Annotated in this window: 51 protein-coding genes and 1 pseudogene (2 of these 52 running past the window's edge); 25 read left to right on the forward strand and 27 right to left on the reverse strand. The window is 74.2% G+C overall.

Features of this window, described 5'->3' with window-relative positions:
* Positions 1-915: the 3' portion of an NUDIX domain-containing protein gene (locus ACF07V_RS29120; RefSeq protein WP_392158587.1), read on the forward strand. Its footprint begins 120 nt before the window's first position; the window shows 915 of its 1,035 coding nt (coding positions 121-1,035); its start codon lies beyond the left edge, outside the window; the stop codon is at positions 913-915.
* 225 nt (positions 916-1,140) lie between these two features.
* Here ACF07V_RS29120 and ACF07V_RS29125 read toward each other — a convergent pair whose 3' ends face one another.
* Together ACF07V_RS29125 and ACF07V_RS29130 are read right to left on the reverse strand one after the other, a co-directional pair.
* Entirely contained in the window at positions 1,141-1,842 is a 702-nt protein-coding gene (locus ACF07V_RS29125) for an MBL fold metallo-hydrolase (RefSeq protein ID WP_392158588.1), read from the reverse strand.
* A gap of 84 nt (positions 1,843-1,926) precedes the next feature.
* Complete coding sequence (locus ACF07V_RS29130; protein WP_392158590.1) at positions 1,927-3,291, reverse strand: dipeptidase; 1,365 nt, start codon at positions 3,289-3,291, stop codon at positions 1,927-1,929.
* 345 nt (positions 3,292-3,636) lie between these two features.
* Here ACF07V_RS29130 and ACF07V_RS29135 point away from each other — a divergent pair, with 345 nt between their 5' ends.
* On the forward strand, positions 3,637-4,893 hold the full coding sequence (locus ACF07V_RS29135; protein ID WP_392158722.1) for a geranylgeranyl reductase family protein: 1,257 nt from the start codon (positions 3,637-3,639) through the stop codon (positions 4,891-4,893).
* Between the two features lie 41 nt (positions 4,894-4,934).
* Here the strand turns inward: ACF07V_RS29135 and ACF07V_RS29140 are convergent, their stop codons facing one another.
* Entirely contained in the window at positions 4,935-5,438 is a 504-nt protein-coding gene (locus tag ACF07V_RS29140) for a nitroreductase family deazaflavin-dependent oxidoreductase (RefSeq protein ID WP_392158592.1), read from the reverse strand.
* Positions 5,439-5,568: 130 nt separating this feature from the next.
* Here ACF07V_RS29140 and ACF07V_RS29145 point away from each other — a divergent pair, with 130 nt between their 5' ends.
* From ACF07V_RS29145 to ACF07V_RS29160, 4 genes are all read left to right on the forward strand, one after another.
* On the forward strand, positions 5,569-6,279 hold the full coding sequence (locus ACF07V_RS29145; protein ID WP_392158594.1) for a TetR/AcrR family transcriptional regulator: 711 nt from the start codon (positions 5,569-5,571) through the stop codon (positions 6,277-6,279).
* Positions 6,280-6,619: 340 nt separating this feature from the next.
* Positions 6,620-7,921, forward strand: coding sequence for a sensor histidine kinase (locus ACF07V_RS29150; RefSeq protein WP_392158596.1), 1,302 nt, complete (start codon positions 6,620-6,622; stop codon positions 7,919-7,921).
* A complete protein-coding gene (locus ACF07V_RS29155; RefSeq protein WP_369142795.1) occupies positions 7,918-8,583 on the forward strand; it encodes a response regulator transcription factor in 666 nt (221 codons plus the stop codon). The genes ACF07V_RS29150 and ACF07V_RS29155 overlap by 4 nt, the downstream gene beginning before the upstream one ends.
* 191 nt (positions 8,584-8,774) lie before the next feature.
* A complete protein-coding gene (locus tag ACF07V_RS29160; protein ID WP_392158598.1) occupies positions 8,775-9,170 on the forward strand; it encodes a DUF3224 domain-containing protein in 396 nt (131 codons plus the stop codon).
* Positions 9,171-9,217: 47 nt separating this feature from the next.
* Here ACF07V_RS29160 and ACF07V_RS29165 read toward each other — a convergent pair whose 3' ends face one another.
* Both ACF07V_RS29165 and ACF07V_RS29170 read right to left on the reverse strand, forming a co-directional pair.
* On the reverse strand, positions 9,218-9,964 hold the full coding sequence (locus ACF07V_RS29165; RefSeq protein ID WP_392158724.1) for a maleylpyruvate isomerase family mycothiol-dependent enzyme: 747 nt from the start codon (positions 9,962-9,964) through the stop codon (positions 9,218-9,220).
* 34 nt (positions 9,965-9,998) lie between these two features.
* Complete coding sequence (locus ACF07V_RS29170) at positions 9,999-11,216, reverse strand: MFS transporter (RefSeq protein WP_392158599.1); 1,218 nt, start codon at positions 11,214-11,216, stop codon at positions 9,999-10,001.
* Positions 11,217-11,352: 136 nt separating this feature from the next.
* Between ACF07V_RS29170 and ACF07V_RS29175 the strand changes: the two genes are divergently transcribed.
* Together ACF07V_RS29175 and ACF07V_RS29180 are read left to right on the forward strand one after the other, a co-directional pair.
* Positions 11,353-12,579, forward strand: a complete 1,227-nt coding sequence (locus ACF07V_RS29175; RefSeq protein WP_392158601.1) for an ROK family protein — start codon at positions 11,353-11,355, stop codon at positions 12,577-12,579.
* Between the two features lie 110 nt (positions 12,580-12,689).
* Positions 12,690-13,604 (forward strand): LLM class flavin-dependent oxidoreductase, encoded by a 915-nt coding sequence (locus ACF07V_RS29180; RefSeq protein ID WP_392158603.1) that lies wholly within the window; start codon positions 12,690-12,692, stop codon positions 13,602-13,604.
* A gap of 146 nt (positions 13,605-13,750) precedes the next feature.
* Here the strand turns inward: ACF07V_RS29180 and ACF07V_RS29185 are convergent, their stop codons facing one another.
* Positions 13,751-14,233: an SRPBCC family protein gene (locus tag ACF07V_RS29185; protein ID WP_392158605.1), complete on the reverse strand. Its 483-nt coding sequence runs from the start codon at positions 14,231-14,233 to the stop codon at positions 13,751-13,753.
* Positions 14,234-14,318: 85 nt separating this feature from the next.
* Between ACF07V_RS29185 and ACF07V_RS29190 the strand changes: the two genes are divergently transcribed.
* Positions 14,319-15,095 carry an SAM-dependent methyltransferase gene (locus ACF07V_RS29190; RefSeq protein WP_392158607.1) on the forward strand — a complete coding sequence of 259 codons (777 nt, stop codon included), beginning with the start codon at positions 14,319-14,321 and terminating at the stop codon, positions 15,093-15,095.
* A 4-nt stretch (positions 15,096-15,099) separates the two neighbouring features.
* On the opposite strand, the gene ACF07V_RS29195 is transcribed toward ACF07V_RS29190, so the two are convergent.
* On the reverse strand, positions 15,100-15,684 hold the full coding sequence (locus ACF07V_RS29195; protein ID WP_392158609.1) for a DUF4865 family protein: 585 nt from the start codon (positions 15,682-15,684) through the stop codon (positions 15,100-15,102).
* 17 nt (positions 15,685-15,701) lie between these two features.
* Positions 15,702-16,286, reverse strand: coding sequence for a TetR/AcrR family transcriptional regulator (locus ACF07V_RS29200; protein WP_392158610.1), 585 nt, complete (start codon positions 16,284-16,286; stop codon positions 15,702-15,704).
* 147 nt (positions 16,287-16,433) lie between these two features.
* Here ACF07V_RS29200 and ACF07V_RS29205 point away from each other — a divergent pair, with 147 nt between their 5' ends.
* Genes ACF07V_RS29205 through ACF07V_RS29215 form a run of 3 tightly spaced genes read left to right on the forward strand, consistent with a single transcriptional unit; the run spans position 16,434 to position 20,064 of the window.
* Complete coding sequence (locus ACF07V_RS29205; protein ID WP_392158611.1) at positions 16,434-16,733, forward strand: SHOCT domain-containing protein; 300 nt, start codon at positions 16,434-16,436, stop codon at positions 16,731-16,733.
* The gene (locus tag ACF07V_RS29210; protein ID WP_392158613.1) at positions 16,730-17,518 is read left to right on the forward strand and encodes an ABC transporter ATP-binding protein; all 789 of its coding nucleotides are present in this window, start codon (positions 16,730-16,732) and stop codon (positions 17,516-17,518) included. The genes ACF07V_RS29205 and ACF07V_RS29210 overlap by 4 nt, the downstream gene beginning before the upstream one ends.
* On the forward strand, positions 17,515-20,064 hold the full coding sequence (locus ACF07V_RS29215; protein ID WP_392158615.1) for an ABC transporter permease: 2,550 nt from the start codon (positions 17,515-17,517) through the stop codon (positions 20,062-20,064). Before ACF07V_RS29210 ends, ACF07V_RS29215 begins: the two co-directional genes overlap by 4 nt.
* 18 nt (positions 20,065-20,082) lie before the next feature.
* Here the strand turns inward: ACF07V_RS29215 and ACF07V_RS29220 are convergent, their stop codons facing one another.
* Together ACF07V_RS29220 and ACF07V_RS29225 are read right to left on the reverse strand one after the other, a co-directional pair.
* On the reverse strand, positions 20,083-20,676 hold the full coding sequence (locus ACF07V_RS29220) for an ATP-binding protein (RefSeq protein WP_392158617.1): 594 nt from the start codon (positions 20,674-20,676) through the stop codon (positions 20,083-20,085).
* 173 nt (positions 20,677-20,849) lie between these two features.
* The gene (locus tag ACF07V_RS29225) at positions 20,850-21,173 is read right to left on the reverse strand and encodes a hypothetical protein (protein WP_392158618.1); all 324 of its coding nucleotides are present in this window, start codon (positions 21,171-21,173) and stop codon (positions 20,850-20,852) included.
* A gap of 185 nt (positions 21,174-21,358) precedes the next feature.
* Here ACF07V_RS29225 and ACF07V_RS29230 point away from each other — a divergent pair, with 185 nt between their 5' ends.
* Positions 21,359-22,486, forward strand: coding sequence for a PLP-dependent cysteine synthase family protein (locus tag ACF07V_RS29230; protein ID WP_392158619.1), 1,128 nt, complete (start codon positions 21,359-21,361; stop codon positions 22,484-22,486).
* Here the strand turns inward: ACF07V_RS29230 and ACF07V_RS29235 are convergent.
* The 3 genes from ACF07V_RS29235 to ACF07V_RS29245 all read right to left on the reverse strand — a co-directional run bounded on the left by ACF07V_RS29235 (position 22,446) and on the right by ACF07V_RS29245 (position 24,384).
* The gene (locus ACF07V_RS29235) at positions 22,446-22,946 is read right to left on the reverse strand and encodes an SRPBCC family protein (RefSeq protein WP_392158620.1); all 501 of its coding nucleotides are present in this window, start codon (positions 22,944-22,946) and stop codon (positions 22,446-22,448) included. The two genes, ACF07V_RS29230 and ACF07V_RS29235, sit on opposite strands and share 41 nt — an antisense overlap.
* 167 nt (positions 22,947-23,113) lie before the next feature.
* A complete protein-coding gene (locus ACF07V_RS29240) occupies positions 23,114-23,560 on the reverse strand; it encodes an SRPBCC family protein (RefSeq protein WP_392158622.1) in 447 nt (148 codons plus the stop codon).
* Positions 23,557-24,384, reverse strand: a complete 828-nt coding sequence (locus ACF07V_RS29245) for a DeoR/GlpR family DNA-binding transcription regulator (RefSeq protein ID WP_392158623.1) — start codon at positions 24,382-24,384, stop codon at positions 23,557-23,559. Before ACF07V_RS29245 ends, ACF07V_RS29240 begins: the two co-directional genes overlap by 4 nt.
* Before the next feature lie 134 nt (positions 24,385-24,518).
* Between ACF07V_RS29245 and ACF07V_RS29250 the strand changes: the two genes are divergently transcribed.
* Positions 24,519-26,912, forward strand: a complete 2,394-nt coding sequence (locus ACF07V_RS29250; RefSeq protein ID WP_392158625.1) for a hypothetical protein — start codon at positions 24,519-24,521, stop codon at positions 26,910-26,912.
* On the opposite strand, the gene ACF07V_RS29255 is transcribed toward ACF07V_RS29250, so the two are convergent.
* The 5 genes from ACF07V_RS29255 to ACF07V_RS29275 all read right to left on the reverse strand — a co-directional run bounded on the left by ACF07V_RS29255 (position 26,882) and on the right by ACF07V_RS29275 (position 33,415).
* Positions 26,882-29,287, reverse strand: a complete 2,406-nt coding sequence (locus ACF07V_RS29255; protein ID WP_392158627.1) for a right-handed parallel beta-helix repeat-containing protein — start codon at positions 29,285-29,287, stop codon at positions 26,882-26,884. The two genes, ACF07V_RS29250 and ACF07V_RS29255, sit on opposite strands and share 31 nt — an antisense overlap.
* A gap of 306 nt (positions 29,288-29,593) precedes the next feature.
* Positions 29,594-30,202: a hypothetical protein gene (locus ACF07V_RS29260; protein WP_392158629.1), complete on the reverse strand. Its 609-nt coding sequence runs from the start codon at positions 30,200-30,202 to the stop codon at positions 29,594-29,596.
* Positions 30,203-30,308: 106 nt separating this feature from the next.
* On the reverse strand, positions 30,309-31,142 hold the full coding sequence (locus ACF07V_RS29265) for an MOSC domain-containing protein (protein ID WP_392158631.1): 834 nt from the start codon (positions 31,140-31,142) through the stop codon (positions 30,309-30,311).
* Between the two features lie 53 nt (positions 31,143-31,195).
* Positions 31,196-31,690 carry a DUF6643 family protein gene (locus ACF07V_RS29270; RefSeq protein WP_392158632.1) on the reverse strand — a complete coding sequence of 165 codons (495 nt, stop codon included), beginning with the start codon at positions 31,688-31,690 and terminating at the stop codon, positions 31,196-31,198.
* Positions 31,691-31,963: 273 nt separating this feature from the next.
* Positions 31,964-33,415 (reverse strand): MFS transporter, encoded by a 1,452-nt coding sequence (locus ACF07V_RS29275; protein ID WP_392158634.1) that lies wholly within the window; start codon positions 33,413-33,415, stop codon positions 31,964-31,966.
* Positions 33,416-33,480: 65 nt separating this feature from the next.
* Between ACF07V_RS29275 and ACF07V_RS29280 the strand changes: the two genes are divergently transcribed.
* The 4 genes from ACF07V_RS29280 (at position 33,481) to ACF07V_RS29295 (ending at position 37,273) form a co-directional block, all read left to right on the forward strand.
* Entirely contained in the window at positions 33,481-34,263 is a 783-nt protein-coding gene (locus tag ACF07V_RS29280; protein WP_392158636.1) for an ArsR/SmtB family transcription factor, read from the forward strand.
* Between the two features lie 144 nt (positions 34,264-34,407).
* Complete coding sequence (locus ACF07V_RS29285) at positions 34,408-35,301, forward strand: hypothetical protein (RefSeq protein WP_392158637.1); 894 nt, start codon at positions 34,408-34,410, stop codon at positions 35,299-35,301.
* Positions 35,298-36,596 carry a hypothetical protein gene (locus tag ACF07V_RS29290; protein ID WP_392158638.1) on the forward strand — a complete coding sequence of 433 codons (1,299 nt, stop codon included), beginning with the start codon at positions 35,298-35,300 and terminating at the stop codon, positions 36,594-36,596. Before ACF07V_RS29285 ends, ACF07V_RS29290 begins: the two co-directional genes overlap by 4 nt.
* A gap of 41 nt (positions 36,597-36,637) precedes the next feature.
* Entirely contained in the window at positions 36,638-37,273 is a 636-nt protein-coding gene (locus ACF07V_RS29295) for an FkbM family methyltransferase (RefSeq protein WP_392158639.1), read from the forward strand.
* A gap of 27 nt (positions 37,274-37,300) precedes the next feature.
* Here the strand turns inward: ACF07V_RS29295 and ACF07V_RS29300 are convergent, their stop codons facing one another.
* The gene (locus tag ACF07V_RS29300; protein ID WP_392158641.1) at positions 37,301-38,479 is read right to left on the reverse strand and encodes a glycosyltransferase; all 1,179 of its coding nucleotides are present in this window, start codon (positions 38,477-38,479) and stop codon (positions 37,301-37,303) included.
* 58 nt (positions 38,480-38,537) lie between these two features.
* Here ACF07V_RS29300 and ACF07V_RS29305 point away from each other — a divergent pair, with 58 nt between their 5' ends.
* The 6 genes from ACF07V_RS29305 (at position 38,538) to ACF07V_RS29330 (ending at position 45,212) form a co-directional block, all read left to right on the forward strand.
* On the forward strand, positions 38,538-39,332 hold the full coding sequence (locus tag ACF07V_RS29305) for a glutamate racemase (protein WP_392158642.1): 795 nt from the start codon (positions 38,538-38,540) through the stop codon (positions 39,330-39,332).
* Positions 39,333-39,406: 74 nt separating this feature from the next.
* Positions 39,407-39,979, forward strand: coding sequence for a hypothetical protein (locus ACF07V_RS29310; protein ID WP_392158643.1), 573 nt, complete (start codon positions 39,407-39,409; stop codon positions 39,977-39,979).
* Positions 39,980-40,079: 100 nt separating this feature from the next.
* Entirely contained in the window at positions 40,080-41,678 is a 1,599-nt protein-coding gene (lnt, locus tag ACF07V_RS29315; RefSeq protein ID WP_392158644.1) for an apolipoprotein N-acyltransferase, read from the forward strand.
* 195 nt (positions 41,679-41,873) lie between these two features.
* A complete protein-coding gene (locus tag ACF07V_RS29320) occupies positions 41,874-42,356 on the forward strand; it encodes an NUDIX domain-containing protein (RefSeq protein WP_392158646.1) in 483 nt (160 codons plus the stop codon).
* Positions 42,357-42,411: 55 nt separating this feature from the next.
* Positions 42,412-43,251, forward strand: coding sequence for a 3-hydroxybutyrate dehydrogenase (locus ACF07V_RS29325; protein WP_392158647.1), 840 nt, complete (start codon positions 42,412-42,414; stop codon positions 43,249-43,251).
* Between the two features lie 68 nt (positions 43,252-43,319).
* The gene (locus tag ACF07V_RS29330) at positions 43,320-45,212 is read left to right on the forward strand and encodes a helix-turn-helix domain-containing protein (protein ID WP_392158649.1); all 1,893 of its coding nucleotides are present in this window, start codon (positions 43,320-43,322) and stop codon (positions 45,210-45,212) included.
* A 104-nt stretch (positions 45,213-45,316) separates the two neighbouring features.
* Here ACF07V_RS29330 and ACF07V_RS29335 read toward each other — a convergent pair whose 3' ends face one another.
* The 5 genes and pseudogenes from ACF07V_RS29335 to ACF07V_RS29355 form a co-directional block, all read right to left on the reverse strand.
* The gene (locus tag ACF07V_RS29335) at positions 45,317-46,687 is read right to left on the reverse strand and encodes an MFS transporter (protein ID WP_392158651.1); all 1,371 of its coding nucleotides are present in this window, start codon (positions 46,685-46,687) and stop codon (positions 45,317-45,319) included.
* A gap of 168 nt (positions 46,688-46,855) precedes the next feature.
* Positions 46,856-47,788 (reverse strand): M56 family metallopeptidase, encoded by a 933-nt coding sequence (locus ACF07V_RS29340; protein WP_392158653.1) that lies wholly within the window; start codon positions 47,786-47,788, stop codon positions 46,856-46,858.
* A gap of 5 nt (positions 47,789-47,793) precedes the next feature.
* Positions 47,794-48,213: a BlaI/MecI/CopY family transcriptional regulator gene (locus tag ACF07V_RS29345; protein WP_392158654.1), complete on the reverse strand. Its 420-nt coding sequence runs from the start codon at positions 48,211-48,213 to the stop codon at positions 47,794-47,796.
* Between the two features lie 290 nt (positions 48,214-48,503).
* Positions 48,504-49,118: pseudogene (locus ACF07V_RS29350) on the reverse strand (VTT domain-containing protein); the annotation flags it as partial.
* A gap of 17 nt (positions 49,119-49,135) precedes the next feature.
* Positions 49,136-50,263, reverse strand: coding sequence for a cytochrome D1 domain-containing protein (locus tag ACF07V_RS29355; protein WP_392158656.1), 1,128 nt, complete (start codon positions 50,261-50,263; stop codon positions 49,136-49,138).
* 299 nt (positions 50,264-50,562) lie between these two features.
* Here ACF07V_RS29355 and ACF07V_RS29360 point away from each other — a divergent pair, with 299 nt between their 5' ends.
* On the forward strand, positions 50,563-52,347 hold the full coding sequence (locus tag ACF07V_RS29360; protein ID WP_392158658.1) for a fibronectin type III domain-containing protein: 1,785 nt from the start codon (positions 50,563-50,565) through the stop codon (positions 52,345-52,347).
* Here ACF07V_RS29360 and ACF07V_RS29365 read toward each other — a convergent pair.
* The 3 genes in view from ACF07V_RS29365 to ACF07V_RS29375 are tightly spaced (each overlapping or abutting the next) and all read right to left on the reverse strand, a layout consistent with a single transcriptional unit that may run on beyond the window.
* On the reverse strand, positions 52,289-53,503 hold the full coding sequence (locus tag ACF07V_RS29365; protein ID WP_392158659.1) for an endo-1,3-alpha-glucanase family glycosylhydrolase: 1,215 nt from the start codon (positions 53,501-53,503) through the stop codon (positions 52,289-52,291). The two genes, ACF07V_RS29360 and ACF07V_RS29365, sit on opposite strands and share 59 nt — an antisense overlap.
* Positions 53,500-54,681 carry a hypothetical protein gene (locus tag ACF07V_RS29370; RefSeq protein ID WP_392158660.1) on the reverse strand — a complete coding sequence of 394 codons (1,182 nt, stop codon included), beginning with the start codon at positions 54,679-54,681 and terminating at the stop codon, positions 53,500-53,502. Before ACF07V_RS29370 ends, ACF07V_RS29365 begins: the two co-directional genes overlap by 4 nt.
* Positions 54,678-55,995, reverse strand: the 3' portion of a protein-coding gene (locus tag ACF07V_RS29375) for an alkaline phosphatase family protein (protein ID WP_392158661.1). Its footprint extends 281 nt past the window's final position; only the last 1,318 of its 1,599 coding nucleotides appear in the window; the start codon falls outside the window, past its right edge; it ends in the stop codon at positions 54,678-54,680. Before ACF07V_RS29375 ends, ACF07V_RS29370 begins: the two co-directional genes overlap by 4 nt.

The following is a 55,995-nucleotide window of genomic DNA, read 5'->3' on the forward strand; positions in this document are numbered from 1 at the left end:
CGGCTCCTCCCGGCCAAGCGGCTCGCCGAGGTCGAGGACTACCAGGACCTGCCGATCTGGCGCCGTCTGGTCGTCGACACCGCCGCGGCCCTGCTCGCCGAGGTCGGCGGCGTCCTCGTCGTCCCGATGACCCTGCTCCGCCAGGAGTACCGGGACGAGATCTTCGGCGGGCTCGCCGCCCGCCGCATCGAGGTGCGCCATGTGCTGCTCGCCCCGGAGGAAACGATCCTGCGGGAGCGGATCGACGCCCGGACGGAGTACGGCGACCCCGAGGTCGACGCGCGCGTACGGGAGTGGTGCCACCAGCACCTGCCGCCGTACCGCGCCGCCCTCGACTGGCTCGCCGGCGACGCGTACACGCTCGACACCTCGGCACTCACCGCGGCCGAGGCCGCCCGGGCCGTCGCCGACGCGGTCCGGGCCGGGCAGGCCGCCCCCTGCGGCATCGTCCAGACGCCCGAGCCGACCGGCGAGACCCTCGCCGCCGGTGTCCTGCTCTTCGACGAGCAGGACCGTTTCCTGCTCGTCGACCCCACCTACAAGCCCGGCTGGGAGTTCCCCGGCGGCGTCGTCGAGCCCGGCGAACCCCCGGCCCGGGCCGGCATGCGCGAGGTGGCCGAGGAGATAGGCCTCGAACTCGACACCGTCCCCCGCCTGTTGCTCGTCGACTGGGAGCGCCCGCAGCCGCCCGGCTACGGCGGGCTGCGCCTGCTCTTCGACGGCGGCACGCTCCGTACCGCCGACACCGAGCGCCTCCACCTGCCCGGCGCCGAACTCCGCGGCTGGCGGTTCGTCACCGAGGAGGAGGCCGCGGAACTGCTGCCGCCCGTCCGCTACCGCCGCCTGCGCTGGGCGCTCCGCGCCCGCGAACGCGGCACGGTCCTCAACCTGGAGGCGGGCGTCCCGGTGGGCTGAGGGCGATGTCCTGGTGAGCCGGCCCAGGCGGCCGGACCGACCGCCAAGGCCGGACCGACCTCCAAGGCCGGACCGAGCGCCAAGGCCGGGCCGACCGCTCAGGGCGGGCCGACCTCCAAGGCCGGGCCGGCCCCGGCGACCGGACCAGACCTCCAAGGCCGGACCAGACCTCCAAGGCCGGACCGACCGCAAAGGCCGGACCGCCCGCCCAGGCCCCGCCGGCCCCTACGCCCGAGCCTCCGCTGCCGCCGTCGTCAGTCGCTCCGCCGTGTCCGTGGTCACCGGTGCCCCGTGCCCGCAGCACAGCACCGAAGGGGCGAGCTTCGCCAGGGTCCGCATCGACTCCAGGGCGAGCGCGCGGTCGACGTGGAGGACGCCGAACATCACGTCCGGCACCGAGGCCACCGTGTCCCCGGTGAACAGCACACCGTGGCACGGCAGATGGACGGCGATCGAGCCGGGGGTGTGGCCGGGGGCGTGGACCACCACGGCCCCGTCGCCGAAGCCGAGCTCCTCGCCGTCCTCGACCTCCCGGTCGACCCGGGTCGGCGGAGCCTCCGGCGAGGTCAGGCCGTGGGCGAAGATCGGGAGTTCCCAGTCCAGGAGGTCGGGCTCCGGGACCGGGGCCTCGCCCCGGATCACCGGCGCGTCGAGCCGGTGCGCGAGGATCTCGGCCCCGTGCCGGTCCGCCAGTTCCTGGGCCGAGCCCACATGGTCCCGGTGGCAGTGGGTCAGCACGATCCGGCGCAGCCGGTCCGGGTCCAGGCCGGCCGACCGCATGGCCGCGCCTATGCCGTCCGCCGTGCCGGCCCAGCCGGCGTCGATCAGGGTCAGCTCCTCCTCGTCCTGCCACACGTAGGCCTGGCCGATGGAGAAGTCGAGGAGGTGCAGTCGCGGGGTGATCCGGGTGAGCTCGATGGATGCCATACGGCGAACCTACGCATCCGCGCAGGTCCGCCGTATGCTTCTACGCTCTCGGCGAGCTTCGCCGAGCGCTGAACCGACCCGCCGTCAGGCCTGCTTCGAGCGGGCGTAGTTGACGAGGAAGTGCGCCTCGGCGACCGAGAGCCGCTCCAGCTCCTCCGGCGACACGGACTCGTTCGGCGCGTGGATCTGCGCCTCGGGCTCGCTCAGGCCGATGAGGAGGATCTCCGACTCCGGGTAGAGCGAGGCCAGGGTGTTGCACAGCGGGATCGAGCCGCCCATGCCGGCGGTCTGCATCTCCTCACCGGGGTACGCGATCCGCATCGCCTCGGCCATCGACGCGTACGCCGGGCTGGAGGTGTCCGCCTGGAACGGCTGGCCCTGGCCGACCTGCTCGAAGGAGACCCGGGCGTCCCACGGGGTGTGCTTCTCGATGTGCGCGAAGAGCAGCTTCGTCACCTCGGCCGAGTCCTCGCCCGGCGGCACGCGCAGGCTGATCTGCGCGCGCGCCGACTTGGGGACCGACGGGGTCGCGCCGGCCACCGGGTGGGCGTCGATGCCGATGACCGTGACCGCCGGGCGTGCCCAGATGCGGTCGGCGACCGTGCCGGCGCCCGGCAGGGACACGCCCGAGAGCACCTTGGCGTCCTGGCGGAAGTCCTCCTCCGGGTACTGGAGGCCCTCCCAGACCTGGTCGGCCGCGAGGCCGTCGATGACGGTGGAGCCGTCGGGGCCCCGCAGCGAGTCCAGGACGCGGATCAGCGCGGCCAGCGCGTCGGGGGCGGCGCCGCCGAACTGACCGGAGTGCAGGTTGCCCTCCAGGGTGTCGATGGTGACCCGGATCATCGTCATGCCGCGCAGGGTCGCGGTCACGGTCGGCAGGCCCACGCGGAAGTTCCCCGCGTCGCCGATCACGATGGCGTCGGCGGTGAGCAGCTCGGGGTGCTGCTCCGCGTACCGCTCCAGGCCGCCGGTGCCCTGCTCCTCGGAGCCCTCGACGATGACCTTGACCGTCACCGGCACGCCGCCGTTCGCCTTGAGGGCGCGCAGCGCGAGCAGGTGCATGATGAAGCCGCCCTTGCAGTCGGCGGTGCCGCGCCCGTACCAGCGGCCGTTCCGCTCGGTCAGCTCGAACGGCGGGGAGAGCCACACGGACTCGTCCAGCTTCGGCTGCACGTCGTAGTGGGCGTACAGGAGGACGGTCGGCGCGCCGGCCGGGCCGGGCAGGATGCCGTACACGGCCTGCGAGCCGTCCGGGGTGTCGAGCAGCGCCACGTCCTGGAAGTCCTCGGCGCGCAGGGCGTCGGCGACCCAGTTCGCGGCGGCCTCGCACTCGCTGCGGGGCGCCACGGCCTCGTCCGCCACCGACTCGAAGGCCACCAGCTCCGTGAGCTCGGCCTTGGCCCGGGGCATCAGTGACCGGACGGTCTCGGCGATCGGATTCGAGGTCATGGGCACGCTCCTGGTGGGTGCGACGTTACGACGTGAGGACGACGTTCGCCGTATGTCGTGGTACGCCGAACGCACCGTCGATCCTACGGGCGGGGTGTCGGCTACCGCGCCGTAGGATGCGTCAGGAGCAGACCACCGGTCGGATCAGGAGCAGAAGCACACGTGAGCAGCGAGCACGCAGAGAACACCGGTCCGGAGCACACCGAGCCCGGAGACGCGGCTCCTGAGGCCGCCGGAACCGCCGCCGAGGGTACGGAAGCGGACCCGGCCCACCTCCCGGATGACGAGGCGTCGGACGGGGCGTCGGCCCCGGCGGCCGACGAGTCGGCGGAGGTCTGGGACGTCGTGGTCGTCGGCGCCGGACCGGCCGGCGCGTCCGCGGCCTACGCGGCGGCGGTCGCCGGCCGCCGGGTGCTGCTCCTGGAGAAGTCGGAGCTGCCCCGGTACAAGACCTGCGGCGGCGGCATCATCGGCCCCTCGCGCGACTCGCTCCCGCCGGGCTTCGAACTGCCCCTCCAGGACCGGGTGCACGCGGTCACCTTCTCCCTGGACGGCCGCTTCGCCCGCACCCGGCGCTCGCGCCGGATGCTCTTCGGGCTCATCAACCGTCCGGAGTTCGACGCGCAGCTGGTCGAGCACGCGCAGAAGGCCGGCGCCGAACTGCGGACCGGTGCCACGGTGAGCCGGGTGGAGCAGCACGGCCCGGCCGTGCCGGACCGGCGGACCGTCGCCGTCGTCCTCGCGGACGGGGAGACGATCCTGGCGCGCGCGGTCGTCGGTGCCGACGGCAGTGCCAGCCGGATAGGGGCCCATGTGGGGGTGAAGCTCGGCCAGGTCGACCTGGGTCTCGAGGCGGAGATTCCCGTACCGCCGTCCGTGGCGGAGGACTGGAAGGGGCGGGTCCTCATCGACTGGGGCCCGATGCCCGGCAGTTACGGGTGGGTGTTCCCCAAGGGGGACACGCTGACCGTGGGCGTCATCTCGGCGCGCGGCGAGGGCGCCGCCACCAAGCGGTACATGGAGGACTTCGTCGCCCGGCTGGGCCTCGCCGGCTTCGAGCCGACGATCTCCTCCGGCCATCTGACCCGCTGCCGCACGGACGACTCGCCGCTCTCCCGCGGCCGGGTCCTGGTCTGCGGTGACGCGGCCGGTCTCCTGGAGCCATGGACGCGCGAGGGAATCTCGTACGCGCTGCGTTCGGGCCGCCTCGCGGGCGAGTGGGCGGTGCGGGTCGCCGAGTCGAACGACGCGGTCGACGCGCGGCGCCAGGCGCTGAACTACGCCTTCGCCATCAAGGCGGGGCTCGGCGTCGAGATGGCGGTCGGCCGCCGGATGCTCGCGATCTTCGAGCGGCGGCCGGGCCTGCTGCACGCGGCCATAACGGGAGTGCGGCCGGCGTGGAACGCCTTCGCCGACATCACCCGAGGCTCGGCCTCGCTCGGCGGCATGGTCCGCTCGAACGGCATGGCCCGGCGGGCCCTGGAGCTCCTCGACAAGCGCATGGACACCACGTCCGGGGTCGGCCCGGCGGGGCGGGGCGTCAGCCCGCGCGAGCGCGCGGCGTCCGAGCCCGAGGGCACGGAGGCCCCGGAAGAGGTCTGACGGTCCGAACTCCCGATACGGGCTCCGCCGCCCGGGCCGCATTACGCCGCCCGGGTGGCGGGGCCCGTCGTCGTGATGCGGAAGACCGGGTGCTTCGGCGCGATCGCCCGCAGTTCCTGCTCGGAGGAGTCGGGGCCGACGCCGCCGAAGAAGACGCCGACCTCGGCCTTCCAGCGCTTGAGGTAGGCGCGGAGCAGCGCGGGCTTGTCGTCGTCGCCGACCTCGACGGCGGTGAACTCCTGCACGTGCTTGCCGAGGTGCAGCTGCCCGCCGCCGGCGGCCCGCATGTTGTGGGTCCACTGGACGTGGCCGCGGGGGGCGACGAGGTACTGGGCGCCGTCCACCGTCAGGAGGTTGACGGGGGTGCGGCGCCATTCGCCGCTCTTGCGGCCCCGGACGGCGAGGACGCGTGAGCCCCAGACGCTGATGCCCCGGCGGGTCATCCAGGCGACGGCGCGGTTGAAGACGTTCACAGTGAACCAGCCGGGCTTCATGACGTGGGTGGCGGGGGAGGAGCCGGCGGGCTGAGCGGGCTGAGCGGACATGAGGGCCTCCTGCGGCTTCAAAGTGTGAGCACTGCTCTCGCTTGAGATCAGTGTGCACGGTTCGGCGCCCGTAAGCAAGAGCAGTGCTCTTGTTTCGTTCCAGTGCTCTGAAAGTGGCACACTGCTCTCCATGACGACCGTTCGAGGAGCCCGCGCCCGCGCCCGTATCGAGATCACCGCCGCCATCAAGGACGAGGCCCGCACCCAGCTCGCCGCCGAAGGCGCCGCCAAGCTGTCCCTGCGGGCCGTCGCCCGCGAACTGGGCATGGTGTCCTCCGCGCTCTACCGCTACTTCCCCAGCCGCGACGACCTGCTAACCGCCCTCATCGTCGACGCGTACGACGCCGTCGGCGCCGCCGCCGAACAGGCCGCCGCCGAACAGGCCGCCGCCGAGACCGGGACGCGGCGCCCCCTCGACCGCTGGACCGCCGTCTGCCGGGCCGTGCGCGCCTGGGCCGTCGCCCACCCCCACGAGTACGCCCTGATCTACGGCTCCCCGGTCCCCGGCTACAGCGCCCCCCAGGACACGATCGTCCCCGCCTCCCGCGTCGGCCTCGTCCTCATCGAGATCGCCCGCCAGGCCCACACGGGCGAGGGCGTCGCCCTTCCGCCGCTCGCCGACGCCCTGCGCCCCGAGGCCGTCCGCATCAGCGCCGACATCGCCCCGGACCTCCCGCCGGCCCTCGCCGTCGCGCTCGTCGCCGCCTGGGCGCAGCTCTTCGGCCTCGTCTCCTTCGAGGTCTTCGGCCAGTTCAACCGCGTCGTCGAGGACCGCGACACCTTCTTCGCGACGGCGGCCCGCCGCCTGGGCCAGGACGTCGGCCTGCTCCCGCGCGGCTGACCCGCACGCCCGAGGCCGACAGGCCGAGGCCACCAGACCGCCCGAAGCCGACCGCCCGAGGCCGCCAGACCCCCCGAGGCCCGACCCCGCCCGAGGCCGCCAGACCCCCCGAGGCCCGACCCCGCCCGAGGCCGCCAGACCGCCCGAAGCCGACCGCCCGAGGCCGCCAGAACCCCGAGGCCCGACCGCCTGCGGCCGCCCGCCCGTGGCCGCCCGCCCGTGGCCGCCAGACCGCCCAGGGTCGAGCGCCTCCAGGCCGGCCGCTACTCCCGCGGGAGTACGCGCGACCACCCCGCCGGGCTGACGTGCGCGCGGGGCGGTCGCGGTTAGCGTGACCGGTATGGAAGCCGGTAGGGACGAGGAGCGGCCGGGCGGGCGCCGGCGCGAGCGGCGCCGCGAGCTCCGGCGAAGGTGGCGCCACGAGCCCTGGTCCGGGCACGGCCCCGAGCCGTGGCCCGGGTCCGGCCGTGGGTTCGGGGAGTGGGGGCAACGGGGTGGCGGCGGAGGCCTGCCCTGGCGGTCGACGGTGCTGATCGCCGTCCTCGTCATGGTGGGAACCGGGTTCTCCGCACGGAACCAGCCCGACCGGGAGGCGCTCGACGCCCTCGGCAGGATCCTGCTGCTGCTCGGGGCGGTCCCGCTGCTGTTTCGTCACCGCAGGCCCGTACCGGTGGTGTTCGCCGTCGCGGCCGTGACCCTGGCCTACCTGGCGGCGGGCTACCCGTACGGCCCGGTCTTCGTCATGATTGCCGTCGCCTGCTTCGCCGCCGTCGTCCACGGTCACCGGACCGCCGCCTGGTGGGCCATCGGCCTGCTCTGGGCGGGCCACCTGCTGCTCTCGCACTGGCTCTACCGCTGGCTGCCCCCGGCCGGCGACGGGTCCGCGCCCTGGGGCCAGGAGCTGCCGGCCGCGGCGTTCGCCGTGGCCGTGCTCGCCGCCTCCGAGGTCGTCCGGGTCCGGCGCGAGCAGTGGGCGCAGCAGCGGGTCGAACGGGCCGCTGCCGAGCGGCGCCGCGCCGACGAGGAACGGCTCCGCATCGCCCGTGAACTCCACGACGTGCTCGCCCACTCGATCTCCGTGATCAACGTGCAGGCGGGCGTCGGCCTCGCCCTCCTGGACTCCGACCCGGAACAGGCCCGTACCGCGCTGACCACCATCAAGGCGGCCAGCAAGGAGGCGCTCGGCGAGGTGAGGCAGGTCCTCGACACCCTCCGTACCCCGGGCGAGGCCCCCCGCGCCCCGGCCCCCGGCCTCGACCGCCTCCCCGAACTCGTCGAGCAGGCCGCCTCCGCGGGCCTCACCGTCACCGTCTCGACCAGCGGCGCCCCGGCCGCCCTGCCGCCCGGCGCCGACCTCGCCGCCTTCCGGATCGTGCAGGAGGCGCTCACCAACGTGGTGCGCCACTCCGGTTCGCGTACCGCCCGCGTACGGATCGACAACGGCCCCGGACGCCTGGAGCTCACCGTCGACGACAACGGCCCCGCCACCGGCACGGAAGCCGGCGGCAGCGGCAACGGACTCGCCGGAATGCGGGAGCGGGCCGCCGCCCTCGGTGGCACCATCGAGGCGGGCGCCCGCCCGGACGGCGGCTTCCGCGTCCACGCCGTACTCCCGCTCCGCCCGGAGGGAAGCACCCCGTGATCCGTGTCCTGCTCGCCGACGACCAGTCGCTGGTACGGGCGGGGTTCCGCGCGCTGCTCGACGCCCAGCCCGACATCGAGGTGGCCGGCGAGGCCGCCGACGGCGACGAGGCGGTGGACCGCGTCCGCGCCCTGCGCCCCGACGTCGTCCTGATGGACATCCGGATGCCCCGGCTCGACGGCCTGGAGGCGACCCGGCGCATCACCGACGACCCGGACCTCGGCGAGGTCCGGGTCGTCATGCTGACCACCTTCGAACTCGACGAGTACGTCTTCGAGGCGATCCGCGCCGGCGCCTCCGGCTTCCTGGTCAAGGACACGGAGCCGGAGGAGCTGCTCCGGGCCGTGCGGGCCGTCGTCCACGGGGACGCGCTGCTCTCCCCGGGTGTCACGCGGCGGCTCATCGAGGAGTTCGCGGCCCGCTCCAAGGCCCCGGCGGCGACGGCCGCGCTCGGCGCGCTGACGGAGCGGGAGCGCGAGGTGATGGCCCTGGTGGGGATCGGCCTGTCGAACGAGGAGATCGCCCGCCGCCTCGTCGTGAGCCCGCTCACCGCCAAGACCCATGTGAGCCGCGCGATGGTGAAGCTGGGTGCCAGGGACCGCGCCCAACTCGTCGTCCTGGCCTACGAGTCGGGCCTGGTTCGCCCCGGCTGGCTGGGCTGAGGGTTCCGGTCGCGGGCCGCGCCGCCGGACGGCCCTCGCGGTCCGGGGGCTGTCGGTGCCGTGTGGAAGACCCCTCGCGGTCCGGGGACTGCCGGTGCCCTGTGGAAGGCTGCCGTGAGATCCAGGGGATTGTCAGTGCCGTGTGGAAGGCTGCTGCGCGATACGGACGATCGAGAGGCGAGGGGTGCGCAATGAGCACGAAGACCGACGGAACGTTCGACCTGACGTCCTTCGAGCCGGAGGTGCTCGACGAGGGCCCGGGCGCCGCGCTCGGCCGCGTCCGGATCACCAAGGCCTTCCAGGGCGGCCTCGTCGGCACCAGCACCGTGCACATGCTGTCGGTGGCCGACGTCGAGGGCAGCCCCGTCGCCTATGTCGCCGTGGAGCGGTTCACGGGCGAACTCGACGGCCGCAAGGGCTCCTTCGTCCTCCAGCACAGCGCGCCCGGCAGCCAGGGCGAGAAGCTCGCGATCAGGGTCGTCCAGGGAACGGGCTCCGGCGACCTCGCGGGGATCACGGGTGACCTCGCGATCATCCGGTCCGAGGACGGCGGCCACTCCTACGTACTGGAGTACACGCTGGGCTGAACCGGCCTCGCCCCCCCGCGGATCGGACAGGCCCCGGAGGCGGGGGATCAGCTCCAGGTGATCGCCGAGGTCTCCCGCCACAACCGGGCGAGCCCCTGGTCGCCGGTCAGGGTCACGGACGCGAGGGGCACTCGGTTCCACAGCGCCAGGTACAGGCGGTCGACGGGCCCGCTCAGCTCCGTGTCCGCCGCGGAGCCCGCGCCCCGCTCCGTCCGGGGCGGCTCCGTCGCGGACAGGTGCACGGTCCAGACGTCCCCGGTGTCCGTGGCACGCACCCGCAGGGTGCGAGGCTCTTCGGTGCGCACCCGGCTGCGGTCGCGGGAGTGGAAGGCGCCGAACAGTTCGTCGATGCCGTCGGCGGCGATCGCCGGATCCACCGCCCCCGGCCCGCTCGGGAGCGCGGACTCGGCGTCGGAGCGGTGGACGGTCGTCTCGTGGGCCTGTCGCCGCGCCCAGAAGGCCAGGGGGGAGGGTGCCGGGAGGAAGGTCCAGCACTCCAGTGTCTCGGGCGCCGCGCGCAAGGCGGCGACGAGAAGCGCGTGCCCCTCGCGGAAGTGGGTCAGCAACTCCTCGCCGTCGAGGGGCGTCTCGCCGTCGCCCGGGTGGTACGCGGTGCGCGCCTCGGCCACCAAGGTCGTGGCCCAGCGGTGCACCATGGCCGTGTGCCGTACGAGGTCCCGGACCCGCCACCCCGGGCAGGTCGGCACCTCGGCGTCGAGCCCGGCCTCGGCGGCCGCGTCCGCGAGGCCGCGTCCGGCCGATTCCAGCGCCTCGATGTACTCCGTGATCTTCAGGGTGTCCATGGGGCGCATTCTGGCACCCCGGGGGTCAACTCTCCCGGCCCGCGCCCGCGTTGCGCGCCCCGTAACCCATGGCCGCCGCGCCGCCCGCGAGCACGGCGACGGTCGTGAGGGCCACCGGCAGGGAGAACCAGTCGGCGAGGAAGCCGATCGAGGGCGGGCCGAGGAGCATGCCCCCGTAACCGAGGGTGGAGGCCGTCGCCACGCCGCCGGGGCCGGCGATCGCGCCGGCGCGGGCCACGGCGACGGGGAAGATGTTCGCGAGGCCGAGTCCGGTGACGGCGAAGCCGAGGAGCGTGGCCCAGACGCTCGGCGCGAGCGAGCCGAGCAGCATCCCCAGGGCGGCGACGGTACCGCCCGTGACCAGGGTGCGGGTCTGGCCGAGGCGTTCGAGCAGTGCGGTGCCGGAGAGGCGCCCGGCGGTCATGGTCAGCGCGAAGACGGAGTACCCCGCCGCGGCCACGCCCGGATGCGCGTGCAGGTCCTGCGTGAGGTGGAGGGCGCCCCAGTCGGCCAGGGCGCCTTCTCCGTACGCCGTGCAGAGTGCGATGACACCGAAGACGAGGACCGTGCGGCGCCCGCCGGAGGGCCCGGAGCCGGACGGTGCCGGAAGGGTCTCGGGAACCACGGGGGAGGGGTGACGCAGGAGTGCGGGACCGGCGGCGGCGGTCAGGGCGAGACCGACCACGGTGAGGCCGAGGAGATGGCTGGTGGGGGAGAGGCTCCCGGCGAGCAGTCCGCCCAGGCCCGCGCCGAGCATGCCTCCCAGGCTGAACGCGGCGTGGAAGCTCGGCATCACCGGCCGCCGCAACGCGGCCACGAGATCCACGGCGGCACTGTTCATGGCGACGTTGATCCCACCGTACGCGGCGCCGAAGACGAGGAGCACGAGACCGAGCGCGAGCGGGGACCGGGTGAGCGCGGGGAGGGCGACCGACAGGGAGAGGAGGACACCGGTGGCGACCGTGACGGCGTGGGAGCCGTACCGGCGGCAGAGCCGCCCGGTCAGCGTCATGGTGATCACGGCGCCGGCGGACACTCCGAGGAGGGCGAGGCCGAGGTCGCCGGCCGAGGCGCCGGTCTGCTGCTTGACGGCGGGGATCCGGACGACCCAGCCGGCGAACAGGAAGCCGTCGAGGGCGAAGAAGAGGGTCAGGGCGGAGCGGAGGCGGGACAGGGAGTGGGCGGCGGTGTCTCCGCCGGGGCCCCCCGATACGGCCGTCCGTACTTTGTTTAGTAGCGGCACAAACTCAGGATAGGGTCCGACGGCGGCGGCAATCAAGCGGGGCGACACCGCGAGCCCCGAGGCTCTGCCCCCGCCCCCGCGACCTGCCTCCGCCCGGGGGCCGCCCCGCCCGCCCGATCATGGGAGACTCACCCCCATGAACGGCAAGGCGACGACGACCCGGACACGGCTGGACAGGGGGCGTAACGCGCTCGGCCCCGCGCTGGAACTGGTGCACACCGGCAGGGCCCCGACCCGGGCCGTCCTCACCGCCGAACTCGGCGTCACCCGGGCCACGGCCGGCGCCGTCGCGGCCGAGCTGGAGGCCCTCGGCCTGATCCGCGTCGACTCCAACCCCGGTGCCGCCGCCGGCTCCCAGGGGCGGCCCTCGCACCGCCTGGCCGTCGACGAGAAGGGCCCCGTCGCCCTCGCCGCCCAGGTCCACGCGGACGGCTTCCGTGCCGCCCTCGTCGGACTCGGCGGCACCATCGTGGCCACGGCCCCCGGCTGTGTCACCGTCTCCGCGGACCCCGCCCAGGTCCTGGGCGCGGTGGTCGACGCGGGCGCCGCGCTCCTCGCGGAGAGCGGCCGCCGCTGCGTGGGCGCGGGCCTCGCCGCGCCCTCCGCCGTCGCCGAACCCGAAGGCACGGCCCTCAACCCACTCCACCTCGCCTGGCCGGCCGGAGCGCCGGTCCGGGAGATCTTCGCCGAGCGCGTACGGGCCGCCGGCATCGAAGGCCCCGCGTTCACCGGCAACGACGTGAACCTCGCCGCGCTCGCCGAGCACCGCCACGGCGCGGGGCGCGGCGCGAGGGACCTGCTCTGCGTGGCGACGGGCCACCGCGGCGTCGGCGGGGCGCTGGTCCTCGACGGCCGTCTCCACACCGGCAGTTCGGGCCTGGCCCTGGAGGTCGGCCACCTCACGGTGAACCCCGAGGGCCGCCCCTGTCACTGCGGCAGCCGTGGCTGCCTGGACGTCGAGACGGACCCGCTCGCGTTCCTCACGGCGGCGGGCCGCACCCCCGGCCCCGAGATCTCGCTGCTCCAGCAGTCCCGCGACCTGCTGCGCACGAGCCCCGGCGACCCGGGTGTCCGGGTGGCGGTGGGGGAGTTGATCGACCGCCTGGGTCTGGGCCTGGCCGGCCTGGTGAACATCCTCAATCCGGACCGCATCATCCTCGGCGGGCTCCACCGCGAGCTCCTGGACGCGGACCCCGAGCGGCTCCGTGCGGTGGTCGCGGACCGCAGTCTGTGGGGACGCAGCGGCGGGGTGCCGATCCTTCCGTGCACCCTGGACCACAACAGCCTGGTGGGCGCGGCCGAACTGGCCTGGCAGCCCGTACTGGACGACCCGCTGGCGGCCCTGGGCCGCGAGGCGGCCTGACGGGGAACCCCGCCACTCGCTCCGCGCCCCGGCAACCGGTTGCGGTTCGTGACACGAACTAATATGGTTCGTGTTACGAACTTAAATAGTCGTGGGGGAAGGACGAGACAATGACCGAACGACAGGTGGTCTTCGGCTTCGGCGCGCACAGCGGCTTCGAGGACGGCCCGGAGCTGCTGCGCCGCGTGCGGCGGGCCGACGACGACGGGCTCGACCTCTTCTCGCTGTCGGACCATCCGTACCTCGGCGGACGTCTGGACGCGTACGCCTCCCTTGGCTTCCTCCTGGGCCGTACGAGCCGGATCGCGGGCTTCGCCAACGTCACCAACCTGCCGACCCGCCCCGCCCCGGTGCTCGCGCGGACGGTCACGACGCTGTCGGCGCTCAGCGAGGGCCGGGTCGTGCTGGGCATGGGCGCGGGCGGGCTCTGGGACCGGATCGCCGACATGGGCGTGCCGAAGCTCTCGCCGGGCGAGGCCGTCGAGGCCTTCGAGGAGGCCATTCTCCTGATCAAGAAGCTGTCGGGCGGGGGCCCGCCGGTCACGTTCGAGGGGCGTCACTACCGCGTGCGCGAGCTGGAGACCACGCCCGTCGCGGCCCCGCCGGTCTGGACCGGGTCGAACGGCCGCAAGTCCCTGGCCGCGACGGGCAGGGTGGCGGACGGCTGGATCCCCGGCCACGCGGCGGACTGGCTGAGCGAGCGGTACCGGACGTCGCGGCCGGTCATCGACGAGGCGGCGGAGTCGGTGGGGCGCGACCCGCGGGAGATCCGGACGGTCTACAACCTCCCGGGACGCATCACGGAGCGGCCCCTGCCGGCCACCCGGGACGCGGAGGGGCGCTGGATCGGAGGCTCGGCCGAGCAGTGGGTGGAGGAGCTGACCGGAGCCGTGCTGGACCACGACGCCTCGGGCTTCGTGCTGTTCTCGCCGGGCGGCGGCGCGCAGGACGTCGACGCACTGGCCCGCTGGGGCGGTGAGATCGTCCCGGCCGTGCGCGAGGCACTGGCGAAGGAACGCGGCTGACGAGCCGCACCCCCCGGAGAACGCGGCTGACGAGCCGCAGCCCCGCCCCGGAGAACGCGGCCGGCGAGCTGCACCCCCCGGAGAACGCGGCCGGCGAGCTGCCCCCCGGAAAGCGCGGCCGACGAGCCGCACCCCCCGGGGAGAGGTCACCCCTGAAGGGCCCCGGGGTCTGGGCGCCCCTCGGCCAGCGCGGCGAGCCGGTCGAGGGCCATGCGCGTGCCCGTCTCGTTGTCGGCGGCCGGAACGGCGTCCGGGACCCCCTCGTGGACGACCCGCACCTCGGTCCCGCCGCCGATCTCGGTCAGCGTCGTCGTGAGGATCATGGTGCCGTGCAGCAGGGGGTCGGGCGTCTCGAACTCGATGCTCTCGACGACCCGTTCGTACGGCACGAGCTCCAGGAAGGTGCCGTGGTAGGTGTCGGTGCGGGCCCCCGACTTCCCGGCGCCCTCGGGCGACTCGTACCGCAGCGACACCCGGAAGGCGCCCCCTTCGCGCGCCTCGAAGGCGTGGACCTCGCAGGTCATGCCGTACGGAACCCGCCAGCGGGCGACGGCGTCCGGATCGAGGAGCGAGCGGTAGACGACCGACGCGGGGGCGTCGATGTGGTGGGACACGCGCGTGGTGTACACGCCTCCCAGGTTAGGTCCGCACCGGTGACGACGCCGCCCGAAAACGGGTGCGCGGCGGACGGGGCACGGCGTAACGTTTCGCTTCATGATCACTTCCGACTCCACGTCCGAACTCCCCCCGCGCCTCGGCAGCCTCACCTTCCACGGCCCCCTCTCCGAGGCTCGCGCCACCCGCCTGATCGAGCGGCTCGCGGCCACCGCGCCCGCCGACGTGCTCGACATCGGCTGCGGCTGGGGCGAGTTGCTCCTGCGCGTCCTGGAGTCGGCCCCCGCCGCGAAGGGCACCGGCATCGACATCAACGCCGAGGATCTGGCCCGCGGCCGCGACCTCGCCGAGGTGCGCGGGCTCGCCGACCGGGTGACCTTCGTGGAGGAGTCGGCGCTCGGCACCGACCGGGGCCCCGTCGACGCGGTCCTCTGCCTCGGGTCGAGCCAGGCGCTCTGTGACCCCGAACTGCCGTACGACCCCGCCGCCGTCCTGCGCGAGCTGCGCCGGCTCGTCCGGCCCGGTGGGCGGGTCGTGCTCGGCGAGGGCTTCTGGGAGCGCACGCCCACCGAGGCGGAGCTCGCCGGGATGTGGCCCGGTGCGAGCACCGGCGACCACTTCTCCCTCGGCGCGCTCGTCGACCTCGCCATCGAGGCGGGGTTCCGGCCCGCGTGGATCGAGACGGCGAGCGCGGAGGAGTGGGAGGAGTTCGAGTCCGGCTACCGGTACGACACCGAGGTCTGGCTCGCCGCGAACCCCGCTCACCCGCTCGCCGAGGAGACGCGCGAGCGCGTCGACCGGCAGCGTTCGACCTGGCTGAACGGCTACCGGCGGGTCCTCGGCATCGCCTACCTCACCCTCGTCGCCGTGGCCTGAGGTCTCACCACTGCCGTCCGGCGCCGAGCGCCGAGCGGCCCGGCGCCGACAGATGCAGCACCCGGAAGCGCTCGCCCTCGTCGGCGGGGGCTTCCGGGCCCGCCCACAGGGTGAAGCCCAGCAGCTCCCAGTGCCGGGGGTCCACCGCGAGGGCGGAGGCCACCACCCCGTCCCGCCGCGCCTCGCGCGCGTGCCGGGCCACGGCCTCCGCCACGGCCTCGCCCGGCGGGACGCCCTCCCCGAGCGGGATCCTCCGGCGCGTCGCGGAGCCCGGCGCCGAGGCGGACGCCGGCCCCTCCTCGTAGGCCAGGCCCGTCCAGTGCTGCACCACCGGCCGGCCGAAGTCGTTCACGATGCCCTGGAAACCGGCGCCCCAGAGGAAGGAGTTCATGCCCTCGGGGGTGGCCCAGAGGTAGAACGGCGCGTACTGGTTGACGGGCGAACCGGCCTCCCGCTCCCGGATCAGATAGGCCTTGAGGCCGAGTCCGGGGAACGCGTCGAGGAGATGGCCCTTGCTCGCCACCCGCTTGCGGATGATCTCCATGTCGTAGTCGGCGGGCAGGGTGATCTCGTACTGCATCGCGTGCACGGGAAGGCTCCGTTTCTTCAGCGCGGCATGGGGGCGAGCAGGGCGAGCAGTCCGCGTACGGCGGTGTCGAAGGGGGCGCGCGAACCCGTCGCGCGGGCCAGCACGTAGCCGCCCTGCACGGTCGCGAGGACCGTCGCCGCGATCGCCTCCGGGTCGAGACCGCCGCTCAGCTCGCCACGGTCCAGGCCCTCCCGGACGACCTCGGCGAGCCGGCCGCGCACCCGGCCGAGCACCTCCTCGACCGGTGCGCGCAGCTCCGGGTCCGCGATGACCTCCGGGTCCATGGTCAGCCGGCCCACCGGGCAGCCGCGCAGGACGTCGCGCTCGCGCAGCAGGTACGCCTCGATGCGGGCGTACGCCGAACCCCCGCCGCCGAGGACCGCCTCGGCCGCCGCCCCCAGCTCCTCGGCCGAGCGCCGGATGGCGGCGAGCGCCAGGTCCTGCTTGCCGGCGAAGTGGTGGTACATGCTGCCCTGGCCCGCGCCCGCCGCCTGCTGGACGGCCTTGGGGCTCGTGCCGACGTAGCCGCGCTCCCACAGCAGTTCGCGGGTCGCCTCGATCAGCCGCTCCGAGGTGTTCATGCTCATGACGGCACTGTACATACCAGTAGGTACAGAGCGGAAGGGGTACCGACCGGGGCGACGTACTCCCGCTGTCGTACGTCAGGAGCCGCTGCCCGTACGACGACCCGGACCCCCTTCCGGAGGGAGCCTCGAACCACGGACAACACACCGAGGAGCTGAACCCTCATGAACACACTCGCCTACGCGGGCCCCGGCCCGTGGGTCCTCTTCTTCCCCCTCGTCTGGGCCGCCGTCGTCATCGGGATCGTCACCGTGGCACGCCGGGCCGGCTGGCGCCGCGGACGCGATTTCCGCTTCGGCGGGGACTTCCGCCGCGACAACGGACCGGACGAGAACTCGCCCATCGCCCTGCTCGGCCACCGCTTCGCGGCCGGGGAGATCGACGAGGACGAGTACTGGCGGCGCCTGAGCGTCCTGGAGGAGCAGTTCGGCCGCGCCGCGAACCCCAAGGGGCGCCGGACATGACCACCCCCGCCCCGCTCCCCGCCGCCCGCGTCGTCGACGCCGTGAAGGTCTACGGCCGCGGCGACACCGAGGTCAGGGCCCTGGACGGGGTGAGCGTCGGCTTCCCCGCCGGCCGCTTCACCGCCGTCATGGGCCCGTCGGGCTCCGGCAAGTCCACCCTCATGCACTGCGCCGCCGGACTCGACACCCTCACCTCCGGCGCCGCCCTCGTCGGCGACACCGACCTGTCCACGCTCGACGACCGGCGCCTGACCCTGCTGCGCCGCGACCGGATCGGCTTCGTGTTCCAGGCCTTCAACCTGCTGCCGACCCTCACCGTCGCCGAGAACATCACCCTCCCGCTCGACCTCGCGGGACACACCGTCGACCGGGAGCGGTTCGACCGGCTCGTCGACACCGTCGGCCTGCGCGACCGGCTCCACCACCGGCCGAGCGAACTCTCCGGCGGACAACAGCAACGCGTCGCCGTCGCCCGGGCCTTCGCCGGCGACCCCGATGTCGTCTTCGCCGACGAACCCACCGGCAACCTCGACTCCCGCTCCGGCGAGGAGGTCCTCCGGCTGCTCGGCCGTACGGTCCGCGACACGGGTCGCACCGTCGTCATGGTCACCCACGACCCGGTCGCCGCCGCCCACGCCGACGAGGTGATCTTCCTCGCGGACGGCCGGCTCGTCGACCGCATGACGGGTCCCACCGCGGACCGCGTCCTCGACCGCATGAAGGCCTTCGAGACCAAGGCCGGGCACCCGACGGAACCCGCCCTCTCCCACGGAGGCGCGCCATGAACACCCCCGCCACCCTCCGCCTCGCCCGCTCCTCCCTCCGCGCGCACCGGCGCCGCTTCCTCGGCACCTTCGCCGCCGTCCTCCTCGGCGTCGCCTTCCTCACCGGCACCCTCGTCATGGGCGACACCCTCCGCGCGAGCTTCGACTCGATGTTCACGAGCGCCACCCGGGGCACGGACGCCATCGTCCGCAGCTCCGTCACCGTGACCGCCGCGGGCGAGGCCCAGGGCACCCGCGGCCCCGTCGCCGCCGCCCTCGCCGAGCGCCTCGCCCAGGTCCCCGGGGTCGCCGCCGCCGCGCCCCGCATCGAGGGCGCGGGCCAGCTCCTCTCCGCCGACGGCAGCCCCGTCGGCGGCAAGGGCCCGCCCACCCTCGCGGGCAACTGGATCGCGGACCCCGCCCTCAACCCGTACCGCCTCGCCGAGGGCCGCCAGCCGAGCGCCCCCGGCGAGGCCGTCGTCAACCGGGGCGCGGCGAAGACGGCCGGTCTCGCGATCGGCGACACCACCGTCCTGCGCACCCCCGACCCGGTGAAGATCACCGTCGTCGGCCTGGCCACCTTCGGCGGCGCGGACGGCATGGGGCAGGTCACCTGGACCGGTCTCACCCGTGCCGACGCCGAGAAGTACCTGACGGCGCGCCCCGGGGAGGCCACGAGCATCGCCGTACGCGCCGGGCCCGGCGTCTCCCAGGAGGAGCTGGTCGCGGCGCTGACGCCGGCCCTCCCCGACGGAGTCGAGGCGATCACCGGTCAGCAGGCCGCCGAGGAGAACACCGAGATGATCTCCGGCCGCTTCCTCGACCTCTTCACCACCTTCCTCCTCGTGTTCAGCGGGGTCGCCGTCCTCGTCTCCGTCTTCACGATCCACAACACCTTCGCGGTCCTCGTCGCCCAGCGGACCCGCGAGAACGCCCTGCTCCGCGCGATCGGAGCCGCCCGCCGACAGCTCGTCACCGGCACCCTCGCCGAGGCGCTCGCCGTCGGACTGCTCGCCTCCCTCGCCGGCCTCCTCGCCGGGATCGGCGTGGCCGCCGGGCTCCAGGCGTTGTTCCCCGCGATCGGCTTCCCCTTCCCCGAGGGCGACCTCGTCGTCTCCGGCACCTCCCTCGCACTGCCGCTCGGCGTCGGGCTCGCCGTCTGCGCCGGTTCGGCGCTCCTCCCGGCCGTACGGGCCGGGCGCACGGCCCCGCTCGCCGCGCTCCGCGAGACGGACGTGGACGCCTCGGGCACCTCCCGCCGCCGTGCCCTGACCGGCGGCGCCCTGCTCGCCACCGCCGTCGGCACGGTCCTCGCCGGCGTCCTCGGCACGCCGTCGCTGTGGCTCGCCGCGACCGGGGCGGCGCTGGCCGTCGCCGCGTTCGTGGTCCTCGGACCCGTCGCCGCCTCGCTCGCCGTACGGGTGCTCGGCCGTCCCCTGCGCGGCGTCAACCGGGGCCTCGCCCGCCGCAACGCCCTGCGCAGCCCGGGCCGCACGGCGGCGACCGCCACCGCCCTGATGATCGGCGTCGCCGTCGTCACCCTCTTCACGGTCTTCGGCGCCTCCCTGAAGGCGACCATGGACCGGACCGTCGACCGCTCCTTCGCCGGGGACGTGGCCATCGGCGCGCCCTCGTTCGGCGCGGGCGGCAGCGGGCTCAGCCCCCGCCTCGCCCCGGCGGTCGCCGCGCTCCCCGAGGTCGACACGGCCGTGGGCCTGGGGCGCGGCGTCGCGGAGGTGGACGGCCGGGGCCGCGCGCTGACGGTCACCGACCCGGCCGCGCTCGCCCGGACGCTGGACCTGGGCGGGGTACGGGGCTCCCTGAGCGGACTCGGTACGGACGGGCTCGCCGTCGCCGCCGACGAGGCCGCGGGCTCCGGTCTGGCACCCGGCCGGACCGCCGTCCTCACGTTCACCGACGGCAGCCGGCACACCTTCACGGTCCGCGCGGTGTACGAACGTTCCGACCTCGCGGGCGACTACCTCGTCACCCGGGAGGCCTGGGCCCCGCACCGCACCCAGGACGCCGACCGGCTGGTCGCCGTGTCCTTCAAGGACGGTGTCGCCCCCGAGGAGGGCAGGACGGCCGTCACGAAGGTCGCCGACCGGTACGGCCATCCGGAGGTGCAGACCCGGGACGAGTACGCGGAGGCCTCGGCGGGCGGCATCGACATGATGCTCACCCTCGTCTACGCGCTCCTCGCGCTCGCGGTCCTGATCGCACTGCTCGGCATCGCGAACACGCTGACGCTCTCGGTCCACGAACGGACCCGGGAACTGGGCCTGTTGCGGGCCGTCGGACAGACCCGCGCCCAGCTGCGGGCCATGGTCCGCTGGGAGTCCGTCCTGGTCGCCGCCTTCGGGACGGTCGGCGGACTCGCACTCGGAGGCTTCCTCGGCTGGGTCCTGGTCCGCGCCTCGGGCGACAGCGCCTTCGCGTTCGCCGTACCCACCGTGCGGCTCGCGGTCGTGGCCCTGGTCGGCCTGGTGGCGGGAGCCGTGGCGGCCTGGAGGCCGGCCCGGCGGGCGGCCCGCCTGGAGATCCTCCGGGCGATCGCGACGGAGTGACGGACGCGCCGCTGCCTCTCAGCCCGCTCGGCCCGCGAGGACCGGGCGGGCGACCGACGGCGCCGGCACCGGCTCGGCAGGCGAGCTGAGCGGCACGCCGGGGAGCCGGCTGTAGCCGACGCCCGCGAACGGGGCCTCGATCGTGACGCCGTACCCGGCGCGCGCGCACTCCTCGACGGGGTCGCCGACGGGCGGCGCCGTGAGGGTGAACCACACGACCTTGCCGTCGGCGCCGCACGGCCGGATGCCCCAGCTCTCGCTGACCGCACCGACGATGGTGAGCCCCCGGCCGGAGGTGGCGAGCGCGTCGAGATCGTCGACCGGGTCGGACACCTCCGCCTCGCAGATCTCGGGGAGGCGGGGATCGTGGTCCCGTACGGAGACGGTGAGACGGTCGAGCAGCAGCTCGAGCTCGACCGTGCAGTGCTTGTCCGGCCTGGCGTGGCGGTGCACGTTCGTCAGAAGCTCCGTCACGCCGAGAACGGCCTGGTCGACCAAGGCGTCCAGCTGCCAATGTCGGAGATGCGCGGAGATGATGCGGCGGACCTGTCCGATCCGCGACGGCAGGGCCTGAAGCTCCACCGCGTAGTACCTGCTCGGCTCGCTGATCACGGCTGCGACTCCCCGAAGTGGTCCGGAAGAAGACGAAGATTCGGATCTGACATGCGGTACAGACGGGCAGTGGCGACCTGATCGCAGCGTCACCACCGCAGAACCCTCAGTGAGGTGGGTTCCAGCCTGGACCAGCCGTGACCGCCCCGCAACTCGCCGCGAGCCGCCGCAGCTCAGGACCGTCCCGCGGCCCTCTTCAGCGCGGCGAGGAACCGCCCCGACGCCTCCGCGTCACCGCCGTCACGGCCGCGGTCGCCGTCGGCGTGCAGCTTCAGCCGGTACCGCGTGCCGTTCACGGTGGCCACCGTCTCGTCCGCCTTCGCGAACCACGGCCGCCCCGCCCGTACCGCCGAGACCGGCGCACTGTCGATCTCGCTGCCGTAACTCGTGAGGAGCGCGAGGCGGCCGTCCTCGATCCGCACCTCACCCGCCCGCGTCAGCGAGCGCGGCCAGCGCGCGATCCGTACACCCCTGGCGCTGAACTCGGGCTCCGCCATGCCGATCCGCCCCTTTCACCCGGTTGCCGTACCCAGTGTGCCGGGCCCTCGCCGCCCGCACCAGTAGCCCTGCGGAAGGGCGTCCACAAGGCAGGCCTATGGATCGTCAAAGGGAACGTTTGCCCAGGTGAGAGCGGTATTGTCGGCACTGGGGGACCCCCGAGGCGACACGAGGAGAGCGACGGATGAGCACCACCCACGAGACCGCGGCCGCGGCGGCCACCGTCGACGTCGACCGCAGCGACCCGGCGTACCGGTCGTGGCTGAAGGAGGCCGTGCGCAAGGTCCAGGCCGACGCCAACCGCTCCGCCGACACCCATCTGCTGCGCTTCCCCCTCCCCGAGAAGTGGGGCATCGACCTCTACCTCAAGGACGAGTCGACCCACCCCACGGGCAGCCTCAAGCACCGCCTCGCCCGCTCCCTGTTCCTCTACGGGCTCTGCAACGGCTGGATCCGCCCCGGAAAGCCCGTCATCGAGGCGTCCAGCGGCTCGACCGCGGTCTCCGAGGCGTACTTCGCGAAGCTCATCGGGGTCCCCTTCATCGCCGTCATGCCCCGCACGACCAGCCCCGAGAAGTGCCGGCTCATCGAGTTCCACGGCGGGCAGTGCCACTTCGTCGACGACTCGCGGACGATGTACGAGGAGTCCGCCGCGCTCGCGGAGCGCACCGGCGGCCACTACATGGACCAGTTCACCTACGCGGAGCGGGCCACCGACTGGCGCGGCAACAACAACATCGCCGAGTCGATGTACCAGCAGCTGAAGCTGGAGCGCTACCCGGAGCCCGCGTGGATCGTCGCCACCGCCGGCACCGGCGGCACCTCCGCGACGATCGCCCGCTACGTGCACTACATGCAGCACGACACCCGGATCTGTGTCGCCGACCCCGAGAACTCCTGTTTCTTCGACGGCTGGACGCACCACGACCCCAACGCCACCGCCGACTGCGGCTCGCGCATCGAGGGCATCGGCCGCCCCCGCATGGAGCCCAGCTTCGTGCCCGGGGCCATCGACCGCATGATGAAGGTCCCCGACGCGGCGAGCGTCGCCGCCGTCCGCGCCCTGGAGACCGCGATCGGCCGCAAGGCCGGCGGCTCCACCGGGACCGGACTGTGGAGCGCCTTCAAGATCGTGGCCGAGATGGTCGCCCACGAGCGCACCGGCAGCGTCGTCACCCTCATCTGCGACCCCGGCGAGCGGTACCTCGACAAGTACTACTCCGACGACTGGCTGGCCGCCCAGGGTCTGGACATCGCCCCCTACTCCGCCGCTATCGAGCGTTTCCTCGCGACGGGGGTCTGGCCGGAGTGAGCCGCCGGTCCAGCCGGCGCGCCGCGTCCCGGAAGGAGAACCCCACGCCCGGCGCCGCGAGGCGCAGCGCGAGCCGGAACGGGGCCGCGCCGTCGGCGGCCATGGTCCAGCGCAGAAGGGTGCCCGTGCCGGTGGGGGAGAGGGTCCACTCCTCCGCCATCGCGGTCACGCCGGGGGCGTTCGTCGTGTCGACCCGGTAGGCGTAGCGGAGGTCGGGCTCCGAGGCCAGGATCGTCTCGTCGAAGGCGATCCCGCCCCGCAGCCGGACCGTCCGGCCGGCGCCGTCGCCCGTCGGGACGGCGGAGGTGACGGCCGTGAACCAGGACGGCAGGCTCCCCACCTCCACGGCGACGGACCGGTACACGGCGGGTGGGGGCGCGGCGAGGGTGGCGGTGAAGACGAGGCGGACGGGCGCGGACACGGTGAAGTCGAGCTCCACCGGCTGCAGTCGGCGTGCCATGGGCCCTCCCGGGGGACGCGATCGGATGCAGCACCATAGCTGACGCACTGTCAACAGCCCAGGCCCCCACCGCCGTGTGGGCAATCGCCCCTTGCGGAACGCCTGCCCACAACGGGGGGCGGCGGGTGGGGCCGCCCCGGCGGAACGCCTGCCCACAACGGGTGGGGTCAGCGGCCTTGGAGGAGGGCGTTCAGGGCTCGGCCGAAGATCGCGCGGCCCGCTCCCGCCAGCAGGCCGTCGAAGGCCCTCGGCACGCCCCGTACCGAGAGGTCCTCCGTCCAGACCACCCGGCTGCCGCCGCCCCGCGCCCGCGTCCCCGTCACCTCCATCTGCGCCCAGCCCCGTACCACCCGGCCGTACTTCTCCAGGCGGCAGACGCCCGGGCGGTCGGCCGTCGGCGGCTCCCAGCGCACGACCTCCATCGGGTCGTCGAAGGACAGCGGGCCGATGCCCGTGCGGGCGGTGAAGCGGGTCCCCGTCCCGTTCGGGCCCGGCGTCAGGACCGTCGTCCGGGTCAGCGGCACCTGGCGTCCGTGCGCCGGCCAGTCCGTGAGCCGGTGCCACACCTCCTCAGGAGCGAGCGGCACCGTCCGTTCGAGCCGGAAGAGGGTCACGCCTCGGCCTCGCCGGGCACCATCAGTCCCGGCACGTGTTCCGCCACCTCCGCGCGTACGCCCTCCGGCAGGCCCCGGTCCGTCACCCAGGTGTCGACCTCGTCCAGGGAGGCGAAGGAACTCAGGCCCACCGTCCCCCACTTGGTGTGGTCGGCGACCACCACGACCCGCCGCGCCGAGCGCATCAGGCAGCTGTTCGTCTCGGCCTCCGCCAGGTTCGGCGTCGACAGGCCGGCCTCCACCGAGATGCCGTGCACCCCGAGGAACAGCAGGTCGAAGTGGAGCGAGCGGATCGCCCGGTCCGCCACCGGCCCCACCAGCGCGTCGGACGGCGTGCGCACCCCGCCGGTGAGGACGACCGTCGCCGCCCCGCGCCGCGCCTCGCCCCCGCCGACGGTCTGCTGCGCCTCGTGGAAGACGTCGGCGACCCTCACCGAGTTGGTGACCACCGTCAGGTCGGGCACGTCGAGCAGGTGCCGGGCGAGCGCGTAGGTCGTCGTCCCGCCGGAGAGGGCGATCGCCGTCCCGGGCGCGACCAGGGCGGCGGCCGTGCGGGCGATCTCGTCCTTGGCGCTCGGTTCGAGCACCGACTTGGCCTCGAAGCCCGGCTCGTGGGTGCTCGCCTCGACCACCGGAACGGCCCCGCCGTGCACCTTCGCGACCATGCCCTGCCGGGCCAGCGCGTCCAGGTCGCGGCGGATCGTCATGTCCGAGACGTTCAGACGCCGGGTCAGTTCGTTGACCCGTACTCCGCCACGCCGCCGTACCTCGTCGAGGATCAGGGCACGCCGCTGCTCCGCGAGGAGGTTCTGGTTGTCAGTCACCGCCGGGGCCGGTCCTTCCGCAGGAGACAAGGGGATGAGTGTCGGATTCGGTGAGAGACCGTGCGCGGTCGCACGGCCTTCCGCGATCCTGTTGCCGACGTCGCATCTTCCCACTCCGATAGGAAGTCCCCTCAGTGTCCCCTGCCACACCCGCCCCGGAGAGCGGGGGCGCGGCGCTCGAACTCCTCGTCCACGGAGTCGGCGGAGCGACCCCCGAGTCGATGCTCGACGACCCCAGGACCGTGCGGGTCACCGGCGACCGGACCGCCGCCGTGTTCCGGCGGGCCGAGGACCTCGACGCCGAGGACCACCCCGAGCGGTACGCGGCGCGCCCCGTTCCGGAGGCGTACTGCTGGTCCAATCTGACCTCCGGCGACGGCGCCCGCGCCCTGTGGCTGCTGCTCCTGCCCTTCATGGTGGCCAATCTGGCGCACTGGATGCGGCCGCCCGCCGAGGGCAGGCCGGGGCTCGTGCGGCTCTACGGGGTCCTCGTCCGGCTCGTCGCCCTCAGCCTCACCGTGCTCCTCACCGCCGCCGCCTGCGAGGTCGCGCTCGACCTGACGGCCTGGCAGTGCGCCGCCGTCCCCGCCTGCACCGACGCCTACTCCTGGCTCGGTTTCCTCTCCGAGGGCCGCGGCGGCTGGTGGTCCCTGCCGGGCCGCCGTCTCGCCCTCGCCGCGCTCGTGCCGACCGCGCTCGTCGGACTGCTCTGGTACCTCTCCAACCGGACGTGGAGCGCGTACGAGGCGCAGCGCCCGCCCACCGGGTACGACGCGCCCGTCACGGAGCCGCGGGCGGACACGGCGGACACGGAGGCCGCGGACGCCGCCGACCCCGCCGGTCCCGTCGAGCTCCGCCCCGCGCTCGGCCGCCCCGGCTTCTGGTACGGCCGCCGGCTCGTCGCCCGTCTCCGGGCGGCCCACACCGCCGCCGGATTCCTCACGGTCGCCGCCGCCCTCGTCACGGCCGGCGCCCGCCACGATGCCGGCGCCCCCGGCCTCCGCACGGTCCTCGGCTGGGTCCTCCAGGCGGCCGTCGCCCTCCTCGCCGTCGTCGTGCTCTGGGTCGTCTGCCGGCGCGGCCGCAGCGAACGCCGGCTCGACCTGCGCGTCGAACGGGCCCTCGTCTCCTGGCTGCCCGCCGCCTCCCTCGTCCTCCTCGTGCTCACCGCCGTGCACGCCGGATGGTCCCGCCCCGGCCGGACCTCCTCCGGCACCCTTCCCGGCGACGCCGTCTTCGGCGCCCTCACCCTCGTCCAGGGCGGTCTCGTCGTCGCCCTCGGCGTCGTCGCCCTGCTCCTCCAGCGGCCCCGCAGGGACCCCCGTACCGCGCTGCGCGGACTCGGCGGCCCCGCCGTCGCGATGCTCGCCTGCGCGCTCGCCGGGGTGATGTCCGGGGGAGTGGCCCAGCGCGTCGCCGACTGGCTCGACGGCCCGGCCGCCTGCGGCGGTGTACGCATCGGCCCGCCCGTCCTGCTCAGCTGGCAGGCCTCGGTCATCCCCGTCCTGCTCCTGCTGCTCCTCGCGCCCGCCGCCCTCCTCGTCGTACGGACGCTCCTCGACGCCCGGCGACTGCGCCCCTCCGTCGAGGCCGACTACGAGGCCGCCGACGAACGCGACCCGGTCCGTACGGGGCAGATCGCGGCCGGCCGGGCCCGCGCCGCGCTCACCGACTCCGCGCCCGTCCTCGTCGGCGTCGTCTCCGGCGCGACCCTGCTCCTCGGGGCCGCGTCCGTCGCCGGCGCCTGGGCCAGCGGGAACGTCCCGGGCCGGGCCTTCGACGGGGCCCACCCCGCGATCGCCTCCCTCGCCTCCGCGACCCAGGCCCTCGGCTCCTGGATGATCGGCCTCGGCTTCCTGCTCTTCGTCACCTGGGGCCGCCGCGCCTACCGGGACGCCTCGGCCCGCCGCACCATCGGCATCCTCTGGGACGTCGGCACCTTCTGGCCCCGCGCCGCCCACCCCTTCGCCCCGCCCTGCTACGCCGAGCGCGCGGTCCCCGACCTCACCTGGCGGATGAGCTCCTGGACCCGCGGCACGGGCGGCCGGCTCGTCATCTCCGGGCACTCCCAGGGCAGCGTCCTCGCCGCGGCCGCCGTCTGGCAGCTGCAGCCCGCCACCCGGAGCCGGGTCGCCCTGCTCACCTACGGCTCACCCCTGGAGCGGCTCTACGGCCGCTGGTTCCCCGCGTACTTCGGCCCCGAGGCGCTGCGCGCCCTGAACCGTACGGTGCACTGCTGGAGCAATCTGTTCCGCGCCACCGATCCGATCGGCGGTCCCGTCAGGGTGCCCGCCGAGGCCGGCCGGCCGGCCGTCGACGGCGAGGAGCTGCTCGACCCGGTGGCGTACGGCCGCACCCGCGCACATCCGCTGCCCGAACCGATCCTGGGCCACTCCGACTACCAGGCCGATCCGGCGTTCGCCCGCCACCGCTCGGAACTCCTCGACCGGCTCCCGCCCGCCCTTCCCCACCAGCGCGTGCCGAACGAGGCAGCGGATCAGGGCAGTTCGGGCAGGTCCTCCGGGTAGAGCAGGGTCAGGTCGTCCGTGCTCGCCTCGGCGAGCGCGGCGACCCGGCCCGCGTGCCGCTCCACCATCGACTCGAAGGTCTGCCGCGCCGTACGGCCGTTGCCGAACGCCGGGCCCTTGGGGAGCTTCTCGAAGTACGCGAGCAGTGCCTCGTCCGTGCCCGGGGAGAGCCGGTACTCGTGCTCGTCCGCCTGCTGGCCGACGATCCGGAGGAGTTCCTCCGGCTCGTAGTCGCCGAAGGTGATGGTCCGTGAGAACCGCGAGGCCACACCGGGGTTGACGGTGAGGAAGCGCTCCATCTCCGCCGTGTACCCGGCGACGATGACCACCACCGCGTCCCGGTGGTCCTCCATCAGCTTCACCAGCGTGTCGATCGCCTCGCGGCCGAAGTCCCGCCCCGAGTCCTCCGGCGACAGCGCGTACGCCTCGTCGACGAAGAGGACTCCGCCGCGCGCCCGGTCGAAGGCCTCCTGCGTACGGATCGCCGTCGAGCCGATGTGCTCGCCGACCAGGTCCACCCGGGAGACCTCCACCAGGTGCCCGCGCTCCAGGACCCCGAGCGAGGCGAGGATCTCGCCGTACAGCCGGGCGACCGTCGTCTTGCCCGTGCCGGGGTTGCCCGTGAAGACGAGATGGCGGCGGACCGAGGCCGCCTTGAGCCCGGCCTCCTGGCGCCTGCGCCCCACCTCGATCATGTTGGTGAGGGTCCGCACCTCCAGCTTGACGCTCTCCAGACCCACCAGGGCGTCCAGCTCGCCGAGCACGTCCTGCGAGGAACGGGCTTCGGGCCCGGGCTCCGGCGCGGCCGGCACGGCCACCGGGGCGCGCGGCGCGGGCACCGTACCGAGCAGGCCCGCCGACTGGGTGGCCGTGACGACGGTGCCGCCGTCGGGGACGGAGGAGCGGACGGCGCTCTCGTCGCTGGTGCAGTCCTCCGCGCTCGCGCCCTCCTCCGGGAACTCGTACCCGCCGCGCGCGCAGCGTTCCGTACGGCACTTGCGCAGGGTCGTGCGGCAGCCGTCCGTGACGTGGAAGCCGTACCCGCCGCTGCCCGTCACCCGGCAGCCGTGGAAGGAGCCGCGGCCTTCCGCCGACACGTAGAAACCTGCCTCGGCGGGCGAGGTGACCGTGCACCGGTCGATCGTGGGGTCGGCGCCCTTGGTGACGATGACGCCGGTCTGCACGGAGTCGATCGTGCAGCCGCCGAGGGTGCCGCCGCTGCCGTGGTCCCGGAACCAGGCGCCCGTGGAGGCCTCCCGGATCCGGCAGTCATCGAGCTGGGCCGTGGCCCCGTCGCTCACCGACACCGCCGTGTTCCGCACCTGCGTCAGATCGCTGTCGACGACGTCGACGCGCGAGCCCCGGTCGAGGACGAACAGCGCGTCCGGCACGTCGTGCACCCGGCAGGCGTCGAGGACGGCGGTGGCCCCGTCGCTGACCCACACCGCCGGGTAGTCGCCCGTACTGTCGTGGATCTCGCACTGGTTGGCGTCCACCCGCGTCCCCGGGTCCCACACCGACAGGCCGTTGCGCCCGAAGCGGCGGACGGTCGACCGGGTCAGCGTCAGGACGGAGCGCGAGCGCAGGTCGACCGCGTTCTCCGGGACGTCGTGGATGTCGCAGTCGGAGAGGGTGAGCACCGCGTCCGTGTCGAGCGTGATGCCGTCGGCCGAGGTGCGGTGCACCGAGGAGTCGGTGAGGTGGGCGGTGGCGCGGGCCGCGATCTGCAGACCGGCGCCCTTGATCTCGTACACCTCGCAGCCGACGCCCTCCAGACCGCTGCCCTCGCCGGTCACGGCGATCCCGGCGCCGGAGGCGTGGTGCACCCGGCAGCGCTCCAGACGCGGATGGGCCCCGCCCCGCACCGAGACGCCCGCCTGCCCGGCGGAGACCACCTCGCACTCCTCGAACACCCCGCCCGCGCCGTCGAGCACGGCGATGCCGACCCCGGCCGGATTGTCGACCGTGCAGCGGCGGACCGTGGGCCGGGCGGCGCCCCGCACCTCGATCCCGGCGGCCGAGCGGGTCATGATCCGCAGATCGAGCAGTTCGGGAGTGCCGTCCTCGACGAGCAGCGCGGGCGCGGCCACGTCCTGCCCCTCGATGTGCAGGTCCTGCACGGTGACGGAGGCGCGGAGGGTCAGCGGCACCCCGTCCGGGGGCGCGATCCGCACCGAGCCGATCCCGCCCTCGGGGCCGCGCAGGGTGACGGCCCGCCGGACCACGAGGTTCTCCCGGTAGGTGCCGGGCGCGACGGTGAGCACGTCCCCGTCGCCGGCGGCCTCAAGGGCGGCGGCGAGAGAGGGGTACTCACCCGTGCGGCGCCGCCACCGCGATGTGCCGGTGTGCGTCACCTGGACCGTGCCCTGTGCCATGGGTGTGTCCTGCCCCCGCCTCATGCCTCGCCGCTGATCCGATGCCCCACCGTAGCGCGCGCGGCGCCGCCGGGTTGACGGGTCGCCGGCCCGCACCGCCACAGGCGGCCGACGGCCGCCGGGGAGGCGTCACCGCCGGTCCGGGGCGGTCGGGTTCGGTCGCCGAGCGATCGAACCCGAACCCGGGCGGGGGGGGTAGGGGGTTCGGCTTCCCGTGCCCGGGTGGGGTGGGTGCGGGGTTCGGCTTCCCGTGCGTGTGCGGGGGCGGGGTTCGGCTTCCCGTGCCCGGGTGGGGTGGGTGCGGGGTCAGCTTCCCGTGCCCGTGCGGCCCCAGTCGGGGCCCGCCGCCGCCCACGCGCGGTCGAGGCGCGCGTACCGCCGCAGCTCCAGTCTGCGCACCGCGAGGCGGCGGACGAGCTCCACCAGGAGTCCGGTGAGGAGCGCGGCCGTCAGACCGGCGATGATCGCGTGCGCACGCGCCGTCCCCTCCTGCATCGGCGGCGGCACCGGACGCCCCTCCGGGTCCGTCCAGAGCCGGAAGGCGGCGCCGGGCGCGGAGTGCTGCCGGGCCGTCGCCACCGTCCCCGTGCGGACCGAGCCGTCCGGCGCGGTCCAGCGGGCCACGACGGAGCGCCGCAGCCGCTCCTCGCCGGGGGTCTCGACGGACCGGGGGCCGCTGACGGGGCCGTCGGCGAGCCGCACCACCCGGGCCGTCGTCGGCAGCCGCTGCTCCTGCTGTGTGCGGACCGCGCGCGACAGCGAGCCGTACGCGGAGGTGCCGGACGCCCAGCCGGTCAGCGGCACCGCGAGACAGAGCAGTACGGCCGCGGCGAAGGCGACCCATGCCTCGACGAGATCAGTGGTCCGGCGCAGGGGATTGTGCCGCCAGCGCCAGAGTCCGATGGCTGCACGCACGTGTGGACCCCCTCGTTGTTCACCGCTCCTCCAACGAGTGTGCCCCGGTGCCTGGTTCCCCGCCCGTCGGGCGGGCGAAGTGTGAGGCGAACCCCCGGGCCCGACCTCAGTCCAGGATCTTCACGGCGTCACCGACGCGGACGGTGCCGGTGTGCTCGGGAACGAGGTTCTGGCCGAAGATGACGCGCCCGTCGTTCTTGCGGTGCCGGGCGAGGGTCCGCAGGGGCTCCTTGCCGCGCTCGGCGGTGAGCTGGTTCGTCGTGGTGACGACGCAGCGCCCGCAGGGCCGGGCAACGCGGAAGGTGACCTCTCCGACGGCGATCCGCGTCCAGCCGTCCTCCGCCCAGGGGGCGGTGCCCTCGATCACCAGGTTCGGCCGGAACCGGTTCATCGGCAGGGGGCCCTCGTCGGCGTGGTCGCCCTGGGCGATCAGGGAGTTGAGGGCGTCGAGCGAGGAGACGGTGGTGACGAGCAGCGGGTAGCCGTCCGCGAAGCTCACGGTCTCGCCGGGCAGCGCGTAGTCGGGGTCCACGGGTCGCCGGTGCTCGGGCGCGTCCATGTGCACGAGCCGTACGTCGCTCTCCAGGTACGCCGAGAGCCAGGCGGCCGCGGCGGCGTCGGCCGGGACCGCCTCCACGAACTTGTCGAAGATCTCCACCGTGATGGTGGGCGTGACCGGTGGCGGCGTCGGTACCTCGACCCGCAGCGTCGGGTGGCCGGGAGCCGACAGGGAGACCCCGCCGCCGGGCAGCGCTTCCGCCGTGGCCAAGGCCATCCGGGGGTGGCGGCGTTGGGTCACGACCTTGTTCGCGGCGTCGACGACCGTCCAGCGACGGTCCCCGGCGAGCCCCCAGGGCTGCACCTCGGCCTCCGCGCGGGCCAGCGCGCGCATGGCCTTCACCGGGTGGACGTGGACGGAGCGGAGCACAGGAGTAGGCATGTCCTCATCCTGCCAGCCGCCCCGGCCCCGCCGGAGGCCGGTGGCGAAGCCGGTCAGTAACCCCCGCCCTGGTAGGGGCGGTTGTACGGGTCGTCGTACGGCGCGGGGGCCGGGACCGGCGCGGGCCGGGGGGCCGCCGGGCGCATCGCCTCGTAGCCGGCGGCGGCCGGGCGGGGCTGCTGCGGGTACTGGCCGCCCGGGTAGCCGCGCGGGGCCACCTGCTGCTGCGGGATGTACGGGGCCGGGGCGGCCTGCAGCGGGACGGGGGCCATCTGCGCCGAGGGCTGCGGGTAGCCGTATCCGCCGCCGTAGGCGGGGGAGGGCTGCGGGCTGGGCGCCGCCGGGAGGGCGGGCAGCGCCGCGGGGAGCGCCGGCAGGTAGGAGCCGCTCGCCGGGAAGCTGCTGCCGGTGTCGTAGGCGGCGGGCACTCGGATCGGGGCGATCTGAGGCGTGCCCCGCTCCGCGACCAGGGAGTCGTAGATCGGGGTGTCCGGGAAGGACGGCGCGGTGTGGAAACCGCCTCCATAGGTGGAGCGGGGGGAGGTCATGGCACATAAGTTAAGCCCACGATGTGCTGGTTGGGGAGCCCCTATCTTCGGGTCATCCGTTTTACGCTGTTTTTGTCGGCCTGACCTGCCAAAACATTGATAAAGGCTGCGTTAACAGAGGGGGCTTTTTCCTTCGGTCGAGGGACATCTGTCAACGCTGACCCGGGTGGCGGACTTTCGATCTTGCGTGCATGAAACTCAGGATTATCGAGCTATTACCGACCGTAACTGCGAGCCGTCGTGTCGAAGACTGCCGAAGCCTTGTCGTGCCGTTCACGCGGACCGCGCGACGCCGGTACGGGGCCCGGCGACCGCAGCGAGTCCCGAAGCCAGCAGGAAGGCCGCCGCGGCGATGACCGCTGACACGTGCAGCCCGCCGGCCGGGCCGCCCTCCCCGCCGACGAGCGTGCCGAAGAGCGCCACGCCCATGGCGCTGCCCACCTGGCGGGACACGTGGAACACCGCTGACGCCGTACCGGCCTTGTCCGCGGGGCTCGCCTCCATGACGGCCACGGTGGCGGCCACCACCGTGACCGGTGTCGCGAGCCCCGTCGCCATGAGCGCGAAGAGCAGCACGGGGTAAGGGGTGTCGGGGCCCGCCGCCAACCAGCCCAGGAAGCCGGCGCTCCCGAGGAGCAGCGCCCCGGCCATCGGCACGTACGGACCGCTCCGGGCGGTCAGACGGCTCGACAGCGGTGCGGCGAGGAAGCCCATGCAGACCGACGGCAGCAGGGCGAACCCGGTGCCCAGCGCGCCGAGCCCCTGCTCCTGCTGGAAGTACAGTGCGGCGACGAAGAGCAGTCCGTAGTAGCCGAAGCTCAGCAGCAGACCGATGAGGTTCGTCGCGGTGAGCCCGGCCTCCCGGAAGAGCGACGGCGGCAGCAGTGGTCGCCTGCCCTCCGGCCGTGTCGCCGCCCGCTTCTCCAGGCGCAGTTCGACGACGACGAAAGCGGCCAGGCACACCGCGCCGCCCGCGAACAGCAGCAGCACCTGCGGCGAGGACCAGCCGGCGGGCCCCGCTTCGTTGAGCGCACCGGCCACGCCGAGCAGCCCGAGCACGCCGAGCAGCAGGCCGGCCGGATCCGCCCTGCCCGGCCGGGCCCCCGGACCCGGGGCGGGGACGTGGCGCAGCGTCAGCAGCGCCGCCACCGCGGCCACGGGCAGGTTCACCCAGAACACCGCACGCCAGCCGACCCCGGCGACCAGCAGCCCGCCGACCGCGGGTCCGGCGCCGAAGGCGACCGCCGAGACGAGCCCCCAGCGGCCGACCGCCTGAGCGCGCTGGGCCCGGTCGGGGTAGGCCGCCCGCAACAGGGCGAGCGACGCGGGCACCAGTAGCGCGGCCCCGGCGCCCTGAACCAGCCGGGCCGCGATCAGGGCCCCCGCCGATGGCGCGAGGGCGCACCCCGCCGAAGCGGCCGCGAAGATCCCGAGCCCGGCGAGGAACAGCGCCCGATGCCCGAAGCGGTCACCGAGTCCGCCGCCGACCAGCAGCAGCCCCGCGAAGAAGGCGCTGTACCCGTCGACGATCCACTGCAGGTCGGACGAGCCGGCGGCGAGCGAGGCCCGGACGGCGGGCACGGCCACGTTCACGACCGTGACGTCGAGCATCACCAGGAAGTATCCGAGGCTCAACGCGATGAGCGGCGACAGCGACAGGGACGGACGGTCCGGCATCGGATCGACGGAGGCGGCGGGGGAGAACGAGGGATCGGTGGACGTCATGCGACCCAGTCTCGAGCCGCGATACTTCGCCGACGGTCGAAGTGTCCCCGGCCTACGCTTGCCGCATGGCGAGGACGACGACCGGTCGACACCGGGACCAGGTGCACCATCAGCCCGACATCGCCCGAGCGGCGCAGCTGATCGCCGATCCCTCCCGCGCCCGGATGCTGAAGGCGCTCGGCGACGGCCGCGCACTGGCCGCCGGCCTGCTCGCCGCCGAGGCCGGGGTGAGCGCCGCGACCGCCTCCGCCCATCTGGGCAAGCTCGTCGAGGCGCGACTGGTCACCATGGAGAGCTCGGGCCGGTGCCGGTACTACCGACTGGCCCACCCCGACGTCAGCCTCGCCCTGGAGGCGCTGGCCGTCATCGCGCCGCCCCTCCCGGTCACCTCGCTGCGCGAGAGCAGCACCGCCGGGGCCCTGCGCCGCTCCCGCACGTGCTACGACCACCTCGCCGGCCGACTCGGCGTGAACCTGCTGGACTCCCTGCTCGCGGGTGGCCTGCTCACCGGACACGACGGCACCCACCGCCCCGAGGAGTCCGTGCGCGACGGCGCCTCCGGATACGGCCACGACGTCGACTACCGACTCACCGACACGGGCCGGGAATCGCTCGCCCGCTTCGGCGTCGACCTGGACCTGCTGCCGGCCCGCCGGCCCCTGATCCGCTACTGCGTGGACTGGAGCGAGCAGCGACACCACCTCGCGGGCGCCGTGGGCGCGGCGCTCACCGCACGGCTCTTCGCACGGGGCTGGCTGCGTCACGGCTCGCGCCCCCGGGTCGTCCATGTGACCGAGGCCGGATCAGACGGCCTGGCCGCCACCTTCGGCCTGCGGCAGGCCGACTGACCCGGGGTCACGTCCACCGTCGTAGTGAACGAGCAGGTGGTATAGGACAGATATGCGCCTCTTGTCCCTTTCAGATGGATACCTTTCGACCGGTCGGGCCGCCCGCACGAGCGGCGGCGTCGGGACGAGCGAGAGCGAGCAGGCGTGGACCTCAAGGGCAGGGACGGCGGACGGGCGACGACGGCACTGGGCGGCGCCGCGGCGGCGCGCAGGGTGGACGCGCTGTTCACGGCGATGGCATCGGACTTCCTGCTGCGCGAGCAGTTCATCACCGACCCCGCCCAGATCCTCGCGGAGTACGTCCGGGGCGAGCGCCTCGAACCCGGACGGGCGGAGGACACCAACCGGCTCGTCTACGCGGTGATGTCGAACCCGGGCCTCGTCCGCTGGATCCGGGACGTCGCCCGCCGGCCCCGGCACGATCGCGCGGACTCGGCCGATGTCCTCGCCGACTTCGGCCGCGCCGTGGTCGACAACGGCGCCTCGCACGTCGTGACCGCCCTCGTCGCCGGCGGAGCGGGAGTCCTCGACGGGCCCCTCGTGGACGTCATCGCCGACAGCGGCATCTTCGGCACGCGGGCCTCCACGGAGGTGAGCGGGACTCATATGTCGACGGGTGGGAGTGGTACGGATCCGTTGACGGAGTCGAGTGGCACGCATGTGTCGATGTCGGCGACTGAGATGAGTGGTACTCAGATGTCGACGGGTGGGAGTGGTACGGATCCGTTGACGGAGTCGAGCGGCACGCATGTGTCGATGTCGGCGACTGAGATGAGTGGTACTCAGATGTCGACGGGTGGGAGTGGTACGGATCCGTTGACGGAGTCGAGCGGCACGCATGTGTCGATGTCGGCGACCGAGGTGAGTGGCACTCAGATGTCCACCGGCGGCAGCGGTACGGATCCGCTCACCGAGTCCAGCGGCACGCACGTCTCCTCCGGCGGGGCCCCCGCCCTCGTGGCCCTGCGCGCCCTCATGCGGTACTCCGTCGAGCTGCGCGAGAACGGCCTCCTCGACCGTCCCGCCGGCACCCGGTGACCACCGCCGAAGCGGCCGAGCCCGCCGCCCTCTCCGAGGCCGACCTACGGGAACGGACCGTCCGGCTCGCCCGGCTCGGCCGCGCCGAGGAATGCGCCGAGCTGTGGCTGCGGCCCGGCACCGCCACCGAGGAGAACCTGCGCTGGCTCGACGCCACGGCCTGGCAGGCGATGGACGCCCGCGACTTCACCACGGCCGGGGAGCTGGGCCGACTGCACGCCCACGCCCGCTGGCGCAACGGCGCCACCCCCGACGGGCGCCCCGCCGTGCCCGCGGACGCCCTGCGCCCGCCGCCCGTCCCGTACCTCTCGGTCCCCAAGCTGCGCCACGACGTCGAGCAGCTCCGCTACCTCCGGGCGCGCGGACTGCTCGGCGCCGGGTACGACACGGTCGCCGCCACGTACGAGACGATCGCGGAACGGCTCGCCGCCGAGGGCCGTTTCGGGCAGGTGCCGATGACCCCGGCGGACGCCACGGCCGTCGGTCACGTCTACAACCGGCTCCTCCACCTCGGCACCGCGCCCCGCCTCGACCGGGCGCTGGGGGACGGCTGGGACCCGGGTGTCGTCGAGGAGACGTACCTCGCGGACCGCTGCGGCATCGTCGTGATCGACGACCTGCTCAGTCCGCGGGCCCTGGAATCCCTGCGCGCCTTCTGCCTGGAGTCGACGGTGTGGTCGGCCAACCGCTACGCCCACGGCCGGCTCGGCGCCTTCTTCCGCGACGGCTTCAACTGCCCCCTGCTGCTGCAGATCGCCGAGGAGCTCGCCGACGCGCTGCCCCGGGTCATCGGCGACCGCTATCCGCTGCGGCAGCTGTGGGCCTTCAAGAACGGCCCCGATCTGCCCCGCTCCGGCCACACCCACGCGGACTTCGCGGCCGTCAACGTCAACTTCTGGATCACCCCGACCGAGGCGAACCTCGACCCGGACAGCGGCGGCCTGGTCGTGCACCGCGCGGACGCCCCGCCGGACTGGGACTTCGACACGTACAACGGGCGGCCCGACGTCATCGGCTCGTACCTGGCGTCCCACGGGGTGGACGCGGTCCGCATCCCCTACCGGGCCAACCGGGCCATCCTCTTCAACTCGGACCTGTTCCACGGCACCGACGGGGTCCGCTTCCGGCCCGGCTACGAGAACCACCGCATCAACATCACCCTCCTCTACGGCGAGCGGGAGGACGACGTGGACCACCGCAACCCGCAGCGTGACCTCGCCGCCGGGTCCCGCGCGGGCGGCGGCACCGCGGCCTGGCGTTCCGCCGCCTTCGTCCGGACCCGGGCCCGATGCTGAGGGGGCCGGACAGTCCGTCGCAGTACGGACAGGACCTGTTCGTGGTCCACGCCCTGAACGGACTGCGCGGAGGGTTCTTCCTCGACGCGGGGGCCTCCGACGGCGTGGACGCCAGCAACACGCACCTCCTGGAGACCGCGTACGGCTGGTCGGGGATCTGCGTCGAGCCGAACCCGCTGCTCTACGCGGAGCTGGTGCGCAACCGCCGCTGCCATCGGGTCAACTGCTGTCTGTACGACCGGCCCGGCGAGGTCGACTTCGTCGAGGCCGGCACGGTCGGCGGCATCCTCGACGCCTACCACCCGGCCCTCCTCGCCTGCGCCCGCCACGTCCTCGGCACGTCCCCCGGCACGCCGCCGCCGACCGTCCGACGGCCGGCCAGGACCGTGCGGTCCGTGCTCCGTGCCTGCGGCGCTCCCCCCGTCCTCGACTACTGGAGCCTGGACACCGAGGGCTCCGAGCTCGCCATCCTGAAGAGCTTCCCCTTCGACGAGTACGCCGTCCGCGTCCTCACGGTGGAACACAACTGGCTGCCCGCCCGCGCCGAGGTACGGGGCTTCCTGGAGGCCCGCGGCTACCGCTGGGCCGCCGAACTCGGCTGCGACGACTGCTATGTGCACCCGTCCGTGAGCCCTCCGCCCGAGCGCGCCTGGCGCAGCGCCGCCTGGCACCGGTGAGGGGGCCCTCGGGCGGCCCGCGCCGTTTCACCGGTCCGGTGCCGTCTCCGGGCGGGCGTACGTCCGGCCCTTCCACGCCGCGCCCCGGCCCCGGTAGTGCAGGACCGCCGAGTCCACCGTCATCAGCAGGTACAGGAACGCGGTGAACGGCAGCAGCGGGGCGAGCCACAGCGGCTGCCCGTAGTAGCGGAGCATGGGCACGTACGTCCCCGCCATCACCGCCCACGCGACCCCGCCCGCCCAGGCCGTCACGGCGTCCCCGCCCCACACCCCCGCCACCAGGGCCACGGGCGGCACCAGATAGATCAGTGCGAGACCCGCCCCCGTCCCCGCGAGCAGCAGCGGGTTGTGCCGCAGTTGCGCGTACGCGCTCCGCGTGATCATCCGCCACAGCTCGCCGAGCCCCGGATACGGACGGACGCTGTCGACCCGCTCCGCGAGCCCCAGCCAGATCCGGCCCCCGGCCCGCCGCACCGCCCGCGCGAGCGACACGTCGTCGATCACGGCCTGCCGGATCACCTCCGGCACGTTCGCCGCCACCGCCGTCTCCGTCCGCAGCAGCACACAGCCGCCCGCGGCGGCCGTCGCCAGCGGCCGCGGCCGGTTGATCCAGCGGAACGGGTAGAGCTGGGCGAAGAAGTAGACGAACGCCGGCACCACCAGGCGCTCCCAGAAGCTCGCGACCCGGAGCCGGGCCATTTGCGACACCAGGTCCAGATCGTTGTCCGCGGCCGCCGCGACGAGCCGCCGCAGACTGTCCGGCTCGTGCGCGATGTCCGCGTCCGTCAGGAGGAGGTACTCCGGTCCCCGCGCGCGTGCCAGCGCCATCCCGTGCCGCAGCGCCCACAGCTTCCCCGTCCAGCCGGGCTCCGGCTCGCCCGGCGACACCACGGTCAGCGGCAGCCCGCCGTACCGGCCGGACAGTTCCACGGCGAGCTTCCCCGTGCCGTCCGTACTCCCGTCGTCGACGAGGAAGACCTCCGCGGTCCCCGGATAGTCCTGTACGAGGAGGGAGGGCAGGCTCATCGGCAGCACCCCGGCCTCGTCCCGCGCCGGCACGACGACGGCCACCCTCGGCCACGCGCCCCGCAGTGTCCCGTGCGCCGGTGGCAGCCGCTGATCGGTGCGCCAGAAGAAGCCCTGGCCGAGCAGCAGCCACAGCCAGGCGGCCAGGGAGACGACCGAGAACCATGCGAAGGTGCTCATTCGCGGCAGTCTGCCCCAGATCGCGGGGGGCGCAAGGCACATCGGCTAGGGTGACCGGGTGAAGATCGCGCTCATGGACTCCGGAATCGGCCTCCTGCCCGCGGCCGCCGCGGTGCGGCGGCTCCGGCCGGACGCGGATCTCCTCCTCTCCAACGACCCCGACGGCATGCCGTGGGGCCCGCGCACCCCCGAGGACCTCACGGGCCGCGCCCTCGACGTCGCCCTGGCCGCCGCCGAGCACCGGCCCCAGGCGCTCATCGTGGCCTGCAACACCGCCACCGTGCACGCCCTGCCCGCGCTCCGCGCCGCCCTCGAACCGGACATCCCCGTCATCGGCACCGTCCCCGCGATCAAGCCGGCCGCCGCGGCCGGCGGCAAGGTCGCCATCTGGGCCACCCCCGCCACCACCGGCAGCGCCTACCAGCGCGGACTCATCCGCGACTTCGCCGACGGCGCCGAGGTCACGGAGGTGCCCTGCCCGGGGCTCGCCGACGCCGTGGAGCACGCCGACCGGGACGCCGTGGACGCCGCCGTCGCCGCGGCCGCCGCGCTCACCCCCAACGACGTCCGCGCCGTCGTCCTCGGCTGCACCCACTACGAACTCGTCGAGGAGCGGATCCTCGCCGCCCTGGAGGCCCGCCGCCGGGACGGGCTGCCGCCGATCGTCTTCCACGGCTCCGCCGACGCCGTCGCCGCCCAGGCCCTGCGCCGGATCGGCGCCGAGCCCGCCCCCGACGCGGACCCCACCGGCACCCTCTCCGTCCTGCTCAGCGGACGGCCCGGACAGCTCCCCGCCGCGGCCCTCGGCTACGCGGAGGGCCGCACCCTCGCGGCCACCGCCGCCGCTCACTGACGTCCCTCACCGAGCGTCACCGGGCGACCCCGCTCCGGCGCGCTGCTCCGCCCGATCCTGGGTACTCTCCCCTTATGAGGGAGCACTCCCGGAACTCGAACCCGCGCGCCGACGAGCCGGCACCGGCCGTCTGGACCGGCCGCGCCACCAACCGCTTCCAGTGGGTCGCGGCCGTCGCCGGCGCCGCCTGCATGGCCCTGGGCATCACCCTCGCCGTCGAGTCCCCGTGGACCTCGGGCACCGCCGCCCTGCTCATGGCGGTGATCGGCTGCGTCGCGGCCGGACTGCTGGTCCTCTTCGGCACCCTCGCCTTCGTGCACGTCGCCGTGAAGGTCGACGACCGCGCCATGGAGGTCCGCTGCGGCCACATCGGCGTGCCGCGCCGCCGCATCCCGCTCGCCCAGGTCGTCGGCGCCGACTTCGCGCCCAGCGTCACCCCGCGCCAGTGGGGCGGCTGGGGCTACCGCTGGCGGCCCGAGAAGGGCACGGCCGTCGTCGTACGGCGCGGCGAGGGCCTGGTCCTGCGCCTCGGCGACGGCCTCACCTTCACGGTGACCGTCGACGACGCCGAATCCGCGGTCCGCGTCATCCGCGCCCGCCTCCACCACCCGGCGCCGCCGGTCCCGCCCGCCGCGACCGGTGTCTGACCGGTCGGACGAGACACCCCCGTACACCGCCCGGGGGAGGCTCCGCGGCCGGGCCGCACCGCCCTCCTCGCGGACAGGGACGACACGTAGACTCCCCAAGGTGAGCGCCACCATCACCCCCGTCGACGCCCCAGGACCCGACACCGCACCCACGCCGGGCTCCCGGCTCCGGCGGTTCGTGCGGCCCGGGGCGGCTCTGCTGTCCGGGTTCCTGCTCTACCTGAGCTTCCCGCCGCGCCCCCTGTGGTGGCTCGCGCTGCCCGCCTTCGCCCTGCTCGGCTGGACCCTGCGGGGCCGCCGGCTCCGCGCCGGGTTCGGCCTCGGCTACCTCGCCGGACTCGGTTTCCTGCTGCCGCTCCTCGTGTGGACCGGCGAGGAGGTCGGCGCCGGTCCGTGGCTCGCGCTCGCCGCCGTCGAGGCGCTCTTCGTGGCCGCGGCGGGCCTCGGCATCGCGGCCGTCTCCAAGCTCCCCTGGTGGCCCTTCTTCGCCGCCGGGGTGTGGATCCTCGCGGAGGGGGCACGCGCGCGCGTGCCCTTCGGCGGCTTCCCCTGGGGGAAGGTCGCCTTCGGGCAGGCCGACGGTCTCTTCCTGCCGCTCGCCGCCGTCGGCGGCACCCCGGTGCTCGGCTTCGCCGTCGCCCTCTGCGGCTTCGGCCTCTACGAGGCGTACCGGCGGTTCCGCGCCCACCGGGCCACCGGCACCGTCCCGCGCGGACCGCTCGCCGCCGCGGCGCTCTCCGTCCTCGTCCCGGTCACCGGCGCCCTCGCCGCGCTGCCCCTCGTCGACGACTCCGCCGAGGACGGCACCGCCACCGTCGCCGCCGTCCAGGGCAACGTGCCGCGCCTCGGCCTCGACTTCAACGCCCAGCGCCGGGCCGTCCTCGACAACCACGTGGCCCGCACCCGCGAGCTCGCGCAGGCCGTCAAGGAGGGCCGCGAGCCGCAGCCGGACTTCGTCCTGTGGCCGGAGAACTCCTCCGACATCGACCCGTACGCGAACGCCGACGCGGCCGACGTCATCGACGGCGCCGTGAAGGAGATCGGCGTGCCCACCGTGATCGGCGCCGTGATCACCCCCGAGACCGGCAAGCTCCGCAACACCCTCATCGAGTGGGACCCCGAGCGCGGCCCCGTCGCCACCTACGACAAGCGGCACGTCCAGCCCTTCGGCGAGTACATCCCGATGCGCCCCTTCGTACGGATCTTCAACAGCAACGTCGACCGGGTGAGCCGCGACTTCGGCGCCGGCACGAAGGTCGGCGTCTTCGACCTCGCCGGCACGAAGGTCGGCCTCGCGACCTGCTACGAGGCGGCCTTCGACTGGGCCGTGCGCGACACCGTCACGCACGGGGCCCAGCTGATCACCGTCCCCAGCAACAACGCCACCTTCGGCCGCAGCGAGATGACCTACCAGCAGCTCGCGATGAGCCGGGTGCGCGCCGTCGAGCACAGCCGGTCGGTCGTCGTGCCCGTCACCAGCGGCGTCAGCGCGATCATCCGCCCCGACGGCGAGATCGTCGCGCAGACGAAGATGTTCACCCCGGACGTCCTCGTCGAGAAGGTGCCGCTGCGCTCCTCGCAGACCCCCGCGACCCGCCTGGGCACCCTGCCCGAGGCCCTGCTCGCGGTGCTCGCGGCGGCCGGTCTCGGCTGGGCCGCCGCCCGCGCGGTACGCGCCCGGCGCACCCCGGCGGCCTGAGGCTCCGGGGCGGTCCGACGCGCCCGGCGCACCCCGGCGGCCCGAGGCTCCGGGGCGGTCCGACGCGTCCGGCGCACCCCGGCGGCCTGAGGCTCCGGGGCGGTCCGACGCGTCCGGCGCACCCCGGCGGCCCGAGGCTCCCGGGCGGGCCTACGCACCCCCGGCCCCGATCCGCGGATGATCTAGGGTCGGGGCATGGGTACTCCTGACTTCATCCGCGAACTGCGCAAGACGGCCGGCCACCAGCTGCTCTTCCTGCCGGGCGTCAGCGCCGTCGTCTTCGACGACCGGGGCCGGGTCCTGCTCGGCAAGCGCGCCGACAACGGCCTCTGGGCGCTCGTCGGCGGCATCGTCGACCCGGGGGAGCAGCCCGCCGACGCCGTCGTGCGCGAGGTGCACGAGGAGACCGCCGTGCACTGCGTGCCCGAGCGGATCCTGCTCGTGGAGACCCTGCGCAAGCCCGTCGTCTACCCCAACGGCGACATCTGCCAGTACCTGGACGTCGCGTTCCGCTGCCGGGCCGTCGGCGGCGCGGCGCGGGTCAACGACGACGAGTCGACCGAGGTCGGCTGGTTCGAGGTGGACCGGCTGCCGGAGATGAAGCGCTTCTCGTACCTGAGGATCGAGAAGGCTCTCGCCGATGAACCCACATGGTTCCGCACCACAGCAACCAACTGAACTGTGGGCCCGACACACATCGGTGGGGGAGGGGCCCGTTCATAGGCTGCGGAGCATGAGCGCCCCCATCACCGTCCCCGGCACCGAGCCCGGTGCGGACGTCGCCTCGCCTCTGCCCCGCGCCGCGGGCCTCGCCCTCGACCTCACGGGCCGCACCGCGCTCGTCACCGGCGCGGCCGGCGGCATCGGGCGCGCCTGCGCGCTGCGGCTCGCCGCCGCCGGGGCCCGGGTCAGAGCCGTCGACCGCGCCGCCGAGGGCCTCGACACCCTGGCCGAGGAGGCCGGCGCGCTCCCCGGCACCGTCGAACCCCACCTCCTCGACCTGACCGACCTGGACGCGGCGGAGGCCGTCGCCGCCGGCACCGACATCCTCGTCAACAACGCCGGGATCCAGCTGGTCCGCCCCATCGAGGAGTTCCCGCCGGACGTCTTCCACACCGTCCTCACCGTGATGCTGGAGGCACCCTTCCGGCTCATCCGGGGAGCCCTGCCCCATATGTACGGCCAGGGCTGGGGCCGGATCGTGAACCTCTCCTCCGTCCACGGACTGCGCGCCTCCGCCTTCAAGTCCGCCTACGTGGCCGCCAAACACGGTCTGGAGGGCCTCTCCAAGACCGCCGCCCTCGAAGGCGCCCCGCACGGGGTCACCTCCAACTGCGTCAACCCCGGCTACGTCCGCACCCCGCTCGTCGAACGGCAGATCGCCGACCAGGCCGCCGCACACGGCATCCCGCCCGAGCGCGTCCTCGCCGAGGTCCTCCTCAAGGACTCGGCGCTCAAGCGGCTCATCGAACCGGAGGAGGTCGCCGAGGCCGTCCTCTACCTCTGCACCCCGCAGGCCTCGTTCATCACCGGCAGCTCCCTCACCCTCGACGGAGGCTGGACCGCCCACTGAGGAAGATCCCTGTGCAGCTCGTCCACAGGGGTGGTGCGACCACACGTACGGCAGGTATCCCTGTGTCCATGTCCCACGAACACGTCTCCTACCTGGAACTCCTCGCCCGGGGAGCGGCGACGGAGGCCTACGACCGGCCCGTGCTGCTCGCCCGCGCGAGCGGCGCGGGCCCCGAGGCGCTGGCCGAACTCGAAGAGGCCAAGCAGCTCGCGCTGCGGGTCCGGGCCGAACTGGAGGGGCGGCGGCGCCGCGAGGCGGAGCTCTCCGCCCTCTTCGCCACCGCCCACGACCTCGCGGGACTCCGCGACCTCGACGCGGTGCTGCGCGCCATCGTGCAGCGCGCCCGCTCGCTCCTCGGCACCGAGGTCGCCTACCTCAGCCTCAACGACCCGACGGCCGGCGACACGTACATGCGCGTCACCGAGGGCTCCGTCTCCGCCCGCTTCCAGCAGGTCCGGCTCGGCATGGGCGAGGGGCTCGGCGGCCTCGTCGCCCAGACCGCCCGCCCGTACGTCACCGAGGACTACTTCGCGGACCCGCGCTTCCAGCACACCCGCACCATCGACGCGGCCGTACGGGACGAGGGCCTCGTCGCCATCCTCGGCGTACCGCTCAGCCTCGGCAGCCAGGTCATCGGCGTCCTGTTCGCCGCCGACCGCAGGGCCAGGGTCTTCGAGCGCGAGCAGGTCGCGCTCCTCGGCTCCTTCGCCGCGCACGCCGCCGTCGCCATCGACACCGCCAACCTGCTCGCCGAGACCCGCTCGGCCCTCGCCGAGCTGGAGCGGGCCAACGACATCATCCGCGAGCACAGCGCGGTCATCGAGCGGGCCTCCGAGGTCCACGACCGGCTCTCCGAGCTGGTCCTGCACGGCGGCGGCGTCCACGACGTCGCCCACGCCGTCTCCGAGGTCCTCGGCGGGACCGTCGAGTTCACCGAGGCGGGCGCCGGCTCCGCCCGCCGCGCCGGGGGCCACGCGGTCCGCGACGGCGACGACTGGGTGGCCGCCGTCTCCGCGGGAGGCGAGACGCTGGGCGCGCTCGTCCTCCACGGACAGCCCGAGCTCGACCCCGTCGACCAGCGCACCCTGGAACGCGCCGCCCTCGTGACCTCCCTGCTGCTGCTCGCCCGCCGCTCGGCGGGCGAGGCCGAACAGCGGGTACGGGGCGAGCTCCTCGACGACCTCCTCGACGCCCCGGACCGGGACCGGCGCCTGCTGCGCGAGCGCGCCGCCCGCCTGCGTACCGACAGCGAGGCCCCGCACGTCGTGCTCGCCGCCCGCGTCGACCGGGCCGCCGGCGACGCTTCCGACCCCGACACGGGCAGCCGCGAGAGCGCCGACCGCCGGCGTCTGTGGTCGGCCGCCTCGCACCTGGCCGCCACCCGGCACGGACTGGCCTCGGCCCGCGACGGCGGTACGGTCCTGCTGCTGCCGCTCGGGCCGGGGGAGAGCGCCGCCGACCTCGCCCGGCAGACCGCCAGGAGCCTCGGCGGCACCCTGCGCGAGCCGGTCACCGTCGGCGCCTCCGCTCCGGTACGGACGGTCCTCGACCGTCCGGACCAGGTGGCCGTCGCGTACGAGGAGGCCCGCCGCTGCCTGGACGCGCTCGTCCTGCTGCACCGCTCGGGCCAGGGCGCGGCCGCCGAGGACCTCGGCTTCCTCGGCCTCCTCCTCGCCGACGGCCGGGACATCGACGGCTTCGTCGGCCGGACGATCGGTCAGGTCGTCGACTACGACCTGCGCCGCGGCACCGACCTGGTCCGCACCCTGGACGCCTATTTCGCCAGCGGCATGAGCCCGGCCCGTACCAAGGACGAACTCCACGTCCACGTCAACACGGTGGCCCAACGCCTGGAGCGCGTCGGCCGGCTCCTGGGCCCCGACTGGCAGTCCCCGGCCCGAGCCCTGGAGATCCAGCTGGCCCTGCGCCTGCACGCGATGTCGTCGGCCGTCGCCCGCTGAACGGCGGGGACGCGTCGGCCGGTCCGCCGTCGTCGTGGCCCTCGTCGCCGAGCGGCCCCCACCGCCGGGTGGGCGGGGAGGGCCGCTCGGTGTCGGGGCTCCGGTCAGGCGTCGGCGCGGACCGGGGCAGCGGCCTGCGGGGCGTCCTCGGCGACCTCGGACAGGTCGCGGTCACGGGTCTCGCGGGCGCAGGCGATGGCGACGACGGTGAGCAGCGCGGCGGCGATCACGTACAGCGCGATCGGGGTCGAGCTGCCGTAGTCGTCGAGGAGCGCGACCGCGATCAGCGGTGCGGGGGCCCCGGCGGCGACGGAGGAGAACTGGGCGCCGATGGAGGCGCCGGAGTAACGCATCCGGGTCGCGAACATCTCCGAGAAGAAGGCCGCCTGAGGTGCGTACATCGCGCCGTGCAGGACCAGGCCGACCGTGACGGCGAGCAGCAGGGAGCCGAAGCTGCCGTGGTCGATCAGCAGGAAGAACGGGAACATCCAGGCGCCCACGCCGACCGCGCCGATCAGGTAGACCGGGCGGCGGCCGATCCGGTCGGAGAGCGCGCCCCAGGCGGGGATGACGGCGAAGTGGACGGCCGAGGCGATGAGGACGGCGTTGAGGGCGGTCTGCTTGGTCAGCCCGACCTGGGTGGTCGCGTACACGAGGATGAACGCGGTGATGACGTAGTACGAGATGTTCTCCGCCATGCGGGCGCCCATCGCGATCAGCACGTCCCGCCAGTGATGCCTGAGCACGGCGACCAGCGGCATCTTCTCGACCTGCCCGGCGAGCGCCTTGCGCTCCTCGGCGGCGGAGAGCGCCGCCTTGAAGACGGGCGACTCGTCGACGGAGAGCCGGATCCACAGGCCGACGATCACGAGGACGCCGGAGAGCAGGAAGGGAACGCGCCAGCCCCAGGAGGCGAAGGCGGCATCGGAGAGCAGCGCGGTCAGCGCGGACAGCACACCGGTCGCGAGCAACTGCCCGGCCGGAGCCCCGGTCTGCGGCCAGGAGGCCCAGAACCCGCGCCGCTTCGCGTCCCCGTGCTCGGACACCAGCAGGACGGCGCCGCCCCACTCACCGCCGAGCGCGAAGCCCTGGACCAGGCGCAGTGTCGTGAGCAGCACCGGAGCGGCGGAGCCGACGGTGGCGTGTGTCGGCAGCAGTCCGATCGCGAACGTCGCCCCACCCATCATGAGCAGGCTCAGAACCAGCAGCTTCTTCCGCCCGAGCCGGTCCCCGTAGTGCCCGAAGACGAGCGCGCCGAGCGGACGAGCGGCGAACCCGACGGCGTAGGTCAGGAACGACAGCAGCGTCCCGACCAGCGGGTCGGACTCGGGAAAGAACAGCTTGTTGAAGACCAGCGCGGCGGCGGACCCGTACAGGAAGAAGTCGTACCACTCGATGGTCGTGCCGATGAGACTGGCGGCGACGATCCGCTTGAGGTGCGACGAGGAGGGGGGAGCGGTCGCGGGGGAGGACATCGGCACCACTTCCTGGCGTGTGACGGGGACGTTTGCGTGTCGCCACACCGTAGAAACACGCAGGTCACGCGCGTATATGGCGGGACACCATAGTCCGGGGCGCCGGAGTGCGCTCGCCCACCATGGGAGCGGCGCGAGCATGGCGTCCTCACGAGAACGGACGCCTGTCTACATCGGGGTGGCGGCGTGCAGGATGAGGAAGAGCGTCACGGCCGCGTTGGCCGAGGACAGTGCCGAGACGGTGGTCCCCGCGGTCGCGGTCCAGGCGGCCAGCCCCGCCGCGGTGAACACCGGCGGCCAGATCCGGGGCGCGGGGGCCGGTCCGAGCAGGGCCGCCACCCGGCGTGGCACAGGGCCCGCCGCGGTGGCGAAGTGCGCCAGCGTGGCGACGGGCGAACCCCGTGAGATCAGCGCCGACTTCCCGACCGCCCGCGCCACGGTCCACCGGCTCCCCACCACCTGGGCCGCCTCCTCGTCCGCCCACCGCTCGGCGGAGTGGACGACGGCCGTGCGCAGGGGGCGCAGAAAGGGGTTGGCGCGGGCCGCGAGCTGGACGGCCAGCAGGAAACGGTGATGGCGACGGGCCAGATGGGCCCGCTCGTGTGCGAACAAGGCCCGTCGCTCACCCGCGTGCAGCCCGGCCAGCATGCCGGTCGTGACCACGATCCGGTCCCGCCTGCCGGGCAGCGCGTAGGCGTACGGGGAAGCGTCGGGCAGCACCGCCACGGGCGAACCCGGCAGCCCGGCGAGAGCCCGCTCGGCCCGCTGCCGCACCCGTCGATGCCGCCAGGCGGTCGCGGCGCAGGCGGCGACCACGGCGACCAGGGCCGGGATCGCGATCCGGCCGGCGACCTCGTCGTACGGCACGGCGGCGCGGACCTCGGGATCCGACCACTCGTCGGGCAGCGGGTTCCCGGGCAGCTGGGCGGTCCCCACCACCATCAGCAGGCCGAGGCACAAGGTGCTGCACACGGCGAGCACGGCCGCGACCGCGCTCAGCAGCCACGTCGCCGCCCGGGGGTGCAGGTGGTGCTCGGCCAGGCGTGCGACGGGCCAGGCCGTCAACGGCAGTACCAGCGGCAGGAAGACGAAGACCCCCATGGCCCCTAGTCTCCCTCCTCCGAGGGCTCCGAGGGCTCCGAGGGCTCCGTGGCGTCCAACAGCGTACGCAGCAGCCGCTCGTCGCCGGGCGACAGCGCGGTGACGAAACTGGTCAGGACGGCCTCACGATCGGCCTCGGAGTCCAGCACGCGCCGCATCCTCAGCGCGGCCAGCCCCGCCTCGTCGGCGACCGCGGTCCACTTGAACGAGCGGCCCTCACGCTCCCGCGTGACCGCTCCCTTGACGTGGAGCCGGGTCAGGATGGTCACCACGGTGGTGTAGGCCAGGCCGCCGCCGAGATGCTCCTGGACCCAGCCCGCGGCCACCGGCCCCGGCGCCGAACGCAGTGCGGCCAGCACCTGCGTCTCCAACTCGCCCTGCCCGCGCCTGCGTGGCGCCGGGCCGGCGTCGCTGTGGTCCGTCATCCCGTCGGCCTCCCACCGTCTCGGCGCCGCCCATCGCCGCGGGCGCGGTTCATCGTACTGACCACCGTCCGTTCGCCCGCCGTCCATCAGCTCACCGCGACGCCGGTCGCTCCGGCGCCGGCCGCCGAGGGGGTTCGGCCGTGCAGGGTGGGCACTCGCCTCGACCTCCCGTCAGTCCTCGGGGGTGATCGCGCCGGTCAGATGGTCGTGGGCGACGTGGCAGCTGCGGGCGGCCGAGGTCAACGGTCGTGCGGAGACGACCGTGTCGTGTCCGTGGGGGTGTCCTTCGTCTTTCGGCGGCTCTTGAGGACGCCCAGGGCCACCGGGATCAGCGAGAGCAGGACGATCGCGATGAGGATGAGCTCGACGTGGGCCTTGATGAAGCCGATCCGGCCGAGCCAGTAGCCCGCGAGCGTCACGCCGGCGCCCCAGCTCACGGCGCCGATCACGTTGTACGTGAGGAACGTGCGGTACCTCATGCGCCCGGCGCCCGCCACAATCGGCGCGAACGTGCGCACGATCGGCACGAAACGGGCCAGGACGATCGCCTTGGGCCCGTACTTCTCCAGGAACTCGTGCGCCCTGTCCAGGTTCTCCCGTCTGAAGAACCTGGAGTCCGGCCGCTTGAAGAGCCGGGGCCCGAGGAACGTGCCGATGGCGTAGCCCACCTGGTCGCCGAGTACGGCCGCCACCACCAGGAGGAGGATCACCAGCCACAGCGGCTGGTGGATGTACCGGCCGTCGGCCACGAGCAGGCCGGCGGTGAAGAGCAGCGAGTCGCCCGGGAGGAAGGCGAAGAGCCCCGACTCGGCGAAGACGATGACCAGGATCCCGATCAGACCGAAGGTGGAGATCCAGTAGTCGGGCGACCACCAGTCGGAGACCCCGGCCGCGAGGGTCGTCATGGGCACGGCGCGGGCGCTCAGCGCGTGCCGGACTGCTTCTCGCCCGTCTTCCAGTGCACGCGCCGCCCGGTACCGGCTCGCGGGGCCACCGGCTCCGGCTCGGCCTCGACGGCCACGCTCATCGGGCCGGAGCCGACCGTCGTGCTGCCCATGACCCGGTCGGTCTCGGTGTCCACGTAGACCGCGGACCGCGAGCCGAGCCCGGTCGCGACGTACATCTGCCGGCCCTCGTAGCCGAGGGCGAGGCCCTCCGCGCCACCGGGGACGCGGAAGCTGCGCGCGACGGTGCCGACCTCGGTGTCGATGACCGACACCTCCTCGCTCCCGAAGCCGGAGCTCACGTACACCTCCGATCCGTCGGGCGCCACCGCCAACGACTCCGCGCCCGCTTCGACCGGCACGGCGTCGAGGACGGTGGCCGCGCGGGTGTCGAGGACGGACACGTACTCGGTCCCGTTGCCCGTGCTGACGTACGCCAGGGTGCCGTCCGGGCTGACGGCCACGTCGTAGGCTGCGGTGCCGGTGCCCAGTCCCACGGTCGCCACGACCCGGTCACGCCGGGCGTCGATCACCGACACGCTGCCGGACAGCAGGTTGGCGACGTAGACGCGCGTCCCGTCGGGGGAGACCGCCAGGCCCTGCGGGAACGTGCCGACCCGCACCGTGCGCACGACCCGGTTCCGGGCGGTGTCGATGACGGACACGGTGCCGGAGTCGGCGTTGGTGACGTAGGCGCGCCGGCCGTCGCGGCTGACGGCGACCCCTTCGGGCCGGTTGCCGACCCGGATGGTGCCGACGACCCTCGCCCGGTTCGTGTCGAGGACGGTGACGGTGCGCGAGTCGTGGCCGCCGGTCACATAGGCGCGGTGCATCCGCCGGGAGACGCCCACATCGGCCGCGCCGGACGGCACGGACACCGTGTGGGTGACGGTCCGTGTGTCGGTGTCGAGGAACGACACCGTCCTGGCGGTGGAGTTGGCGACATAGGCACGGTCGGACGCGTCGTCCTGCTGCCGCGGCGCCGGCGCCGCGGCACTGGCGGGCGCGGCCGCCGTCGAGGCGGCGACGGCCGCCGCCGCCAGGATCGCGCGCAGCCGGCCGACGGACCGACGGCGGGTGGCGTCCTGCGAATCGCGTGCCGGCACGGGGAGCCTCCAAGGGAGCGGCGGATCGGGCAACCCCGGGCAAGGGGTGCGTGGGCATGGGCCCTGTCCCTTCTTCCCGTACCGGGAGGCGAGCGAGACCGAAGGACACGCCCTGTCGCCCGACCGGCCGACACCGCGAGCACCGGACGAGTGAATGCGACGGCCCGGTGACCGTGGTCCGGCCGCGTTGGCCCGCCCCGGCTGCCGCCCGCGCCTACGTTCCCGACGGTGCCTCCGTCCCCACCGTCTCCTGGCCGACGCCTCCGACCGGCCGCGGCGGAGGCTGAAAGGACCCGTGAATGCCTGTGTTCGCATCCGTCGGACGCCGACGCCGAGGCCTCCACCTCGCCGGCGCCGCCGTGGCGCTCGGTGCCCTGTCGGCGGCCGTCGGCACCACCCCCGCCCACGCCGACCTGCCCGGCGCCTCCCCGGTCCTCACCCGGGCCCCCTACCTGACGGACCTCACGCCCGGCTCCGTCCGGGTGACCTGGGCGACCAGCACCCGCAGCCGGCAGACCGTGAAGTACGGGCCGCTCGGCAACTGCACGGCCAACTCGGTCACGTCCGCCACCCTCGGCACCACCATGACCGTCAACGGGGTCACCGAGTACAGCAACTCGGTGACCGTGCCGAACCTCAGCCCCGACACCCCGTACTGCTACCGGGTCTTCACCGGCGACGCCACCCCGATCGACCTGCTCGGCACGAACTCCTCGCCGTCGTTCACCACGATGGTGCCCGACGGCTCGGCGGCCCCCTTCACGTTCGCGGTGCTCGGCGACTGGGGCGACACCACCAGCAACGGCGTCAACAGCGGGGCGCTCAACCAGGACCAGGCCAACGTTATGTCCCGGCTGGCCGCCAGCGGCGCCCGCTTCGCGCTGTCCACCGGCGACGTCGCCTACCCCAGCGGCAGCCCGACCAACTACGGCGACCTCCAGCAGACCGGCGTCAACATCAGCGCCGTCTTCGCGCCCGAGTACTACGCCGTGCCCGGCCAGAGCCTGCCGATGTTCTCCACCAACGGCAACCACGGCCGCACCGCCACGCTCCTGTCGACCTGGCCGCAGCCCGCCGTCGCGGCGGCCTCGAACGGCGTCTACGCGCAGGTGAACTACCCGTCGTTCTTCGGCAGCACCCCGGCGACCTACCCGACGACGTACTACGCCTTCAGCAGCGGCGGAGTCCGCTTCTACGTTCTCGACGCGTCCTGGAGCGACAGCAACGTCGGCAACGCCGACGGGAACAACTGCGAGGGCACCACGCACTGCGACGTCTACCAGGTGGACGCCGCCGCCCACTGGTCGCCCACCTCGGCCGAGTACCAGTGGCTCCAGCAGGACCTGGCCGCGCACCCGGGCGGCGTCAAGGTGGCGGCGTTCCACTTCCCGCTGCGCTCCGACGACCCGACCGAGCCGGACGACGAGTACCTGAAGAACAACCCGGGCAGCACCGACACCCTGGAGCAGCTGCTCCACGACAACGGCGTGAACCTGGTCTTCAACGGCCACTCGCACATCTACCAGCGCAACGTCGCCCCGCCCGGCGGCGTCCCGAGCTACGTGACCGGCGGCGCCGGGGCCAAGCTCAGCTCGGTCGGCGGCCACGGCTGCGACCCGACCGACGCGTACGCCCTCGGCTGGTCCTACAGCTCCAACGTGGGCAAGCGCTGCCCCTCCTCGGTGCCGATTCCCGCGGCCGACGCCAATGTGCACCACTTCCTGCTGGTGTCGGTCCTCGGCTCGACGCTGACGGTGACCCCGACGGACTCCCTCGGCAACTCGTTCGACGCGCTGTCCTACGACTTCTCCGCCGACGGTACGGCGCCCTCCGCGCCCTCCTCCCTGACGGTCACCCGCACCGCCTCCACCACCATGAAGCTGACGTGGGGCGCGGCCACCGACAACACGCAGCTCGCGACGTACGACGTGTACCGCGACGGCACGTACATGGCCACGGTCCCCGCGACGCTGCTCACCTTCAGCGACAAGACGGCCGTGTGCCCGGCCACGTACACCTACGAGGTCAGGGCTCGTGATCTGGCCGGGAACACCGCCGCGACGTCGACACCGGTGACCTGCTGACCTTCCGCCCCGGGTCCGTCCGCCGCCCGGCGGCAGGGGCGGGCCCGGACCGGGCGGCGCGCAGCCGGCGCACCGCGAGCGGGGTGACGAGCAGCAGGGGCACGGCCACGCCGACGAGTGCCCAGTAGCCACGGGTGGGGTCCGGCCGGGCGACCGGCCGGACGGGGTTGTTCCCGCTCTCGTACGAGACGGTCGCGGGGATTCCACGGAGGTCGCGCAGCACCTGCAGGAAGCGGTCGCCGTGGGCGCGGGAGGGCTCGACATGGGTGTTCTCGGAGAACTCGTTCCAGCTGATCAGCCCGATGGCGTCCGGTGAGGAACGCAGCGCGGCGGCGTACTCGGCGGCCAGCGTGGCACCGTCGCGGCGGGGGACGGGCTTGGTGCCGCCGACGAGCTGCGCGTCGAAGCCGGGCGCGCAGGGGGCGAGCCAGATCTTGCCGTCGGCGTGCACGGCCCGTGCCATGTCCTGGAGCTTCTCGGCGTATCCGGGGGTGGTCTCGGGGTCGGCGGACGACCAGTAGTAGGCGTCGCCGTCGGTGACGTCGGCGATCCGCCGGTAGCCCTCGACGTTCTTCTCGCTGGCCAGTACCCGCAGTTCGCCGCGGACGCCGGAGGTGACGCGGGCGACGTCGGCGTGGGAGTAGCGCCAGGTGCCGCTCCAGACGGTCAGCGGGCGGCCGTCGACGCTCAGCATGGCGGGGCTGTCGGCGAAGTGGTCGCGGAAGTAACGGAAGTCGGCGGCGACCCGGTCGACCGGCAGCGGGCGGCGGTGGAAGTCCAGGCTCTGGTAGATCATGGCGAGCTTGAAGTTCCTGGCCTCGGCGGCGTCGACGAGCTTGCGCAGCCGCCGGTCGTTCACGGTGCCGTGCTTCCAGCCGACGATGAACCCGTCGATCCCCGCGGACCTGGCCTCGGCGATCTGGCGGTCGATCACCTGGGTGTCGTCGCTCGAGTACGGGCCCGCCAGCGGCAGGTCCGTCTTCGCCCGCTGCCAGGAGCCGGGGCTGAACCACTGGTAGTAGTAGGCGAGCAGTGGCGGCCGGGAGGTCTCGCCGGTCAGGGGCGGTGCGGTGGGCCGGGGGGCCTGCGATGCGGCACTGAGGCCCGGCCAGCACAGGAGGAGTGCGGCGAGGAGGGCCCAGAGCCGCCTCATCATCGGGCCGCCGCCCCGTGACGCGAGGTGGGGGGCGCCTTCTCCGCTCCCTCCGGCTGCTCGGGCTCCTCCGCCGGTGCGGGCTCGGGCGGCTCGGCGGCGCTCCTTCCCGTACCGGTGCCGGGGGCCGGGCCCGCGGCGGTGCGGCGGGTCCGGCGGATCAGCCGGATCGCGACCGGTATCCCGACGAGCAGCAGGCCGGCGCCGGCGAGAACGAGGACATCGGTCCGGGTGACCACGGTCACGTCGGCCGTGACCGCCTGGGACAGCTGGATCTCGCGGGGGTTCGAGCTGCCGCCGGGGGCCTTGACCTCGACGGTGTACCGGCCGCGCGGCAGATGGGCCAGGACGGCGGTGTGGTCCGGTCCGAGCGGGACGGTCGTGACGTGCCCGGCGGGGTCGGTGACCGTGGCCTTCTCGCCCGTGGCGGAGCCGAACAGGGCGTCGTGGGCGGTGACGGTCAGGTCGTGGAAGGCGCCGGTGAACGTGACGTGCCGGTCCGGTCCCGGCCGGAAGCCCTGCCGTCCGGCGCCGGCGAGCTCGACGCCGTCGTAGACGAGGCTCCGCAGGGTGTAGTCGACCGGGACGGCCGTCAGGCCGCTGTTCCGGAAGACGGGCACGAGGCCGTCCAGCCAGGTCGTCCCGGACACGGACAGGTCGGTGACGCGGGCGTCGGAGCCCCTGACCTTCACCGCCGAGACCAGGGACGGGTCCAGGGGCGCGCCGTGCTGGTCGGTGAAGGCGACGGTCACCGGGTACTGCGCGGTGAACCCGGCCGTGATGGTGTAGTCGGCGCGCAGCGGGAGCCCGTCGACGCGGCTCCGGAACGTCTGCTCGGGGTCGCGCTGTCCGGCCCAGCGGGTGAAGTGGTAGCGGGCGTCCGGGGTGTTGACGGAGGTGTCGAGCAGTTGCAGCGACTGGCGGTCCGCGGTGCGGGTGCCCGTGTACGAGGCGGTGCCGTCCGGTCCGGTGACCAGGGTCTGGCCGCCGAAGGCCAGCCGGACGCCGGCCACCGCCGGAACCGTGCGGAAGGTGACGGTGACGGTCGGGGCGGCACGGTGCGGGCCGCTGGTGCCGGCGGAGGGCAGGGCGGCGGCGGCCGGCCCGGCGAAGGCGAGGAGCAGAGCCGTCAGCAGGGCGAGGAGGGCGACCGCGTGGCGGCGTGCGGTACGGCGGTTCACGGCCGGCTCCCTTCCGGCGCGCGGGACTGCGCCGTCGGGCCGGACGGCACGGACCGGGCGGAAGCGTCGGACCGCGTCGTTGCGTCGGACCGCGTCGTTGCGTCGGACCGCGCCGATGCGTCGGACCGCGCCGATGCGTCGGACCGCGCCGAGTGTGCGGACCCCGGCGACGGCCCGGATCCCGCCGGCCGCTCGGACTGCGCCGTCGGGCCGGACGGCGTCGCCGACGGGCCCGGAGGAGCCGTCGGGCCGGCCGGAGCCGCGGTCGCCGCCGAGCGCCTGCGGGCACCCAGCCGGGCGGTGCCGGCGACGAGCAGTGCGGCCGCGCCGAGGACGCCGCCGTAGACCGCGTACACGATGGTGGCGTTCACCGGCCGCACGACGAGTCGCGCGGAGGGGACGGCCAGCACCTCGGGGGGCCGTGGCGCGGCGGAGAAGTCGAAGGCGGCGGCGAGGCTGGCGGCGGTGGTGTCCCGCCCGCCGAGCGGTGCCAGGTTCCAGTTGTCCTCGATGAAGCGCAGCGCGGACGAGGAGTCGAGGACCCGGTGGTCGATGTGCCCGGCCGGAGCGTAGGCGCTGATCAGGACGGCGGGGACGCGCAGGCCGCGCGGGCCGTCGGCGGCGGCCGGCGGGGCCACGTGGTCGTACCAGCCGCCGGAGCCGTCGTGGCTCCACAGCAGCGCCGAGCTGTCCCAGTACGGGCTGAGGGCGAGCTGGGTGGCCAGCGAGCGGATGAGCTTCTGGCCGGGCGGGATGGCCCGCGCGGAGCGCTCGGAGGAGCCGGAGCTGGCGATGTAGGCGACCGACGGCAGGGTGCCGTTGTCGAGGTCGCGGTAGTACTGGTCCAGGTCCACGATGTGGGAGGCGAGGGCGGGGTCGTCGACGAAGCGGGCGTAGCCGAGCAGCGGGGCGCGGACCGGCTGGGTGGCGCCGGGAGCGTGGAGGTTCTCGGCGGGCCGGTAGTCCTCGACGTAGAACTTCCAGCTGACCCCCGCCTGCTGGAGCCGGTCGAAGATGGTGGTGCGGCCGGCCGCCGTCGGAGCGGCTCCGGAGACCCAGTAGGACCGTTCGGTGGCGGTGCCGTAGGGGACGGAGGCGAAGAACTTGTCGAAGAGCACGTAGCGGTCGGCGGCGGCCCAGTCGAACGGCACGTCCCGGGCGTCGTAGTGGCCCATGACGGTCGTGCCGTCCCTGCCCTGGCGGGTGTACGCGGACACGAAGCCGTCCATGTGCCCGCCGTTGATCTGCTGGGCGACGATGCTGCGGCTCGGGGCGAGCGGGGCGGGGGCCTTGGCGTGCAGGGCGTAGGGCCGC

This window comes from Streptomyces sp. NPDC015661 (assembly GCF_043077765.1).
Lineage (GTDB): Bacteria > Actinomycetota > Actinomycetes > Streptomycetales > Streptomycetaceae > Streptomyces.

Excerpts from the sequence above, each read along its gene's own strand:
- ACF07V_RS29125 (WP_392158588.1), bottom strand. The coding sequence starts at position 1,842 with ATGGCATCCATCGAGCTCACCCGGATCACCCCGCGACTGCACCTCCTC.
- ACF07V_RS29130 (WP_392158590.1), bottom strand. The coding sequence starts at position 3,291 with ATGACCTCGAATCCGATCGCCGAGACCGTCCGGTCACTGATGCCCCGG.
- ACF07V_RS29140 (WP_392158592.1), bottom strand. The coding sequence starts at position 5,438 with ATGTCCGCTCAGCCCGCTCAGCCCGCCGGCTCCTCCCCCGCCACCCAC.
- ACF07V_RS29145 (WP_392158594.1), top strand. The coding sequence starts at position 5,569 with ATGACGACCGTTCGAGGAGCCCGCGCCCGCGCCCGTATCGAGATCACC.
- ACF07V_RS29150 (WP_392158596.1), top strand. The coding sequence starts at position 6,620 with ATGGAAGCCGGTAGGGACGAGGAGCGGCCGGGCGGGCGCCGGCGCGAG.
- ACF07V_RS29160 (WP_392158598.1), top strand. The coding sequence starts at position 8,775 with ATGAGCACGAAGACCGACGGAACGTTCGACCTGACGTCCTTCGAGCCG.
- ACF07V_RS29175 (WP_392158601.1), top strand. The coding sequence starts at position 11,353 with ATGAACGGCAAGGCGACGACGACCCGGACACGGCTGGACAGGGGGCGT.
- ACF07V_RS29180 (WP_392158603.1), top strand. The coding sequence starts at position 12,690 with ATGACCGAACGACAGGTGGTCTTCGGCTTCGGCGCGCACAGCGGCTTC.
- ACF07V_RS29190 (WP_392158607.1), top strand. The coding sequence starts at position 14,319 with ATGATCACTTCCGACTCCACGTCCGAACTCCCCCCGCGCCTCGGCAGC.
- ACF07V_RS29200 (WP_392158610.1), bottom strand. The coding sequence starts at position 16,286 with ATGTACAGTGCCGTCATGAGCATGAACACCTCGGAGCGGCTGATCGAG.
- ACF07V_RS29205 (WP_392158611.1), top strand. The coding sequence starts at position 16,434 with ATGAACACACTCGCCTACGCGGGCCCCGGCCCGTGGGTCCTCTTCTTC.
- ACF07V_RS29210 (WP_392158613.1), top strand. The coding sequence starts at position 16,730 with ATGACCACCCCCGCCCCGCTCCCCGCCGCCCGCGTCGTCGACGCCGTG.
- ACF07V_RS29215 (WP_392158615.1), top strand. The coding sequence starts at position 17,515 with ATGAACACCCCCGCCACCCTCCGCCTCGCCCGCTCCTCCCTCCGCGCG.
- ACF07V_RS29225 (WP_392158618.1), bottom strand. The coding sequence starts at position 21,173 with ATGGCGGAGCCCGAGTTCAGCGCCAGGGGTGTACGGATCGCGCGCTGG.
- ACF07V_RS29230 (WP_392158619.1), top strand. The coding sequence starts at position 21,359 with ATGAGCACCACCCACGAGACCGCGGCCGCGGCGGCCACCGTCGACGTC.
- ACF07V_RS29235 (WP_392158620.1), bottom strand. The coding sequence starts at position 22,946 with ATGGCACGCCGACTGCAGCCGGTGGAGCTCGACTTCACCGTGTCCGCG.
- ACF07V_RS29255 (WP_392158627.1), bottom strand. The coding sequence starts at position 29,287 with ATGGCACAGGGCACGGTCCAGGTGACGCACACCGGCACATCGCGGTGG.
- ACF07V_RS29265 (WP_392158631.1), bottom strand. The coding sequence starts at position 31,142 with ATGCCTACTCCTGTGCTCCGCTCCGTCCACGTCCACCCGGTGAAGGCC.
- ACF07V_RS29270 (WP_392158632.1), bottom strand. The coding sequence starts at position 31,690 with ATGACCTCCCCCCGCTCCACCTATGGAGGCGGTTTCCACACCGCGCCG.
- ACF07V_RS29275 (WP_392158634.1), bottom strand. The coding sequence starts at position 33,415 with ATGACGTCCACCGATCCCTCGTTCTCCCCCGCCGCCTCCGTCGATCCG.
- ACF07V_RS29280 (WP_392158636.1), top strand. The coding sequence starts at position 33,481 with ATGGCGAGGACGACGACCGGTCGACACCGGGACCAGGTGCACCATCAG.
- ACF07V_RS29300 (WP_392158641.1), bottom strand. The coding sequence starts at position 38,479 with ATGAGCACCTTCGCATGGTTCTCGGTCGTCTCCCTGGCCGCCTGGCTG.
- ACF07V_RS29310 (WP_392158643.1), top strand. The coding sequence starts at position 39,407 with ATGAGGGAGCACTCCCGGAACTCGAACCCGCGCGCCGACGAGCCGGCA.
- ACF07V_RS29320 (WP_392158646.1), top strand. The coding sequence starts at position 41,874 with ATGGGTACTCCTGACTTCATCCGCGAACTGCGCAAGACGGCCGGCCAC.
- ACF07V_RS29325 (WP_392158647.1), top strand. The coding sequence starts at position 42,412 with ATGAGCGCCCCCATCACCGTCCCCGGCACCGAGCCCGGTGCGGACGTC.
- ACF07V_RS29330 (WP_392158649.1), top strand. The coding sequence starts at position 43,320 with ATGTCCCACGAACACGTCTCCTACCTGGAACTCCTCGCCCGGGGAGCG.
- ACF07V_RS29335 (WP_392158651.1), bottom strand. The coding sequence starts at position 46,687 with ATGTCCTCCCCCGCGACCGCTCCCCCCTCCTCGTCGCACCTCAAGCGG.
- ACF07V_RS29340 (WP_392158653.1), bottom strand. The coding sequence starts at position 47,788 with ATGGGGGTCTTCGTCTTCCTGCCGCTGGTACTGCCGTTGACGGCCTGG.
- ACF07V_RS29345 (WP_392158654.1), bottom strand. The coding sequence starts at position 48,213 with ATGACGGACCACAGCGACGCCGGCCCGGCGCCACGCAGGCGCGGGCAG.
- ACF07V_RS29360 (WP_392158658.1), top strand. The coding sequence starts at position 50,563 with ATGCCTGTGTTCGCATCCGTCGGACGCCGACGCCGAGGCCTCCACCTC.
- ACF07V_RS29365 (WP_392158659.1), bottom strand. The coding sequence starts at position 53,503 with ATGATGAGGCGGCTCTGGGCCCTCCTCGCCGCACTCCTCCTGTGCTGG.